Source organism: Paenibacillus sp. Soil724D2, assembly GCF_001427935.1.
In the GTDB taxonomy this organism is placed as follows: Bacteria; Bacillota; Bacilli; order Paenibacillales; family NBRC-103111; genus Paenibacillus_E.
This window is the reverse complement of sequence record NZ_LMRY01000059.1, coordinates 1-57,671: the sequence shown is the minus strand read 5'-3', so window position 1 is coordinate 57,671 and position 57,671 is coordinate 1. Positions and strand designations below refer to the sequence as shown.

Annotated in this window: 47 protein-coding genes and 1 pseudogene; 25 read left to right on the top strand and 23 right to left on the bottom strand. The window is 46.1% G+C overall.

All coding sequences use genetic code 11. The annotated features are described in order from the left end of the window. Positions 1 to 47 precede the first annotated feature (47 nt). Together ASG85_RS33805 and ASG85_RS33800 are read left to right on the top strand one after the other, a co-directional pair. On the top strand, positions 48 to 1,346 hold the full coding sequence (locus ASG85_RS33805; protein ID WP_060649159.1) for an alpha-glucosidase/alpha-galactosidase: 1,299 nt from the start codon (positions 48 to 50) through the stop codon (positions 1,344 to 1,346). 219 nt (positions 1,347 to 1,565) lie between these two features. Next, the gene (locus tag ASG85_RS33800; RefSeq protein WP_156397036.1) at positions 1,566 to 3,821 is read left to right on the top strand and encodes a hypothetical protein; all 2,256 of its coding nucleotides are present in this window, start codon (positions 1,566 to 1,568) and stop codon (positions 3,819 to 3,821) included. A gap of 220 nt (positions 3,822 to 4,041) precedes the next feature. Here the strand turns inward: ASG85_RS33800 and ASG85_RS33795 are convergent. From ASG85_RS33795 to ASG85_RS33780, 4 genes and pseudogenes are all read right to left on the bottom strand, one after another. Beyond that, positions 4,042 to 4,296: pseudogene (locus ASG85_RS33795) on the bottom strand (DUF4183 domain-containing protein); the annotation flags it as partial. A 116-nt stretch (positions 4,297 to 4,412) separates the two neighbouring features. Further along, positions 4,413 to 5,621 carry an NAD(P)/FAD-dependent oxidoreductase gene (locus tag ASG85_RS33790; RefSeq protein WP_060649157.1) on the bottom strand — a complete coding sequence of 403 codons (1,209 nt, stop codon included), beginning with the start codon at positions 5,619 to 5,621 and terminating at the stop codon, positions 4,413 to 4,415. Beyond that, on the bottom strand, positions 5,618 to 5,959 hold the full coding sequence (locus ASG85_RS33785; protein ID WP_057302017.1) for a (2Fe-2S)-binding protein: 342 nt from the start codon (positions 5,957 to 5,959) through the stop codon (positions 5,618 to 5,620). Before ASG85_RS33785 ends, ASG85_RS33790 begins: the two co-directional genes overlap by 4 nt. Continuing rightward, complete coding sequence (locus ASG85_RS33780; protein ID WP_060649156.1) at positions 5,956 to 6,228, bottom strand: (2Fe-2S)-binding protein; 273 nt, start codon at positions 6,226 to 6,228, stop codon at positions 5,956 to 5,958. Before ASG85_RS33780 ends, ASG85_RS33785 begins: the two co-directional genes overlap by 4 nt. A 152-nt stretch (positions 6,229 to 6,380) precedes the next feature. Between ASG85_RS33780 and ASG85_RS33775 the strand changes: the two genes are divergently transcribed. Further along, positions 6,381 to 7,487: a M24 family metallopeptidase gene (locus ASG85_RS33775; protein WP_060649155.1), complete on the top strand. Its 1,107-nt coding sequence runs from the start codon at positions 6,381 to 6,383 to the stop codon at positions 7,485 to 7,487. A gap of 85 nt (positions 7,488 to 7,572) precedes the next feature. On the opposite strand, the gene ASG85_RS33770 is transcribed toward ASG85_RS33775, so the two are convergent. The 3 genes from ASG85_RS33770 to ASG85_RS33760 all read right to left on the bottom strand — a co-directional run bounded on the left by ASG85_RS33770 (position 7,573) and on the right by ASG85_RS33760 (position 14,621). Then, entirely contained in the window at positions 7,573 to 8,538 is a 966-nt protein-coding gene (locus ASG85_RS33770; protein ID WP_060649154.1) for a LacI family DNA-binding transcriptional regulator, read from the bottom strand. An 82-nt stretch (positions 8,539 to 8,620) separates the two neighbouring features. Next, complete coding sequence (locus tag ASG85_RS33765; protein ID WP_060649153.1) at positions 8,621 to 11,965, bottom strand: GH36-type glycosyl hydrolase domain-containing protein; 3,345 nt, start codon at positions 11,963 to 11,965, stop codon at positions 8,621 to 8,623. 907 nt (positions 11,966 to 12,872) lie between these two features. After that, on the bottom strand, positions 12,873 to 14,621 hold the full coding sequence (locus ASG85_RS33760) for a sigma-54 interaction domain-containing protein (protein WP_060649152.1): 1,749 nt from the start codon (positions 14,619 to 14,621) through the stop codon (positions 12,873 to 12,875). 165 nt (positions 14,622 to 14,786) lie between these two features. On the opposite strand from ASG85_RS33760, the gene ASG85_RS33755 reads away from it, so the two are divergent. From ASG85_RS33755 to ASG85_RS33740, 4 genes are read left to right on the top strand one after another with little or no spacing between them, the layout of a single operon-like run. Then, positions 14,787 to 15,977: an NAD(P)/FAD-dependent oxidoreductase gene (locus ASG85_RS33755; protein ID WP_060649151.1), complete on the top strand. Its 1,191-nt coding sequence runs from the start codon at positions 14,787 to 14,789 to the stop codon at positions 15,975 to 15,977. Continuing rightward, positions 15,974 to 16,996 carry a proline racemase family protein gene (locus ASG85_RS33750; protein ID WP_060649150.1) on the top strand — a complete coding sequence of 341 codons (1,023 nt, stop codon included), beginning with the start codon at positions 15,974 to 15,976 and terminating at the stop codon, positions 16,994 to 16,996. The genes ASG85_RS33755 and ASG85_RS33750 overlap by 4 nt, the downstream gene beginning before the upstream one ends. A 17-nt stretch (positions 16,997 to 17,013) precedes the next feature. After that, positions 17,014 to 18,018: a proline racemase family protein gene (locus ASG85_RS33745; protein WP_060649149.1), complete on the top strand. Its 1,005-nt coding sequence runs from the start codon at positions 17,014 to 17,016 to the stop codon at positions 18,016 to 18,018. 34 nt (positions 18,019 to 18,052) lie between these two features. Next, on the top strand, positions 18,053 to 18,889 hold the full coding sequence (locus ASG85_RS33740; RefSeq protein ID WP_060649148.1) for a sugar phosphate isomerase/epimerase family protein: 837 nt from the start codon (positions 18,053 to 18,055) through the stop codon (positions 18,887 to 18,889). A 140-nt stretch (positions 18,890 to 19,029) separates the two neighbouring features. On the opposite strand, the gene ASG85_RS33735 is transcribed toward ASG85_RS33740, so the two are convergent. Beyond that, the gene (locus ASG85_RS33735; RefSeq protein WP_060649147.1) at positions 19,030 to 19,854 is read right to left on the bottom strand and encodes a helix-turn-helix domain-containing protein; all 825 of its coding nucleotides are present in this window, start codon (positions 19,852 to 19,854) and stop codon (positions 19,030 to 19,032) included. A gap of 130 nt (positions 19,855 to 19,984) precedes the next feature. Here ASG85_RS33735 and ASG85_RS33730 point away from each other — a divergent pair, with 130 nt between their 5' ends. After that, positions 19,985 to 21,217: an alpha-L-fucosidase gene (locus ASG85_RS33730; protein WP_060649146.1), complete on the top strand. Its 1,233-nt coding sequence runs from the start codon at positions 19,985 to 19,987 to the stop codon at positions 21,215 to 21,217. Positions 21,218 to 21,584: 367 nt separating this feature from the next. Here the strand turns inward: ASG85_RS33730 and ASG85_RS37450 are convergent, their stop codons facing one another. After that, the gene (locus ASG85_RS37450) at positions 21,585 to 21,914 is read right to left on the bottom strand and encodes a hypothetical protein (protein ID WP_321166622.1); all 330 of its coding nucleotides are present in this window, start codon (positions 21,912 to 21,914) and stop codon (positions 21,585 to 21,587) included. 359 nt (positions 21,915 to 22,273) lie between these two features. Next, positions 22,274 to 23,032, bottom strand: coding sequence for an MBL fold metallo-hydrolase (locus tag ASG85_RS33725; RefSeq protein ID WP_057302004.1), 759 nt, complete (start codon positions 23,030 to 23,032; stop codon positions 22,274 to 22,276). A 196-nt stretch (positions 23,033 to 23,228) separates the two neighbouring features. Here ASG85_RS33725 and ASG85_RS33720 point away from each other — a divergent pair, with 196 nt between their 5' ends. Together ASG85_RS33720 and ASG85_RS33715 are read left to right on the top strand one after the other, a co-directional pair. Next, positions 23,229 to 23,825 carry a TetR/AcrR family transcriptional regulator gene (locus ASG85_RS33720; RefSeq protein WP_057302003.1) on the top strand — a complete coding sequence of 199 codons (597 nt, stop codon included), beginning with the start codon at positions 23,229 to 23,231 and terminating at the stop codon, positions 23,823 to 23,825. A 201-nt stretch (positions 23,826 to 24,026) separates the two neighbouring features. Then, positions 24,027 to 25,220: an oxalate decarboxylase family bicupin gene (locus ASG85_RS33715; protein ID WP_057302002.1), complete on the top strand. Its 1,194-nt coding sequence runs from the start codon at positions 24,027 to 24,029 to the stop codon at positions 25,218 to 25,220. On the opposite strand, the gene ASG85_RS33710 is transcribed toward ASG85_RS33715, so the two are convergent. After that, positions 25,204 to 26,103 (bottom strand): SDR family oxidoreductase, encoded by a 900-nt coding sequence (locus ASG85_RS33710; RefSeq protein WP_057302001.1) that lies wholly within the window; start codon positions 26,101 to 26,103, stop codon positions 25,204 to 25,206. The two genes, ASG85_RS33715 and ASG85_RS33710, sit on opposite strands and share 17 nt — an antisense overlap. Positions 26,104 to 26,249: 146 nt before the next feature. Here ASG85_RS33710 and ASG85_RS33705 point away from each other — a divergent pair, with 146 nt between their 5' ends. After that, positions 26,250 to 26,558, top strand: coding sequence for a hypothetical protein (locus ASG85_RS33705; protein WP_060649145.1), 309 nt, complete (start codon positions 26,250 to 26,252; stop codon positions 26,556 to 26,558). 104 nt (positions 26,559 to 26,662) lie between these two features. Here ASG85_RS33705 and ASG85_RS33700 read toward each other — a convergent pair whose 3' ends face one another. From ASG85_RS33700 to ASG85_RS33680, 5 genes are all read right to left on the bottom strand, one after another. Further along, the gene (locus tag ASG85_RS33700; RefSeq protein ID WP_235550277.1) at positions 26,663 to 27,655 is read right to left on the bottom strand and encodes an agmatinase family protein; all 993 of its coding nucleotides are present in this window, start codon (positions 27,653 to 27,655) and stop codon (positions 26,663 to 26,665) included. Positions 27,656 to 27,697: 42 nt separating this feature from the next. Next, a complete protein-coding gene (locus ASG85_RS33695; RefSeq protein WP_057301998.1) occupies positions 27,698 to 28,459 on the bottom strand; it encodes an amino acid ABC transporter ATP-binding protein in 762 nt (253 codons plus the stop codon). Continuing rightward, positions 28,456 to 29,133, bottom strand: coding sequence for an amino acid ABC transporter permease (locus tag ASG85_RS33690; RefSeq protein ID WP_060649143.1), 678 nt, complete (start codon positions 29,131 to 29,133; stop codon positions 28,456 to 28,458). Before ASG85_RS33690 ends, ASG85_RS33695 begins: the two co-directional genes overlap by 4 nt. Positions 29,134 to 29,152: 19 nt before the next feature. Beyond that, positions 29,153 to 29,986 carry a transporter substrate-binding domain-containing protein gene (locus tag ASG85_RS33685; RefSeq protein WP_060649142.1) on the bottom strand — a complete coding sequence of 278 codons (834 nt, stop codon included), beginning with the start codon at positions 29,984 to 29,986 and terminating at the stop codon, positions 29,153 to 29,155. A 308-nt stretch (positions 29,987 to 30,294) separates the two neighbouring features. Then, positions 30,295 to 30,639 carry a hypothetical protein gene (locus ASG85_RS33680; protein ID WP_060649141.1) on the bottom strand — a complete coding sequence of 115 codons (345 nt, stop codon included), beginning with the start codon at positions 30,637 to 30,639 and terminating at the stop codon, positions 30,295 to 30,297. A gap of 264 nt (positions 30,640 to 30,903) precedes the next feature. Between ASG85_RS33680 and ASG85_RS33675 the strand changes: the two genes are divergently transcribed. Continuing rightward, positions 30,904 to 32,535, top strand: a complete 1,632-nt coding sequence (locus ASG85_RS33675) for a transporter substrate-binding domain-containing protein (protein WP_060649140.1) — start codon at positions 30,904 to 30,906, stop codon at positions 32,533 to 32,535. Beyond that, positions 32,528 to 33,898 carry a sigma-54-dependent transcriptional regulator gene (locus ASG85_RS33670; protein WP_060649139.1) on the top strand — a complete coding sequence of 457 codons (1,371 nt, stop codon included), beginning with the start codon at positions 32,528 to 32,530 and terminating at the stop codon, positions 33,896 to 33,898. Before ASG85_RS33675 ends, ASG85_RS33670 begins: the two co-directional genes overlap by 8 nt. A 464-nt stretch (positions 33,899 to 34,362) precedes the next feature. On the opposite strand, the gene ASG85_RS33665 is transcribed toward ASG85_RS33670, so the two are convergent. Continuing rightward, a complete protein-coding gene (locus ASG85_RS33665) occupies positions 34,363 to 34,974 on the bottom strand; it encodes an SGNH/GDSL hydrolase family protein (protein ID WP_162257306.1) in 612 nt (203 codons plus the stop codon). A 19-nt stretch (positions 34,975 to 34,993) separates the two neighbouring features. Continuing rightward, a complete protein-coding gene (locus ASG85_RS33660; RefSeq protein WP_063860464.1) occupies positions 34,994 to 36,400 on the bottom strand; it encodes an FAD-dependent oxidoreductase in 1,407 nt (468 codons plus the stop codon). A 270-nt stretch (positions 36,401 to 36,670) separates the two neighbouring features. On the opposite strand from ASG85_RS33660, the gene ASG85_RS33655 reads away from it, so the two are divergent. The 8 genes from ASG85_RS33655 to ASG85_RS33620 all read left to right on the top strand — a co-directional run bounded on the left by ASG85_RS33655 (position 36,671) and on the right by ASG85_RS33620 (position 48,350). Next, entirely contained in the window at positions 36,671 to 37,735 is a 1,065-nt protein-coding gene (locus ASG85_RS33655) for a LacI family DNA-binding transcriptional regulator (RefSeq protein ID WP_060649137.1), read from the top strand. A 94-nt stretch (positions 37,736 to 37,829) separates the two neighbouring features. Further along, complete coding sequence (locus tag ASG85_RS33650) at positions 37,830 to 39,446, top strand: response regulator (protein ID WP_060649136.1); 1,617 nt, start codon at positions 37,830 to 37,832, stop codon at positions 39,444 to 39,446. 27 nt (positions 39,447 to 39,473) lie between these two features. After that, positions 39,474 to 41,306, top strand: coding sequence for a sensor histidine kinase (locus tag ASG85_RS33645; RefSeq protein ID WP_060649135.1), 1,833 nt, complete (start codon positions 39,474 to 39,476; stop codon positions 41,304 to 41,306). Between the two features lie 127 nt (positions 41,307 to 41,433). Then, the gene (locus ASG85_RS33640; protein ID WP_082588338.1) at positions 41,434 to 42,399 is read left to right on the top strand and encodes an ABC transporter permease; all 966 of its coding nucleotides are present in this window, start codon (positions 41,434 to 41,436) and stop codon (positions 42,397 to 42,399) included. Between the two features lie 12 nt (positions 42,400 to 42,411). Next, entirely contained in the window at positions 42,412 to 43,287 is an 876-nt protein-coding gene (locus ASG85_RS33635; protein WP_060649134.1) for a carbohydrate ABC transporter permease, read from the top strand. Between the two features lie 77 nt (positions 43,288 to 43,364). Beyond that, positions 43,365 to 44,915, top strand: coding sequence for an extracellular solute-binding protein (locus ASG85_RS33630; protein ID WP_063860463.1), 1,551 nt, complete (start codon positions 43,365 to 43,367; stop codon positions 44,913 to 44,915). Between the two features lie 520 nt (positions 44,916 to 45,435). After that, the gene (locus ASG85_RS33625) at positions 45,436 to 47,271 is read left to right on the top strand and encodes a hypothetical protein (RefSeq protein WP_156397032.1); all 1,836 of its coding nucleotides are present in this window, start codon (positions 45,436 to 45,438) and stop codon (positions 47,269 to 47,271) included. 107 nt (positions 47,272 to 47,378) lie between these two features. Next, positions 47,379 to 48,350, top strand: a complete 972-nt coding sequence (locus ASG85_RS33620; protein ID WP_060649132.1) for an aldo/keto reductase — start codon at positions 47,379 to 47,381, stop codon at positions 48,348 to 48,350. 72 nt (positions 48,351 to 48,422) lie between these two features. Here ASG85_RS33620 and ASG85_RS33615 read toward each other — a convergent pair whose 3' ends face one another. From ASG85_RS33615 to ASG85_RS33600, 4 genes are read right to left on the bottom strand one after another with little or no spacing between them, the layout of a single operon-like run. Then, entirely contained in the window at positions 48,423 to 49,433 is a 1,011-nt protein-coding gene (locus ASG85_RS33615) for a FecCD family ABC transporter permease (RefSeq protein WP_060649131.1), read from the bottom strand. Continuing rightward, positions 49,430 to 50,440, bottom strand: a complete 1,011-nt coding sequence (locus ASG85_RS33610) for a FecCD family ABC transporter permease (RefSeq protein WP_060649130.1) — start codon at positions 50,438 to 50,440, stop codon at positions 49,430 to 49,432. Before ASG85_RS33610 ends, ASG85_RS33615 begins: the two co-directional genes overlap by 4 nt. Next, positions 50,437 to 51,360 (bottom strand): iron-hydroxamate ABC transporter substrate-binding protein, encoded by a 924-nt coding sequence (locus ASG85_RS33605; RefSeq protein ID WP_060649129.1) that lies wholly within the window; start codon positions 51,358 to 51,360, stop codon positions 50,437 to 50,439. Before ASG85_RS33605 ends, ASG85_RS33610 begins: the two co-directional genes overlap by 4 nt. After that, positions 51,311 to 52,156, bottom strand: coding sequence for an ABC transporter ATP-binding protein (locus ASG85_RS33600; RefSeq protein WP_060649128.1), 846 nt, complete (start codon positions 52,154 to 52,156; stop codon positions 51,311 to 51,313). Before ASG85_RS33600 ends, ASG85_RS33605 begins: the two co-directional genes overlap by 50 nt. 196 nt (positions 52,157 to 52,352) lie before the next feature. Here ASG85_RS33600 and ASG85_RS33595 point away from each other — a divergent pair, with 196 nt between their 5' ends. Together ASG85_RS33595 and ASG85_RS33590 are read left to right on the top strand one after the other, a co-directional pair. Beyond that, positions 52,353 to 53,402, top strand: coding sequence for an NAD(P)/FAD-dependent oxidoreductase (locus ASG85_RS33595; RefSeq protein ID WP_060649127.1), 1,050 nt, complete (start codon positions 52,353 to 52,355; stop codon positions 53,400 to 53,402). A 260-nt stretch (positions 53,403 to 53,662) separates the two neighbouring features. Beyond that, positions 53,663 to 54,250, top strand: a complete 588-nt coding sequence (locus tag ASG85_RS33590) for a TetR family transcriptional regulator (RefSeq protein ID WP_057301980.1) — start codon at positions 53,663 to 53,665, stop codon at positions 54,248 to 54,250. A gap of 98 nt (positions 54,251 to 54,348) precedes the next feature. Here ASG85_RS33590 and ASG85_RS33585 read toward each other — a convergent pair whose 3' ends face one another. Beyond that, complete coding sequence (locus ASG85_RS33585) at positions 54,349 to 55,689, bottom strand: PLP-dependent aminotransferase family protein (RefSeq protein ID WP_060649126.1); 1,341 nt, start codon at positions 55,687 to 55,689, stop codon at positions 54,349 to 54,351. 149 nt (positions 55,690 to 55,838) lie between these two features. Between ASG85_RS33585 and ASG85_RS33580 the strand changes: the two genes are divergently transcribed. Together ASG85_RS33580 and ASG85_RS33575 are read left to right on the top strand one after the other, a co-directional pair. Then, the gene (locus tag ASG85_RS33580; RefSeq protein WP_060649125.1) at positions 55,839 to 56,789 is read left to right on the top strand and encodes a DMT family transporter; all 951 of its coding nucleotides are present in this window, start codon (positions 55,839 to 55,841) and stop codon (positions 56,787 to 56,789) included. A 256-nt stretch (positions 56,790 to 57,045) separates the two neighbouring features. Then, positions 57,046 to 57,504, top strand: coding sequence for a DUF2935 domain-containing protein (locus ASG85_RS33575; protein WP_082588337.1), 459 nt, complete (start codon positions 57,046 to 57,048; stop codon positions 57,502 to 57,504). The last annotated feature ends 167 nt before the right edge of the window (positions 57,505 to 57,671 follow it).

Below are 57,671 nucleotides of genomic sequence, written 5' to 3'. Positions count from 1 at the left end.
ATAAAGGTCCCTATATAAAAGATCCCTATATATTGGAGGAACCATACATGTCAAAAATTACTTTCTTAGGTGCGGGAAGCACCATTTTCGCAAAAAATGTTTTAGGGGACTGCATGCTCACACCAGCGCTTCAAGGATTTGAACTGGCGCTGTTTGACATCGATGCGGAGCGATTGAAGGATTCCGAAAATATGCTTAATAACTTGAAACAGACAATGGGGAGCACGTGTGTCGTTAAAGCATATTCCGATCGTAAGGAAGCCTTACGCGGAGCCGCTTATGTTGTCAATGCCATTCAGGTGGGTGGATACGATCCGTGTACCATTACCGATTTTGAAATCCCAAAGAAATACGGTTTACGGCAAACGATCGCGGATACGATCGGAATTGGAGGGATTTTCCGCAACTTGCGTACGATTCCGGTCATGCTGGATTTTGCTAAAGACATACAGGAAGTGTGTCCGGATGCGTTGTTCCTGAATTACACGAATCCGATGGCTGTGTTGACCAATGTTATGAACACCTATGGCGGAGTCAAGACGGTTGGCTTGTGTCACAGCGTTCAAGTATGTGTGCCGCATATATTTGAGCATTTAGGCATGGATCACACTGGAGTGCAGTGGAAAATTGCGGGCATCAATCATATGGCATGGCTTCTTGAAGTGAAGAAGGATGGCGTCGATTTATATCCTGAAATCAAACAACGTGCGCGTGAGAAACAAAAAGAGAAGCATGATGATATGGTTCGTTTTGAAATGATGCTTCGTTTCGGATATTACATTACGGAATCATCCGAGCACAATGCTGAATACCATCCATATTTCATTAAGCGGCAATATCCTGAACTTGTAGACAGATTTAATATTCCTCTTGACGAGTATCCTCGCCGCTGTGTAAACCAAATCGAGCGTTGGAAAACAATGCGGGAAGAGCTTGTCAGCAATAAAAACTTGACTCATAAGAGAACGCTTGAATATGCGTCTTATATCTTTGAAGCAATGGAAACGAACATTCCGTTTAAAATTGGCGGAAACGTCATGAACACAGGTTTGATTACGAACCTGCCGAAGGAAGCTTGCGTAGAGGTGCCGTGCCTAGTTGACTCAAGTGGCGTGACTCCGACCTATGTGGGGGATTTGCCTCCTCAATGCGCTGCACTTAATAGAACGAATATCAATACGCAATTGCTTACAATTGAGGCTGCTATGACTGGGAAGAAAGAACATATCTACCATGCTGCATTACTGGATCCGCACACAGCTGCTGAACTGTCTATCGACGATACCGTTGCGCTATGCGACGAACTCATCGAAGCACATGGAAGTTGGCTTCCCTCGTTCAAGTAATAAGAAAGGGGGGATTCCCCCTCTTTTTTAGTTAATGTGAGCATTGCTGGTAAAAATCAGCTGAAGCTGTACAAATAGTAGGACAACTGCATAAATAATCACTATGAACAGGGGGAGGTACGCGTGCCCCCTATTTTTTCGCAATCACGCACCACTAGTCTTTACTGTGGATAAGTAAGCAAAACGTTTGTTTCAGTTGTTGGGCTTAAGGGGAAATATGTGAGATTTGAAGTAACTCCCGTAGATTTGTTTGGTAAGGAGGGGCAAGCAGCCATGGGCAATCCGATAGGACCACTAGCTGAGAATTTGATCAGAAACTCGAATTTTGATGCTGTGAAACAACATTGGCTTTATGACGGTGCATTTACATACAAGACTGGCGATAATGTTATTGCCTACTTGGATCCTGGGGCGGCTACGTACTTGTCCCAAACCGTAACAGTGCCTGCCACAGGGTATTATAAATTACAGGCCTTATTCAACATGGCTGATGAAAACGGTGCTAAGTTCGGCATCAGGTTCCCTGAGGGCAGTGATATCAAAAGCGGCGACGTACCTAAGAACAGCGTACCTGTGACACAGACGCTTAATGGCATATTACTGGAAAAAGGTGCTCTTGTTGAAGTGTATTTCACAGGCATTAACGCTAACGATAAATGGGTTGAAATTGACGACTCTTATTTGTTGTATGACTCCGGGAATACGAATCCTCTGCCTGAACTTGCCAATATCGTCTCCTTCACGGTACCGATTCAGATCGGCGTTTCGAGGGTAGATGGAGCAGCTAAGAAGGTTTCGTTTACAGTGCCTTATGGAACGAATGTGAAAATGATTGCCCAGCAAATCGCCGTTTCAGAAGGTGCTTCCGTTACGCCAGCAACAGGCAGAATGCAGGATTTTACCAATCCAGTTACCTATTCGGTCATAGGGAAGAACGGCAAGACACAGCTGTGGACAGTGGAGTGTGCAGTAGCTGACAAAGAAATCACGATCGATTCCTCCAATGCGAAAATAAAAGATGCTTTCAATTGGGCGAAGCCCAAAGCAAAGTCTTATGTAAGAACGGGTAAACAAGGCCTAATTAATAGGGATGAAACCTTTAGAAACTCACCTGAAATCAAGAATTACATGCCATCCTACTGGGCGGGGTATGCACACCGATACGCCTTCTATTCCAGAGATATGGCTCATCAAATGGCGGGCGCCCATCTACTAGGACTGGATCGAGAAAATTTCTCCATGTTGAAGGCATTTGCCGGAACGGCGAACGAAACGCATAAATGGTACCCTGCATGGGCGCTCAATTTCGATGGCTCGATTTTTAAATTGGACTATCGCAACGCGAATAGTTTTGTCAGAGAAGTTCCCGCTGTGTTCGAGCTTGTTGAGAAAGCCTACAGCATGTATTTATGGACCAGCGACAAGAACTATTTGACCGATGAAACACTTTGGACCTACTACGATAAAGCAATGACGGATTTTATTGCGCTGCACGACGGGCAAATAAAGAACGGAGTCGCTGAAGGAACTGGAAAAGGCATTTTCGATGGCGCAGCTTCTTATGATGAACGTGGCGGCGAGGCTGTTGTGGAAGCGGGGGATGGCATCGCATCCCAGTATCAAGCGCTGCTTGCTTATGCCAACTTGTCCAAAGAAAAAGGCGACATGAAAAAGTACCAGGAGTTTAAAGAAAAGGCAAGAGCGTTTAAAAAATACTTTAACTCGGACTGGGGAGTCAAAGGAATTAAGTCCGGTTATGTGCGAGGCTATGAAGCAGGGGGCAAAGCTTACAGCAGCTTTGGAAAAGAAGCGAGCTGGTTCATGCCGATGAAGCAAATTACCGAAGCCGGCGAGCGGACAGATCAATTCCTTGGTCTGATCGACAGCATGAGTGAGACGCCTGGACAGGCGCCGGTAAATATCGAAGCATTCACGTACTTGCCGGATACCTTTTTCCCTTATGGAAAAAATGAACTCGGTTGGAAGTGGATGAAGTATATCATTGACAGGTTGAACGAACCGCATGAGGTAAGCAGCCAAGGAACAAATGGTGATTATCCGGAAGTCTCATTTACGTTAATTAGCCAAACCGTTGAAGGATTGATGGGAATGGCTCCGAATGCGCCGCAAAATAAGTTGTCTACCTTATCCCGTCTGCCGCAAGACATTCAGTGGTTGGAACTCAACCGTATTGCTTTGGGAGATCACGATGTCTACTTGAGACACGACGGTACGACGAAGAGTACTTTAAGAAACAACTCCGGTACAAAAGGGATCAACTGGGAAGCACAGTTTGCGGGTTCATACCGTTATATTCAAGTGAATGGGTCAGCTATAAAGGCAGAAACCAAAACAGTTAACGGTGTTACTATTAGCTACACAGAAGTCAAAGTACCAGTAGGGCATAGTGTAACTGCAGTACCTTCAAATAAAAAGGGCGGACACCATGAAAATGACGATCAAAATGATCAGTAAACTCGCGGTGAGTGTGTAAACGGCAAATTTTGAGCATAGAAAGCTGCTGATATTTAGTTTATCAGCAGCTTTTTGGTATACATGAATAGCATGGCGAAGTGTCTAAGAAATTAGACATAAAGGCAAGTCAGGTGTCTAAAATGTTGGAATACATGAGATCGTTACGTCCACGTCCCGGACTCGCCTTCTCACCTAGCGAGGAGCAAAACATGTCATTGAGAGTAGCAGGATCCATTACTTCACCATTAGGAATTGTGATCGCAGTAGTAGTAGTAATAGATGAAGTATCAGCTTCTTGAAGCATACTGTTTATATAAAGATTGTAATACGTTGGAACTGGAAATGCTGTAGCAGCTGCACCAGCATCATTAGTAAATGCTGTTGCAAGAATACCATATCCAATACCTACACCTGCTCCAGCTCCTGCTGTGGAAGTAAATCGTCTAGCAGCTATAAAGGGTTTTATTATTGGCATTGTTTTCACCTCGCTTCTCTCAACTAGATTATGCTAGTGATAGAAATAGGGAAGGGCCAAACAATAGAGTGCATTTGATCATTTTAAGGAATCATTTAGTTTTCAAAGAAAACTGTTTACAATGCCCTGATTGGAACATCATACATCGTTTCAATATGCCGTCGTCCTTCCGCGACCTGGGGGTGAAATTGAATCAGTGTTTGTTCACGCACCGTCCAAACATGCTCTACAGCACGCTGCAGCTCTTCATCGGTTCCGCTAACCCCATGAAAAGCCGCGATCGAAATACCTGCAACCGTACCTTGGGCGGCTGCTACCTTGGCGCTCTCAATGCCAGTAATATTCCCCGCTACGAACAAGCCAGTAAGCGGTGTTTGCATCTGGGCGTTGTGGAGCGGGACATGCCCGCCTAATTCGGGTACGAAGCGGAAGGGACATCCGGCTACAGCTGCCAGTTCAGCTAGCGGATAAAGGCTGCCTGCCATGCAGGCGAAATCGATGGGGACGCTTCGCGTGGAATGGGCCGCGATTTCTCCGTCTGGTGTTAGATCAGCCAACTGCACGCTCTCGACTTTTTCTTCCCCTTCAATAGCGAGGGCTGCTTTGCGCAGTTGGATGGGGATCCCCCAAATTTTGAAACCGTTCTTTGGGTAAAGTCGAAGTCCCCATGCTTGCAGCGGGGAATAACGCATCAAGCCGCTGCCAAGTCGAAGAATAGGAGACGGTGCAAGGTGCCCTAGGCGCAGCATCGACTGCATCACTTTTTGGGGATCTCCCGCATCTGTATTTATGATGTTTTTGGCGGGAAGCACCATAGCGGCAATATCGATGCCAGCTAGTTGCAGTTCGCGTGCAATGGCAATGGACAGCACGTTGATTCCCACAATGATCCCGCGCATGCCCACACGGACCCTATGCACATTCGTCATTACCTGAGCTGCTCCAATGGACATAACACCAGGAAGTGTCCACCCTGGAATAGGGGCAGCGGTCTCCGCCGCACCTGTAGCGAGCAGAAGAGCAGGCACTTCCTGCACGCCACTTGACGTATAAACGATCCAACCGTCTGCCGATTGTTTAATATCGTAAACAGAAACGCCGAGTTGGATAACCACGCCAAGAGACACGGCTTTATTCTGAAGTTTGGCTGACTCTTCAATTCCATTCCACCATGTCCCGTTAGGTTCTTGATGCAACTGTCCCAGCAGTCTGCCGCCTGGTTTCATGAATTCGTCGACAACCGTTACTTTTAACCCGCGCTCTGAACAGGAGATAGCGGCTGACAAACCGGCTGGACCGGCTCCGACTATGAGAACGTCTGTCATGGAAGATGAGCTCCTTTCTTCAACGGGGAGGGAAGTGTCCTGCCTGTGCGGATGTCCATTCCGTTCTTTAGTGGTGTGAGGCATGCCCTTTGTCCGTCTATCCCGTCGACCGTAACGCGGCATTCGAAGCAGTGTCCGATGTTGCAATAAAAGCCGCGCGGTGTACCGGTATCTTCGTGGTAACGAAGCGTACGGATACCATGTGCGAGCAGCGCTGCGGCGATCGTCTCACCGTCAAAAGCTTCGTATTCCTGATCATCCAAACGAAAAGAAATGCCTATTCGTTCGCTACTCCATTCACCTAAAATGGGGTGGTTCATAATTCGTCCGTAATTCATGGTTGTTCTCCTCCTAAGTTGCAAAAAGAAACAGGTCGGACAGGAGGCTGATGTTTTAGCGGAATTTCATTTGAATTTAGTGTATCCGATAGTTCCTGTACGATCTTATCGACAAATAAACGGCAGGTGCGTCCACCGCAATAACCCATGCCTGCTCGGGTGCGCAGTTTCAATTCACGTGAAGAACATGGATACTGTTTGGCGGTTTCAAGCAAATGAGCAAGACTTACTTCCTCGCATCGGCAAATAATAACGGATGTCATGTTCATATGGTTCCTTCCTTTTCGGGTTGGTGCGATTCCTTCTTACACGTTTCTAGCAATAATCGCGCCAATCTGTTTGAAAAAATGTATAACTGGAAATATTGGCACGGTTTTTGCTAATCTAAGGACGACTGATACGAAAACGGGAGGGTGTATGTATGAGTTCCATTTATGAATTGAGATTGCACAAACTACGTGATTACTTGGAGAAAAAGCAAATTGATATCGCCTTGATTACGAATCCAACGAATATTTATTTCTTTACCGGGTTCCATTCGAATCCGCATGAGCGATTCATGGCACTTATCGTCGACATGGGCAGCGCTCGTGAAAGCATGATTGTTCCCGGCTTAGATTTGGAAGCAGCGCAGCAGCAATCATTCGTTCGCGATTTGATCCCCTGTTCAGACAGCGAGAATCCTTACGCTCTGTTGAAAGACAAAGTAGGTAGAACACGCATCGGTACGTTGGGATTGGAAAAAAAAGCAATCAGCCTTCACAGGGTGGAGCAGCTGCAGGCGTTGTTTCCCGATTTGCATTGTACGGATATCGAACCATTTATCATACAAGAGCGGCTGATTAAGTCAGAAGAAGATCTTGTCAGCATCCGCCGAGCGGTTGATATTGCCGAAAAGGTGCTTGAAAGTACCGTGCAAAAAGTTAGAGTCGGCATGATGGAGCAAGAGCTTGTGGCGGAATTAGAATATAAGATGAGGATGTTCGGAGGCGATAAGCCGGCATTCGAATCGATCATTTTGACTGGAAAAAGGTCATCCTTGCCTCATGGCAAACCAGGTGCTTATTCGATCCAGGAGAATGATTTTTTGCTCATCGATTTTGGCGTTTATGCGGGCGGCTTTTGCTCAGATATTACCCGTACGTTTTTAATTGGGGAAGGAACCAAAGAGCAGGAAACGATTTATGAAACCGTGTTAACCGCGAATCTGGCAGCTATTCAAGCGGTCGCAGTGGGTACACCATACGGAGTCATCGATCAAACGGGGAGAGGTATCATAGCAGCAAAGGGATATGGCGCTTATTTTAATAATCGGATCGGTCACGGCATAGGTCTGGATGTGCATGAAGATCCATCGATTAACGGTGAAAACGAGATGCTCATTGAGCCGGGACATGTATTCACGATTGAACCGGGCATCTATATGCCTTCGCTTGGCGGCGTTCGAATCGAGGACGATGTGTATGTGCAGCCAAGCGGCAAGGTCGAAGTGTTGACACACTATCCAAAGCAATTGCGCAGATTGTAATTAATTAAATAAAACAACAGCCATTTCCTTAACAAATTAACGTTTAGGAATAGCTGTTGTTTTTTTTGTTGTTCCTCAAATTCCCTCATACCGCATGTACAGAATCGCCTTTGACCAAAGTCACATAGATGCGCTCGTGATCGATCTCTTCATCCGCAATCAGCTTTAACAACTGTTCGGAGGCTAGAGCACCCCATTTTCGCTTCGAGTAATCAATCGTCGCAAGACGAGGCTCCGTATACTGTGTCAATTCAATATTATCGAAACCGATGATATGAATGTGCGTGCCAATCCTATACTCGGATTCCTTGACGGCATTATATAAGCCGATAGCCATCTCATCGTTCAAACAGAAGACGGCGACAGGCTCCGTATATTCCCGAATGATTTGCTCGGCAGCTTTTTCCCCGGCCGACTTGTTAAAGTCGCCTTGAATCTGCGTACAGGCAAGCGGCTGATGACGTTCAACGACCTGACGGACAGCCTGAAGACGCTGTATCGAGTCAAACGAGGCTTCAGGCCCCGTTATGACATAGATCTTACGATGCCCTTTTTCAATCAAATACTCCATAGCTAATGCGGCCCCCGCCTTATTATCGAGCAGTACTTGATTCACATTCGAATGGTTCAGCTCACGGTCGAGCACAACAAGCTTATGTCCGAGCTCCGCATATTGAAGTATCTCTTCGCTTGAGAATGAAGAGTCGAGCACGATGGCGCCGTCAATATTCCGTTCTGGCAGCAGGCGGTGGGATTGCGAGCCGCTGCATACGATTAAGTCATAACCCTTTTTATTCAGCACTTCTTTGATCCCCTGCAGCAGCTCCCCGTAGAACGCTCCGTTAAAATCCGTAAGAAAAGCCCCAATAATCTTAGTTTCCCGCTTCTTCAGTGATCTGGCCGCCGCATTGGGCATGTAATTTAATTCCTTAGCCACGGCCAATATTCGGCTGCTCGTTTCTTTCGTCACTTTGGGGTTCCCGTTTAACGCATAGGATACCGTGGAGATCGAGACCCCCGCTTTTTTAGCGATATCTTTAATACTAACCACAATAACTCGCCCCTCACGATCAATGCATCATTTCCCTTTACTATACCAATATATTGGTTGCGCCGAAAGATCACTGGTTCCATTAGATGTAAATCGCAATAATATTATCTTCACCGCCTAACAAAATCTCCAATTGCTCGCGCCGCACTCTTGTTCCGCCATGGCGATAACGGTTTGGCATGTTTTCGGTCTCTGCTGCATGGCCATTAATCTCGATACGGCATTCCAATGACCCGTTGATATGATATTCGAATCTGACGCCGCGGTTATTCCAGGTAAATTCGAACCGAAGCCCATCCATGTCATGCGGAAGTACGGGATCAATGATCAGGTCTCCTCCGTCTTGGCGAATGCCGAGACAGTTGGAGATGAGCTGGTTCATGTAGATTCCTGGTCCGCTGGAGTAGATTCTCCAGCCGCCTTTGACGGGAACTGTTCCTTCAAACAGCTCTTGGAATCGTTCCCCAGCATCATAACGTGTATTAAATTTTCCGTCTGAGCTGCTGAAGTAGGCATTGCTTTGGCGCAATTCGGCGTTCGGCACCACTTCCCGGATGCCGATCGGATTAATCATGGCAAGACCCTGCCAAGCCTCGTCCACCTTGCCGAGCTTCGCCATCGCCTCCACGAAGCGGATATGAGCGTGCACATACTGCAGCCCGATTTCACGGCCAAAGTTCGCCGCTTGCTCTGCACGTTTAAAGTGCTTGCTTACGCCGCCAGCATATCGTGCCGGGCGGTTCATCAAGCGGACGCCATCGGGGCAGTACAGCTCCTGCTTAATAAGCCGGTAATGCGATTCAGCCTGCTCTTCGGTCAGCAGTTCGGCGATCATACTGCGCGTCATCGGCAGCAGGCGATATTGAATGCCCGTCTTCGTATCGGTCGGATGAAGCATAAGCTCCGCTTCCCCCGGTTTCTCCATGTAGACGAAGCCGGGAATGACATCCTTCTGCAGCATATAGCGATTGAAGTCGGTTTGAATGCCAAATGCCAGCTTATGTAGCTCCGCTGACAGCTCTTGGTGTTCGTCCGTTAAAGCGGCGGATAATTGATTCAGCACCTGATAGGTCAAGGCGACCGTCCAGCTGCTGATCATATATTGCTTGAGCTGCGCATTGGCTGGCTGGAGCGTATCGTCCCAGTCACCGTCGCCATAAGCGGACAAGTGAGTATCGTGAAGAAAGTGATTCTTCATGTATGTCAACTGCTTCTGCACATGCTCAAGCAGGGTCGGGCATTCCTCGGTGAACTCGAAGCCTTCCCGATTCGTATAAGGAATTCGCTCCTGAAGAATGCTGAAATCGTGCGTAGACGAGATGTAATCGGCAATGACCTTAAGTGGCCATACAATGATGTCGCCATGGCTTTCTTCTTGTTGGATGCGGTAATACTGATCGAACATAAACCATTGCGGCCAATTCCCGTCATCCTCATATTGGTGGGCATATACGGTCTTTATAATTTCGCGCACTTGATCGTATTTCTGTGTAGCCATGAAGTATTCCGTAGGCCCTTGGCATACGTCTCGTGTGCCCCAAGCCGCTCCGCCGTATTGTTCCAGCCCGTGCGGCACGGAATAATGGACCAGCATATTATGGGTGTACCACCATGCAAGAGCATTAACCTTATTTAGCGATTCCGTTGCTTCGCCACTGTGCGATAATTGGAAGCCATTCATTACTTTTCTAAAATAGTCGCGGTATCGTTCTATTTCTGCAGCCGTATTCGGCTTCTCGAACGGCAGCTCACCGCCATGAATAAGTCCTTGAACCGTCAAACTCCATTCCGAGCTAGCGCTTAATTCGAGCACAACGAGCGAAGAGGATCCCGGATCAGCATGATTGGCTAGGGCTGTCTCGTCGGTCACGGTCACATCCGCTCCCGTAAGCTTCATACGGTAACACAGGTCTGGCAGGGTTCCTGAGTTATCCGAACCTTCACACGAACGGAACACCAGAACATCGCCTTCACGTTCTATGAGGAAAGGTACTCCGTATTCATTGTTATTCATGGACACCTGATTCGTAATCAGATAACGGTAGGGCTTTCCGCTTACGGATTGTAAGGCCAGATGAACCTCCGGTGTGTCCATTGCCGTGAGGTTCGTGACGACAATTGTGTCTTCAGCCGTCTTATAGGTCCACCGCACGTAGTTAAAGCCAATCTCGTACATCGATGGCATTGTGAGCATCCGGAATTCACCGTGCATCTCAATAAATATCCTTTGGCCTGAAGTCTTCAGCACATTCAACGCATTGCGGGCATTTGTTAGCATCTTGTTGGAGGACGTATTTCCCACCACAAGCTGCGAGTTGAATATACCGTACATATAGGATGTGGTAGTAAGCACTTGTTCGTTCATACGAGCGTTATCCCCCGTCATGAGGATATGTCCATGCGGACGTTCCACAAGCAGCTCTTTCTCCTTTAATACAACATGTTCGTGCCCCTCTGTGAAGAAAGACAACAGAACCCCGTTATCCCATTCCTCCTGATGGCGGCTAGGAAAGTCGCGCCCGATCTCCTCGATTGTCATAGATTCAACCTGAAGAGGGTCGCCGATTCTGGGCTGAAGGCTGACAGAATCCAGATCTTCCTCCCACTTTGCATCTAGTTCCTCCGCATATGCCCATGCTTCCTGAACTTCCTGTTCGTATGTCAAGGTTACAACTGCCTCCGGATGGTGCGGCTTGAACAGACCGTAAAAAACAAATCGCGCCATGCCATCGACGATCACGCGCTGCGATTGCAGAGCTGTATAGGCAAATTCGTATTGATAGATCTCGCTGGCCAGCTTGACCTGAGTCAGTGCCTCTGGCTTGTTCGTTGCCTTATAGGATAAACCGAAGAATTGGAAGCCGTCCGTTGAATATTCTGCGGCATTTGTTAAAGAGCCCTGCTGTAAGTAAGGGAATTGTCCCTGCTGCGGCATATTTTGACGAGAACAGACGACCCAGCCTTTGACAGGGTCCTTAAAGACAGAATGATCCATATATTGAGACAGATAAGCTTCATTTGATCTGACAGCACCTTGATCGGCAATGCCCACATCCTGCCCATAGACAAGATCGATGTCCGCTCCATGACCATGGACCCGTACGTCCCAGAACCAGATCAATTGAGGAGTGAGCGTAAATATGACCTCATATTCGAGTTCCTCGGCATGCCCCTTCCAAGAAATCTGACAGTCACTGCGACTGATTCGGCTTGAAGAACGGATGCCAAGCAGTGGTACGAAGGATAGCGATGATTCCCGGTGGATACGCAGATAAATATTGTTCATCGAACCGTCAATTGGGTTAGCTATCAGTTGATTGATCATTGTCTGATTGTATGTGATCTTTCTAATATCTCCGCTGTTCATAAAAGTGAACGCCATTGCGCCATTTCGGATGCAGATGTCGGTTTTATTAGGTCTTGTCATATTCTTCACTCACTTTCTTATTCGAATAATGTATGTGGCAACTTACAAATCGAAACGTTTCTATAGATATTAAATCATTATAAATAGCAATGGTTTTGGAGTCAATAATCAATTTAATAACTGTGAAATCTCCTATACAACCACCATTATTCACATGAAAACTGTATTTTATCGCGATTTTATCAAATATAAAACTCGATTCGAAACGTTTCTATTAAGCCTGAGCGTAAACAAAAAAACGGCCTGAGCCCATGGTTGAACGGTTATCCGAAAGATGGAGACTTTAAATAAAGTGAGCTCTCTCGGGCCTTTTTACGTTAACAATTAATGAATAAGAAAGGTTGGGGGTTACTTGTGTGAAATAGTTGGACTAGGGGGAAATAAGGTTTGAATGAGTGATGAGTGAGTGAGTGAGTGAGCAAATGAGCAAATGAGTAAATGAATGAATCCACACTCTCGGTCGAATGATGTTGCAGAAAGTGCAACAATTCTGCCTAGATCCCACCTTTATCCCTTCAATGTTGTATCGTGTACAACAATTTAGCCCCATACAGGCCATTTCACGATAAATGGGTTCGAATTGTTGTACAGACTACAACTTTTACTTGCGAAATAGCCTTTTGGCATGCGAATTGTTGTAGAAACTACAACATTGGCAATCACGATAGCCCATCGAAGCTGCTGAACCGAAATAAAATCAAATTTTTGAGCTATGCCAACCAGTTTTGAAGAAGCACAATTAATGGATAGACAGTTTCCATCAACCAGCCAAGCTAACAGTGGTTAAGCTTACTCTGAGCGCATTGACCTCATTTATCGAATTAGCGATCGTCATCAATGGACGATAAAAAAAGATGACTCCCTGCGAATACCGAATTCAGGAGCCATCTCTATCGATTAGAATGATTTATTCGTCAAAACCCAGCTTGTTCATCTTGTTGTACAGTGTTGCTCGTGACAGGCCGAGCCGTTTGGCAGCCGCAAGTTTGTTGCCTTTCTCCAGTTCCAAAGCTTTGATAATGATCTGTTTCTCGTGAACTTCCAACTCCTTCTGCAAGGTTTGGATCACATTCGGAGTTTCCTCTTGTAGGGGAGAATCATCCCTATGTTTACTGACATGGATCGACATCGGCAGATCATCTCTTTTCACCGATCCGTCTGCAGCAAAAACGACCAATCGTTCAATCGCATTCCGCAGCTCTCGTATATTGCCGGGCCAACTGTAGTGAAGCAGATCCAATAACACATCTTGCGGGACATGTTGAATGAATCGGCTATAGCTAATTGAAAATTCGTTTAAGAAACAGTGCGTTAGTTCGATGATATCTTCTTTTCTCTCGCGAAGTGGGGGGATTTCAATTGTAACCACATTCAAGCGGTAGTAAAGGTCTTCTCGGAATAACCCCTGTTTGACTTGGGCGTTCAAATCGCGATTTGTGGCGGCAATGATCCGAATATCGGCTTTCAATTGCTTGGTTCCGCCTACGGGGAAGTAGGTTCTTTCCTGCAGTACACGCAAAAGCTTGACCTGCATATCGAGCGGCATTTCACCAATTTCATCCAAAAATAAGGTGCCGCCCGCTGCCAGTTGTATTTTCCCCTTTTTGCCGTTGTTGTCAGCTCCAGAAAAGGCGCCTTTTTCATAACCGAACAATTCGCTTTCGAATAGAGAAGGAGAAATGGCACCGCAGTTAATCGCGATAAAAGGAGCGTCCGGTTTTTCTCGAACGTCATGGATGGCTTTGGCGAAAAGCTCCTTGCCGACACCGGTTTCACCGAGAATGAGCACCGTTGCCTTGGTCGTACCAATTTTTTTGCACATGTCTATCGTTCGCTTAATGGCGCTGCTCGTTCCTTTGATTGGGCTAAATGGATCGGTCGATGGTTGAAGCTGGGCCATTTGCTGCTGCAGTTGATGGACCTTGGAAGTGGCGTTGAATAGCTCCTGATTCAACCGGACCTCACTGGTGATGTCCGTTTCTGCAACGACGGAACCAATGATTTGCCCATTAAGGCGAATAGGATTCGAGTTAATTAGGACATATAAATCGGGCCGTGGTTGGTGCAGCTTACGAAACACAGAATCACCGGTTTTATGGGTTTGTAAGATTTGCAGCCTATCAGCAGGGAAGAAATCGGCCATTGGTTTGCTAAGAATGTCGTCGGCTTTTATAGAAAAGATTCGCTCGGCGCCCTTGGTCCACACGACGGTCCGTTCTTGATCATCAATCATGGAAATGGAGGCATCCATCGTGTCGATCATCGACTCGAAATAAGCTTTCAAGGTTTGGTGTGCTTGATGCAAGGCAGTAAGCATATCGGCAGCGGTCACATAACCGATCGGCTGGTCGGCAGCATCTTTTACAAGGATGTAATCGGTTTCGCGAAAAAGCGGGATGACAGCGTCCAGCGGCGTCTTTTGGGGGACGGATACGGCGGTTCGCCAAGGCACATTCATCAAGCTAAGCCTGTTAGCCGGGTGCTCTCCAACATAATAAAAAAGCTGAAAGCCGTCTTTATAAAAAAGGACCTTTTTTTGATTCGGCTGCAGGGAGGATGTATATTGCTCAAACCGAGCTTCCGTGTCGGCGTCTTTTTCGATGAAATAATAATTGATCTGTATCAAATCCTCTATGAGAGGGACTTTGTGCTTCATTGTCATGACCTCGCCTTATATGGGTAGCGTTTTGTTTAAAATTATACGCCTCATGTGAATAAGTGTAAAATTTTTTAGACACTTGTGGCTGGGTGATTTGGCATGAAAATTGCTTATTAAAAATGTGTGAGTGATGAATCTACATGTTGGAAAGGAAATATGTCTATGGGTGTAAGTCATGTGGAAGTTGTCATTATTGGAGGTGGAATCGTCGGTTCAGCCATTGCTTATTTTTTGAGTAAACAAGGGTTGGACGTAGCTGTGCTCGAGAAAGGGGAATTGGCGAGCGGTACATCATCTCGTTGCGACGGCAACATTTTGGCTATCGATAAAGATCCAGGCTTTGACAGTCAAATGTCGCTGGTCAGTCAAAAGATCATCGATGAACTGAGCCGGGAATTGGCATGTCCGTTCGAATATAGGGCGCCCGGCAGCATTCTCGTCTGTGAAACGGATGAAGAAATGGAGGCGGCGCAGCAGTGGGTGAATCGGCAGAATGCGTTAGGACTTCCGTTTCGGATGCTGGACCGGCAGGACATTCGCCAAGAGTCGCCTTTCCTTGCTGACGATCTTCCGGGTGGACTCGAGTGCGGCACGGATTCGACCGTCAATCCTTATCTGCTTACGTACTCCTTATTTGATGATGCCCAAAAAAAACATGGTGCCCGTGTCTGTTTGAGAACGGAAGTTACTTCCATCAACAGAGATCCGGTAACAGGAAATTTCAAGATCAGCACGAATCAGGGTGAGTTTACCGCTAAAAAAATTGTGAATGCTGCAGGTGTATGGGCTCCGCAAATCGGCCGCATGGTCGGCTTAGACATTCCGATTGTGCCTAGGAAAGGGCATCTGATCGTTGCCTCTCGTCAAGTCCCTGTCGGCTTGCGGAAGGTGATGGAGTTCGGTTATTTGATCTCCAAATTCGGCGGCCAGCGGAAAGTCGACCCGGTTACGGAAAAATATGGCGTTGCACTCGTGTTCGAACCTACGGAAAGCCAAAATTTTTTGATTGGTAGCAGCCGAGAGTTTGTCGGTTTTGATACCCAAGTGAATATGGAAGTTGTACGTTGCATGGCGAGAAGGACACTTCGTTTTTATCCTAAAATCGGAGATTTTCAAATCATTCGTACCTATACGGGGTTAAGGCCTTGGACGAAAGATCATTTGCCGATCGTGTCAGCAGTCAATGAGGTGCCAGGCTATTATATCGCAGCAGGCCATGAAGGAGACGGTATCAGCTTAGCTGCGGTGACAGGGAAACTGATGTGTCAAATCATTACGGAGCAGCTAGAGACGATCATTTCAACTGAACCGTTAAAGTTTGAGAGATTTCAGGAAAGGGTGGTTCCTACGTGAAGAGTAAAAAAGTATTTACGACCGTAGATACGCATACCGGCGGAAATCCTACGAGAACAGTGATCAGCGGACTTCCCAAACTTGTAGGGTCAACATTGTCGGAAAAAATGCTGCATATGAAAACAGAGTATGATTGGATTCGAAAAATATTGATGTACGAGCCAAGGGGGCACGGCGTCATGTCAGGTGCCCTACTGGTGGAACCTTGCCATCCGGAGGCGGATATCGGCGTGATCTATATCGAAACCGGCGGTTATTTGCCGATGTGCGGTCATGACACCATAGGTGTTTGTACAGCGTTGGCCGAGACCGGAATGATCCCCGTCACGGAACCCACGACGTATTTGAAGCTCGATACACCTGCGGGACTGGTTGAAGCAGAGCTTGCGGTGCAAAACGGGAAGGTCCTGAAAGTAGCTTTTCAAAATGTTCCCGCCTTTTTGTATAAGCATGTAAAGGTAGAAGCTGAAGGATTGGGCAGCGTCTACTGCGACATTGCATATGGCGGCAACTTTTATGCGATTACGGATGCCCGGGTGTTGGGGCTTGAGCTTACGCCATCCAATGCAGATACCATTGTAAAAATGGCCGTAAACTTGCGCAAAGCGATTAACCAATCGGTCAACGTGGTGCATCCGGAGGCTTCGTATATAAGAGGATTAACTCACGTTGAATTTTATACAGACCCGACACATCCGGATGCCCATGTGAAAAATACCGTGATCGTCCCTCCTGGCGGAATTGACCGCTCTCCTTGTGGGACAGGAACATCGGCTAAGCTTGCGGTGATGTTTGCCAAAGGGGAAATACGCATGAACGAGGAGTTCGTACACGAGAGTATTGTCGGTTCGCTGTTTAGAGCTCAAGTTGTCGGCACGACACAGGTAGGTGGCTTCCCGGCTGTGGTGACCAGAATCGAAGGTTCGGCATGGATGACGGGGATGCATACGTTTTTTATGCACGAGGACGATGAGCTTAATGAGGGATTTTTATTAATTCCGCCTGCAGAAGATCACTGAGAAAGAAGGGGAAATCGATGGAACTGAAGCAGTATTACACGACAATTGACACGCATACGGGAGGAGAGCCTCTGCGTATTATTACAGGAGGGATTCCACCGTTAAAAGGCGATACCATCCTTGCGAGAAGGGCTTACTTTCGCGAACACTATGATTACATTCGGAAGGTGCTCATGTTTGAACCGCGCGGGCACCACGGTATGTATGGATGCGTAATCACATCGCCAGTAAGTCCAGATGCCGATTTCGGCGTACTTTTTATACATAACGAAGGATATAGCACAATGTGTGGGCACGGTATCATTGCAGTGGTAACGGCTGCCATCGAAATGGGCTTTCTTCCGGCAGCAGAGGAACGCTCGCAGATTATTATCGATACTCCAGCCGGTAAAGTGATTGCGAAAGCTGAATGTGAAGGCATAGAGGTGAAATCGGTTTCGTTTGTGAACGTTCCATCGTTCGTTTTCGCTCAAGACGTGCGAGTAGAGGTTCTAGGCAAATCTTTCACGATAGACATCGCTTTTGGCGGCGCCTTCTATGCAATTGTCAAATCAGAGGAGCTTGGCATCTCTGTTGACATTGCAGTGTTGTCTAAACTCCAAGAATGGGGGTCTGCGATTAAGGCCTACGTCGAGAGCCATATGATAGTTAGCCATCCCTTTGAGCCGCAGCTGCAGGGCATTTATGGCGTGGTCGTTTCCGATACTCCGCGTAAGGAAGACTCGCATTTGCGCAATGTGACGATATTTGCAGATAGGCAAATTGACCGTTCGCCTTGCGGAACGGGAACTTGCGCGCGTATGGCAGTATTGCATGCCCGTGGCGAGTTAGAGAACGGTCAAAACTTTGTGCATGAAAGTATTGTAGACAGTCAGTTTTCGGGACGCATCATGGAAACTGTGAAAGTGGCTGAATATAAAGCTATCATCCCTCTTATCCAAGGTAGAGCTTTCATTACCGGGACACACCAGTTTATCGTTGATCCGTCTGACCCGCTCGGGGAAGGCTTCCTTCTGGGTTAATGGAAGTAGCGGGACTAAGGAGGAGGAAGCGTACATGTATTCATATAGCGTCACGCAATGGATCTACGGAAATGAAGATTTGGAAACGAGTCTAATTCGATTGAAAAAGTACGGTTATGACGGTGTGGAACTTGCCGGTGAACCCAATAAGATGGACCTGGGTGTCGTTCAATCGCTGTTAAGCAAGTACGATCTGTCATGCACCTCCATATGTGGAATCTATACATTGGATCGAGATCTCTCTAGTCCTAATGCGGAAATACGGAGTCATGCCGTCCGTTATGTGAAGTCATGCGTCGACATGGCTGCGCAATTGGGGGCTTCTGTTGTCATCGTCGTTCCGTCGCCAGTTGGAAAAAGCGCCCCAGATTCGACCTATCAGGAAGAGTGGAAGCTAGCAGTCTCCAGTCTTCAAGATGCAGGAGCCTATGCGGAGTCGAAAAATATCGTTCTGGCGATCGAGGCGTTAAATCGATTTGAAACCTATTTGATCAATACATTAAGCGCGGCTAAACAGCTGGCCCAAGAAGTGGATCAAAGCAGCGTACGAATCATGGCTGATTTGTTTCATATGAATATAGAGGAAAAAAGCCACAGATCTGCGCTTCAGAACATAGCCCCCTATCTGGCCCATGTCCATATTGCTGATAACACAAGAGAAGCGGCCGGCTTAGGCCAAACCAATTTCGAGGATGTTTTTAGAACTTTGCAGGAGCTCGGATACCAAGGATGCATTACCATGGAATTTATGCCGCCGGTATCTAATCCATACATGACGGCTCAACAAAGCGAATCGGGTGCACTTCATGATCGATACACGCAACAATCCATCTATCATATCAAGGGTATCGTAAGAGCATTGATGAAATAAGGGTTGGAACATTGCCGATAGCGGGAGAAATAAACGCCATCAGCTGGTCTTTTAACAAGTCATTTCGTTGACGCTAACTAGACACGCTTAGAGAAGAACCAGCACACCCTTGAGCCCCTTGAGTTTGCTGGTTTTTTGCCTTATAAACGCTGACTCATCCTATGCTGCTGCCTGAATTCATTCGGCGAAAAGCCCGTAAACCTTTTGAACATTCGGGATAAATAAGGCGTTTGCATGCCCAATTGTTCGGCTATTTCGGCGATGGTCATATCCGAATGAAGGAGCAGCTTGTTAGCCTTTTGCATTCTCTTTTTGTTGATGTAGACGATAGGTGAGACGCCGAGCATCGATTTGAAATAGTGTAAAAAATACTTCGGGTGAAAGTGGACGAGTTGGGATAGCATTTCTACTGTCATTTGCTCAGTCAGGTGCTTTTCGATATATTGCAGTACGATATACAGTTTATGGACGGATGGAATCGATGCCGTTTGCAGCGGATCTACCGTGGATCGTTCAATGAACCGTGACATCATATGAAATAATAACGATTTGACAATAAAAGGCGCAGCTAGTCCATCGCTTTCATGCTGGGTAATCAGCTCTTGAAACTGTTTTTTTATCGTTTCATCATTTCTCATGGCGATGGAGTGAGGTGTGATCAACAAATCGAACAAATTATTTTCCCCAACGGTTGCGGTAAAGTGACACCAATAGGTTAAAAAAGGATGGGTCTCACTGGTTGAACAAGATATACGCGTGCCGGCTGGCACAAGAAACAGCTCCCCTGGAACAGGGTAGTATTCGATATTATTGATTTTCAGCCAACCTTCTCCTTCGAGAAAAAAATAGAGCACGTTTTCCCCTTGAATGATGTTGGTACCGCCCCAGTCAGGCCTCACTTTCGTAAGAGCACCTGTCGTCATGTGGATCTGTGTATTCGATAAATAGGTACGAGCCAAATCCATTCAGTTACTCACCTTTTTCATGAAGATAGCTTACTATTGTGCAAAAACCTCCTATTATTATATATTCATTTCCCCGTTTCCGCATCTTACAATGAATATCAATCACATTGTTTGAAAGGGGATTAATATAATGAATCACACTATACTAGCCAAGCCATCGGATCAGCAGCTTCAGTGGCAGGATATGGAATTTGGGATGTTTTGTCATTTCGGTATCAATACGTTTTGCGATCAGGAGTGGGGGGAAGGTACGGATTCGCCGGAGCTGTTTAACCCAACGCAGTTTGATGCTCTGCAGTGGGTTCGTACAGCCAAACTAGCGGGAGCCGCGTACTTTGTTTTAACGGCCAAGCACCATGATGGCTTCTGTTTATGGCCGACGGAAACGACCGATTATTCCGTAAAATCGAGCCCTTGGAAAAATGGACAAGGCGATGTCGTTCGTGAGGTTGCGGATGCGTGTAAGCAGGAGGGCATCCGTTTTGGTCTGTATTTGTCGCCGTGGGATCGGCATGAACCGAGTTATCCGGACAAGGAGGCTTATGACGATTTTTACGCTGCCCAGCTGACGGAATTGCTTACGCAATACGGACCGCTTGTCGAGCTTTGGTTCGATGGAGCCGGCTCTCATGGCAGGGAATACGACTGGAGACGCATCATGGGATTAGTGAAACAGTATCAGCCGGATGCGATGGTTTTCAACATGGGGGCGCCTACGATCCGATGGGTAGGCAATGAGGATGGCGTTGCGCCGTATCCGTGCTGGAACACGGCTGAATCGGCCAAGCTGAGCATGTATACGCAAGATATGGCGGCATGGCTGCCGGAAACCCCGGCATGGGTGCCGGCCGAGTGCGATGTGCCGATCCGCAAGGATCGCTGGTTCTGGCATCCGAATGACGAACACACGCTTCGCTCGCTGGATAATTTACTCGATATTTACTATCGCTCTGTCGGCCATGGCTGCACGCTTTTGCTTAATTTGGCCCCCGATGATCGGGGACTCTTGCCAGAGGCGGACGTTAATCGACTGCTTGGGTTCACTGACGAAATCAAGCAAAGATTCTCTACTCCCATCGCCGTGACGGATGGAGAGGGAGATTCTGTACTGTTACCGCTTGAGGAGGAAACCGAAGTCAATCACGTAATTTTAATGGAAGATATTGCACAAGGTGAACGCATTCGCTCTTACGTGATTGAAGCAGAACAGCAAGGGCAGTGGGTGGAGCTGGTCAAAGGAAGTGCGATCGGTCACAAAAAAATCGACCGGTTTGAAACGGTCCGTACCAAGCAGCTGCGGCTACGAGTTACGGCTAGTGTAGACAAAGCCCTGATACGGAGTTTTGCAGGTTATCATTGCTGAAAAAACCTGAGTCGCAAAAGAAGGCTATCTCTCTGTAGAACATTCTACAGAGAGATAGCCTTCTCAGTATGTTAAGGAACATTTGGAGTTATCTGCTCTAACCGGCCTACCATCGCGGAACGTAGATACCTTATTTTGCTCGAAACTGCTTATTTCACGTTTTCGCGGAACAAGGATCCGCTATTTCCCGTTTTCAAGGGGAAAAGTTGTAAATATACCTAAATAGCGTTCCTACGTTCCGCATACCAGCCCTATATCGGCATAATCGCCGAAATAGCGAATCCTCGTTCCCCTCCAGCCTAGATTAGCAGCATATATGTCCGAATTCGCTCCTGACCACTTATGACAACCAGCATCTGCTTGTCTACTAGATTACGAAGGAGAGCGTTCTCGCATGTCTCGTGGTGACTTTAAGGTGATCGGCCAACTCAGCTGGGGTAAGGGGGCGAAGCAGCCTTCGAGCAAACAGCAAAGATTCGCTTTCCAGCCACGACAAGTCCTTCGGCACGCCCGTTGATACGAATTTTCCGATTAAGGAAAGCACTAGCTGCTGGCATTGTTTCGGTGTATCGGTTATCGATGAATAGGCGATCGGTATAACTACCCATCCATCTAATGCAAGGTGACTGTGCCTCAAGCATAGGTCCTTGAATCGCCATGCTTCGATATCGCGAGCATGAGAGCCGAAGCTTTGCACTTCAATGACACCTTTAGCATCACAGGGCATGTAGGCAAGATCTAAATATCGATATCCATTGGAGAAGTCGCGCACCTCCCTTTCGCTTCTTCTTCCACCTGCTGCTGCATAAACTGCTCAAATGCTTGTTCAAACTTCAAACAATATCATCCTCGATCATACCGGCTCTAAATAAAAACGCCGCCCCAATCCACGAATGCAAAGTAACAAATCTACTTGGCGCTTCATGAGATTAAGAGCGGCGTGTGCTTCACGACCATTTTACAACCAGTATATAGCAAAAAATTGTCCTCCGCGTGGGGAGTTTATCTTGTGCGCAAATCTTATCATGGATCTTAAATCTATGAAAAGGGGCATTTTCAAAAATAAATGAACTCGCCATCTTGGGGGATAAACACCGAATCTAACGCACTATGTTTCTCAAGATACGAATAAAGATCTTTTCTTGTTAACGTGCAGTGACTAATTGCATCCATATGCACGGCTACAATTTTAGTCGAGGGAGATACCTGTAAGACTTTAATGATATCTTGAGGGGTCATAGTGATAATAGAACCCAACAGCAGCTGAGCCCTTGGCGTATTTAAGATACAAACTCGAGGTTGATAATGCTTAAAAACTTGGTTGATTTGATCGGTAAAAATGCAATCTCCTACTATGTATAAGGAGCCCTCTTCTGAAGTATTCAGAATATATCCGGATACTGGACCAAGCAGTTTAGATACGATTCCCTTTGCGTGCTGGCCACTAATTCTCCTGAAATCAATTCCGCACCATTGATGGGTATCACCTATTGGATAAACGTTATAGAAACCACAGGATTTAATATATTTTTGATCAGCAGGTTGGCAAAAGACGGGGACCTTCTTGTTTAGAACGGTCTGTGCTGTTTTATCGAAGTGATCAAAGTGTAAATGAGTTAATAGTATAGCATCGATATTTTCAAAAGTATCCAACGTTACGGGGAGAGGTACGGATGGGTTTCTACGTAAAGTCCTTGTAAAAGGAACTGGAGGGAGCTGTCCCACATCACTTAACATAGGGTCGACAAGAATTCTTTTGCCATTCATTGTAACAATCGACGTTGCATTACGGATATGTTGAATAGAAAAAGACATGGCTATCATCTCCTAATTATTTAAGTATCGCAATAAATAATACCGACCGGTCTGTTTTAAATTAACACAGCGCTAGGTATTCTGCAAGAAATTTTTTCCACCTTGTTGAGAGATTCTTGTGTAATTTTGATTGTTTTTCAAAAAGTAGTATGCTATTTTAAGACCAAACGGTACTTTTTTGATAGGAGGTTGTACCATGCGTAAGGGGCAATTAACGAAAGAACATATCATTCGTGAGTCCGCTAGTTTGTTTAATACAAAGGGATATACGGGGGCTTCCCTATCTGAAATTATAGATCGTTGCGGTATACGCAAAGGCGGAATTTATAATCATTTTGAAAACAAAGATGAAATTGCTCTTGCGGTCTTTGATTATTCATTCTCACAAATTCTAGGGTTTCTCTCCAAGGCACTAGAGAATGCACCAAACTCTAAAGAGAGACTGTTAGCCATATGCAAGGTTTACATCGATATCATTGAAACTAATTCCTTAGAAGGGGGATGTCCAATATTAAATACTGCGATTGAAAGCGACGATGGACACCCTCATCTCAAAGAACGGGCTCAACATGCGATGAAAATTTTTATCGAGAAGCTAACCTTGATCATTAACAATGGCATTGAGCATCAAGAATTTAGAAAAGATATAGTTACTGACGAGGTTTGCAGCTATATTATTGCTGTGGTAGAAGGCGGCGTTATGCTGAGTAAATTATTTGATGATAGCAAGTACATTCGACATTGCGCGAGTAATGTTGGGCAATATATCGATGATAGGATGCTAATCAAGTAAAGTGTATAAACAGCTGCTAACACTGCGGTTGAAAAATTATCTAAACAAAAACAGGGGCCTGCTGCAGCATGTCCCTATTTTGTTCATCTATTAGAGCAGATTTCTTGTTATAGGTACGAAAGTCATTTACACAGATTGTGTTTCATATATCTTTTAGAATGAGTATGCAAAGAATGCCATCCAATGAGAGGAGTTAATGAAATGGAAATTCCGAGACGGAATCAAGGTATGTACGGAAATGTGCCTCAGCCCATCCGAAGTGACGGCGCGGGAGGGATGGATACCGGTCCCCGGGATGTTATGAGGGATATTGAAAACCCTGACATGCTGGTTCCGCCTGTAACGGATTCTGGCTTGCTCCCTAACATGAAATTTTCATTCTCAGATACTTCTATGACATTAAGTCACGGAGGGTGGTCACGGGAAATCACCGTCAGGGAACTCCCCATTGCGACCACGCTTGCAGGTGTAAATATGAGCTTGACGCCCGGTGGTGTCCGGGAATTACATTGGCATCAACAAGCAGAATGGGCCTATATGATAGTAGGTCGAGCACGAATTACGTCAATCGATTCTGAGGGGCGAAATTTTATTGCCGACGTTGGCCCGGGCGACCTGTGGTACTTTCCTCCGGGACTGCCACATTCCATTCAGGGGTTGGAACACTGTGAATTCCTGCTCGTCTTCGATGACGGTAATTTTTCCGACCTTAACACCTTATCGATCTCCGATTGGTTTGCACATACACCCAAAGATGTACTGTCGGCCAATTTTGGAGTCCCTATGAGTGCCTTTAACAACATTCCTTCCGGGCAGGTCTATATTTATCAAGACAAGGTTCCTGGTCCGCTTGAAAGTGAGAGGGTGCAGTCCCCTTATGGAACCACCCTTCATAGCTTCAAGCATCAGCTGCTAGCGCAAGCACCAATCAAAACACCTGGCGGCAGCGTACGAATCGTGGACTCTTCTAATTTTCCTATTTCTAAAAATATCGCGGCGGCGCTTGTTGAGATTGAACCTGGTGCAATGAGAGAACTACATTGGCATCCGAATAACGACGAGTGGCAGTATTACCTCACCGGACAGGGGCGAATGACAGTATTTGCTGGTAATGGTACAGCCCGAACATTTGATTATAGAGCTGGTGATGTCGGTTATGTACCATTTGCTACTGGGCACTATATTCAGAATACCGGTAATCAAACGTTATGGTTTTTGGAGATGTTCAAGAGCGACCGATTTGTTGATGTGTCTCTAAATCAATGGATGGCGCTTACCCCTCGCCACCTGGTTAGAGGCAATTTGCATGTTGGGCCTGAATTATTGGATGCGCTGCGCAAGGAAGAGTGGCCGGTCGTCAAATATCCGGGGTTTTCTTTCAAGTCTCAGTCATAACGCCTCCGTTTACATGCAGCACCTGTCCGGTAACAAAAGAGGAATCATCCGATGCCAAGTAAATATACGTCGGAGCAAGCTCGAACGGCTGACCCGCACGACGCATTGGTGTCTCTAAGCCGAATGTTTTTACGTATTCTGCGGAGTAGCTTGAAACAATTAGCGGAGTCCAGATCGGACCCGGAGCTACCGCATTCACCCGGATACCTTGTTTCACTAGCTGAAGCGAAAGCGAGCGGGTAAATGATACAACTGCGCCTTTGGTCGATGAGTAATCTACAAGCAGAGGCGCCCCAGCGTATGCGGTCACAGATGCCGTGCTGATGATCGAGCTACCTGGCTGCAAATAGGGAAGCGCGGCTTTGGTCATAAAGAACATCGGGAAAATATTCGTACGGAACGTATCCTCGAGCTGCTGGGTACTGATATTCAGGATGCTCTCTTGGGGAAACTGAACGCCCTGATTCAACACCAGAACATCGATCCTCCCAAAGAGTTCCAACGTTTTTTGCACGATTTCATTGGAGAACGCCTCGTCTCTTAAGTCCCCAGCAATCGGAAGGCAGCGTCGGCCATAGCTCGATACCATTTCCAACGTTGCATTGGCGTCTTCATGCTCGTAAAGGTAAGGAATAACCACATCCGCGCCCTCTTTGGCAAAACCGATAGCCACAGCTCTCCCGATTCCGCTGTCGCCCCCTGTAATAATAGCAACCTTGCCATGTAATTTCCCACTCCCAACATACTGTGGATTGTCTGATATAGGCGTTGGAACCATTAAGTATTCCAAGCCCGGTTGTCTGTCCTGATGCTGCGGCGGAAAGGTAACGGGTTTATTTTCGCACTTTGTTTCATAGCCGTAATATGGATATTTCGGGTACATAGCCATCCTCCAATCGTTTTTACAACAGCATGATATTCACCCAGGTCGTGTATGGTTCTGATTGCTGTAATTCTAGTAGGGGTTTTTGAAAATGATGTCGAAATATAGATAAGGTAACTAATACCAGTATAAAAGGGGTAAAACGGATGAATCGCAAAAAAACGCTTTGGACACTGATCGTGTCACAAATCGTGTACGTCTTGTTTGTAATTGTATGGCTGTTTGTAGCCGGAATGTCGGTCATGATGTTCGACCATCCTGATGCGGTAAATGATGTGACGACTTGGCTGATTTTTTCTTATATTGTCATTTACCCGTTAGGACTTCTTGGCGCGCTAATTGCGGGATGGATTCTTTTTTCCCGCCGAAGGTATAAGGCTTCGCTAATCTGGAACTGTATCCCGCTGCTCTGGATCGTGCCATTGCTGGGCTTTTTAGCTTTTGCGAATTTATGAACCCCTAAGTTCTAAAAACAAAAAGACACCGTACAGGTGTCTTTTTGCATGCCAGCTCCTTCCGGTAGAAGGTGAGCAAGGCGATGGTGAAGCATTTAGTTGCGTCAGACATGGCCCGGTGTAAGCTTGAGCCGCTTGGCCAATCCGGTTAAAAAGTATAAAAGTACGTGCATGCTAATCCGCGTCGTCCGGTCTCGTGTATCTCGGTTCGGGTCCACGCAAACCATGTCCATAGCGATGACGCGGTCCCACGCCCCGAGCACCTCCGCACAATAAAACAAGTCGAGCGGGGAAAGGCCGCCTGGTCCGATCGCTGGCACCCCAGGCACATCCGACTGATCGAGTACATCGATGTCGAACGTGGCGTATACCACATCGACGTTCTGCTTAAGCTTGGAGATCGCTTCTTCTAGAATCGTCTGAATGCTGCGTTCTCTGACCTGCTTTGCCGTATATAGGGTAACACCCTGTTGTTCGGCGTAGGTGCGGTACTGCTTGGAGTTGGCGAAGCTGCGGAGCCCGATGGTCACGACGTCCTCGCCCCGCAAGACTCCGGTTTCCATAAGGCTGCGAACGGGAGTCCCGTTCGATCTCCCGCCGGAAGCTGTGTCCCGCACATCGAGATGGGCGTCGAATTGGATCAACCCGATCCGTTCCCCGCGGGCGCGTTGTAGACCGGTCAGCGCTGGATACGTGATCGAATGGTCGCCGCCGACCAAACACGGAACGGCGGTGGGGAGCCTTTTCGCCACTTCTTCGAAGGCCCGTTCAATATGCTGGTGGCATAGCGGAATATCGGTCGTATGCATGATAATGTCGCCGAGGTCGCGGACGAGTAGCGGCAGCAGATCCAAATCGTCTTCGAAGTTATAAGTCGTGAACGCGCTGAATAACTGGCGGAATACGGTCGGATGCATATGAGCGCCGGAGAAGCTGATCGAGCTCTTCGAAAGCGGCGCACCGATAATTGCCGCGTGAAACAATTCGGCGCCGTCCCATTCGGTGATCCAATCGCTGAGCCGGGTCACGTTGGGATCTCCTTGACCGGGCGTATAAACGAGACTTGGCCGCTGTAAATAAGGGATTTGGTTCATCATGTATGCCTCCAATCTGGAATCGAAGCCGTCGCTGGCCTCGGATTATTTGTTTTGCAGCACTTGGCTCAAAAATGTTTGCGTACGCGGATGAGACGGATTCGTAAAAATGGTCGAAGGCGCTCCTTCTTCGAGAATAACGCCGCCATCCATCACGACAACCCGATCGGCCACGTCGCGGGCGAATCCCATCTCGTGCGTCACGATGATCATCGTCATGCCTTCCTGCGCCAGATTGCGCATGACCTGAAGCACTTCTCCCACCGTTTCCGGATCGAGAGCAGATGTAGGTTCGTCGAACAGCATCACCTTCGGCTTCATGGCAAGTGCGCGGGCAATCGCAACGCGTTGCTTTTGGCCGCCGGAGAGACTCGATGGACGGGCATTCGCCTTTTCCTCCAAACCAACTTTGCGGAGCAGTTCGAGTGCCAGAAGTTCCGCTACCTCTTTGTGCATGCCGCGTAATGAAATTGGAGCCAGCGTGATGTTCTGCAGCACCGTCATGTGCGGGTAAAGGTTGAACGATTGAAAAACCATTCCAACTTTCTGCCTCATCGCATTCAATTCGCTTTGCGGCATCTCCCGGGAATGTCCGCCGGCCGTTATGCGGCCGATCGCCTTTCCTTCGATGAACACATTCCCTTCTTCGAACGTCTCCAAATAGTTGACGCAGCGCAGCAGAGTGCTTTTTCCCGAACCGGACGGTCCGAGGATGACCACGACTTCCCCGCGATTCACCTGAAGCTCCACACCCCGCAGCACATGGTTGCTGCCGAACATTTTGTGTAAGCCGTTAATTCGTATCATCGCATGTCATCTCCTGTGCTCAGACGTTTCTCCAGCTTCATCCCGATGAGTCCGATAATGTTGTTGACCACGTAATAAAGAATGGCGACAGCAATCAGAAATTCCAGCGTCTTGTACGTATCGGCGATTAGGATGTTCGCCTGCCGGAACAGCTCCACCACCGTGATCGTGGACAGCAGCGACGAGTTTTTGGTCAGCGAAATCAGCTCGTTGGTCATCGGTGCCAGCATCCGGATAATGGCTTGCGGAATGATGATCTTCCGCATTGTTTGCGCGTAGGAGAAGCCGATGGATCGTCCGGCCTCCATCTGTCCCCGGTCGATTGATTGGATCGTGCTGCGGATGATTTGCGACGAGTAAGCGCCGCCGTACATCGCCAAGGCGATAATGCCGGACACCCACGGGACCGTATCGATACCGAACAGAATCGGCAAGCCGTAGTATAAGAGGAAAAGCTGGACGAGCAGCGGCGTTCCCCGGAACCAGGAAAGATAGGCGAGGGACAAGTATCTTATCGGTCTGTTTTTGGCCATCTGCCCAAACGAAACGATCGTTCCGACCACGATGCTAAGCGTAAACCCTGCTAGCGTGTAAGCGACCGTATACCATAACGATTTCAGAAGGAGACGAATGTATTGCCATTCCGCCAGGATGCTAAAATCAAGATGCTGCATGGTCAACCCTCATTTCCTGTTATTCGAACCATTTTTTGACGATTTCGTTGTATTTGCCATTCGCTTTTACTTTCACGAGTGCTTCGTTAACGGCTTTCTGGAATTCCGGATTATCTTTGCGGATACCGTACCCGTAATATTCTTGCGTCAGTTCTTTAGGCAGGACCTTCACTGTGCCTTTTTCTTTAGCGTACGTCTTGGCAGCAGGTCCACCTGTTACCACTGCTTCCACTTTGCCGGTCTCGAGCTCCAGAAACATTTCGGTGTTCTTCTCGACCTTCACCAGCGGTATGTCCTTGTGGTTCTCTTCTAAGAATTTGACGGATTTGGTGCCGATTTGCACAGCTACTTTCTTACCTTTCAAATCTTCGATGCCTTTAATCTTGTCATTGTCCTTTTTGAGCATGATCGTCAGACCGCCCGGGTAGTATGTTTCGGAGAAGTCAATTGTCTGTTTGCGTTCGTCGGTAATGTACATGGCGGAAACGATCAAGTCGAATTTCTTGGCTTGCAAGCCTGGAATCAGCCCCTTGAATTCCGTATCGACGAAATCCACTTTATCCGCACCAAGTTCTTTGGCAACCGCTTGAATGAGCTCGATGTCGAAACCATCATATTTGTCGCCTGATTTGTATTCGAACGGCTTGAAAGTCGCATCCGTTCCGACTGTAAGGGTTTTGTTCTTTGCGATCTTTTGCAGTACTTCGTCCGTGCTGGCGTTCGCGGGTGCATTTGCCGTTTTGGCCTGTTCGCTTGGTGCCGGATTCGCTTTCCCTCCACCGCAAGCGGTTGCAAGAATCGTTAGTACGCAAAGAATCGCGAGAATCATTACTTTTTTCGTTTGGTGAGTCATTGTTTTTTCCCCCATTATAATTTAATAGATACTGCATATCTCTTTAATAAGCAAATATCATGCCAACCATTTGATAGAGAGAAAAATACGAGTGTTTGCAAGAGTTTTTAAATTTAAGTGGGAAAAACGAGAGGACGTGTTAGGAGAGACAAAAGCGGCAGTTTTTGCCGCTGCGGTGGATTTCGCCGCCATTTGAACCACCACAATGCTTAATTGTTTAATGAACTATAATGAAGATCACCTATGTAAGAAAAGTCAACCAGAATAAACTGGCTGACTCTATTGCCGAACGAGCCCAGACAAAAGTCTTACCCTTGTACTGTACGTGAATTAGAGAATAAGGGGAATCCAAAAGAAGGAAAAAGAGCTAATGTTCCTGCAGCTATTCCCGTTCCCGAACTACTGAGAATGCCAATAAGCTGAATGCTATTGATATTGAAGGAGTAGGTGCTTCCTGGGAGGACTTCGAAACTAAAGTTATCCCCGAAGTAAGTTAGCACTTGTACGGTCAAGGTAATGTCGGCGCTGTCATTCTCCACGAGCACCAATGCGGTTAAACCTGGTATTTGCGATGAGTAATAACCTTTACTTACGCCAGGTCCTTGGCTAATAGGATATGATATAAATGAATTTCCATCTGGATTAAAAGCCATTTTTTTCACCTCCCTTAAACGGCGTTAATATAAGATATGTCTAGTGAATGATACTAGTAACGTTATTTCTCATGGTAGATTTCACTATTTTCATATTGTTAGCGAAGTTGGGTTTGTTACAAATGTAACAACTTATTTTAATAAAACGATGAGGGGGTATTTAACGTAGATTATTGGGGTTGCTTTGAAGTGGGGTTAATCGTGAAATTTCGCGAATTGAGATATAATACTGACTATCTATGATAGAGGGGGGATGAAAGGATAATGCGCAAAGATGGTCTTGGTACTGGCATTCCACTTCTCTGTATAGCGTTTGCTATGTTTGCGGCGACCTTTTGCTTCCCGTTTTTCGTGGGCGCCGCCGATGATACGCCATCCGAGATGCGGCAAGTGATTCGCGTTGCCGGCGATAATTGGTTTCCACCGTTCGAATTCGAGGTCAACGGTACATTTCAAGGTTTTAACGTCGATATGATGAACGCGCTTTCCATCGAAACCGGGATTACATTCGAGTTCTATCCGATGCCATGGAGCGAAGCATTAAAAGCGCTGGAAGCGGGTCGGGTGGATGCCATCCAAGGGATGAAATACAGCAAGGAGCGTGCGTCGCTATACGCTTACTCCGAACCGTATTTTACAAGTACGCAGGCGATCTTCGTGTTGAAGGACAATTATTCCGTGTTCTCGCTTAATGACTTGCAGCACCGGAAAATAGCCGTACAGGAAGGCGATATTAGCGGGGAAGCGTTGCAACGGCTTCCTAATGCCGTCGTACTTGCTGGGGAAAATCAGAAAGAAGCAATCCAGATGCTGCTGGATCACAAAGTGGACGCTTTTATCGGCAATCAAATTACCGGTCAATATTTGCTGCAATCGGATGGTCAGCAGGACAAGGTGAAGCTCGTCGGAGATCCGATTTCGCCTACCAACTATGGCATGGTCGTTCTGAAGCGAAACGAACAGCTGCTTGAGCCGATCAACGTAGGGCTGCGGAAAATCAAAACAAATGGTACGTATCCGAAAATCGAACGCAAATGGTTCGGTGAATACATTTATCCGTCGCCTCGTAATATCCGCGGCATGCTTACTTATGTTATCATCGGCTTGGTTGCCATAACTTGTGTACTGCTCATATTTTTATGGTGGAATTTTACTTTGAAGAAAGAATTGAAGAAGCGTGTCGACACTTATAAAAAAACACTGGACGAGCTTGCGCGTAAAGATAGGATGCAATCGTTAGGCCAATTAGTCGCAGGGATTGCCCACGAAATCCGCAACCCGATTACGTCCATTTTATCCTATGCCCAGCTCCTGCCAACCAAATACGAAAACAAGGAATACCGTGAGTTTTTTGCGCAGCACGTAACTGGGGAAGTGATGCGTTTGAACCGGATCGTCGGCGAACTGCTGGACTTCGCGCGTGACAAGCCGCCTGAGAAAACGACTTTTCCTATCGGTGAAACCGTTCAAGCCGTCGTACTGCTGTTCCATCAGCTGTTGGAGAAACAACGGATCGTCGTCCAGCTTGAAGTGCCGGAGTCTTGCGCTGTTTGGGCCGATGCCCAGCAAATCAAGCAGGTGCTGATCAATTTGTTCAAAAATGCGATCGATGCGATGGAGAATGGCGGAAAGCTGCAGATAACGGCTTACAGCGATGGTTCTCATGTCATGATGACGATTGAAGATACCGGCGAAGGCATCGATCCTCGGGATATGGCCAACATTTACGAACCTTTTTTTACGCGAAAAGCCGGAGGGGTCGGACTTGGGCTGTCGATATGCTACCGACTGATGGCCGAGAACAACGGGGGGATCGAAGTGGAGAGCAAGAAGGGAACCGGAACCAAGGTGACGCTGAAACTACCGGGCGAGCAGGGGGAGAGCGGACATGCATAAACCAAATTTACTTATTATTGATGATGAAATCTCGATCTGCAAATCGTTGTCGTTTATTTTGGAAGACGATTATCAAGTGTATACGTCCGTTGATCCTGACGAGGCGGTCGCTTTGTTCGCGCATCTTTCTTTTGCGATCGTGCTCTTGGATCTGCGAATCGGTATGAGGGACGGCATCGAGGTGCTGCGGACGGTCAAGCAACTGTCGCCTAAGACGGTCGTCATCATGATGACCGCGTACGGCAGCATTGCTTCCGCTGTCGAGGCGATGAAGCTCGGCGCGTTTTATTACGTGCAGAAGCCGATCGATATGGAGGAGCTCAAGGTGTTGTGCGGCAGAGCGCAGGAGCAATATCACCTTCAATCGAGGGTGGAATGGCTTGATGGAGAAATCCGCAAAGTCTACGACGTGCACGGTTTGATCGGCGAAAGCGATCGGATGAAGCATGTGTTTGCTCTTATCGATAAAGTGAAGAACATCGATTCTGGCATACTGATCCTGGGGGAAAGCGGGACGGGAAAAGAACTGGTCGCCCGTGCCGTCCATTTTGCTGGGGAGCGGCGAGAGCAGGTGTTTTCCACGATAAATTGCGCCGCCATTCCTGCCAACTTGATGGAGTCTGAGCTGTTCGGCTATGAAAAAGGCGCATTTACAGGCGCGAATGTACGCAAAGCTGGCATATTCGAGACAGCAGATGGGGGCACCTTGTTTCTCGACGAAATCGGTGAGCTCGATATCGGGTTGCAAAGCAAGCTGCTGCGGGTGCTGCAGGAGAAGACGGTGACGCCAATCGGAGGGCATAAGGAGAAGCGGATCGATGTTCGGATCATTGCCGCGACGAACCGGGATTTGAAGAAAGAAGTGCAGCAGGGCAAGTTCAGAGAAGATTTGTATTATCGGTTGAACGTCATTCCGATCCAGGTTCCGCCGCTCCGCGAGCGCAAGGAAGATATTCCGCTGCTAATCCGTCATTTCATGGATAAAATCGGCGGAAAAATGTCCAAGCAAATAAAAGGTATCTCGCAGGAAGCGCTCAATCTGCTGAACGACTATCCTTTTCCCGGCAACGTGCGGGAGCTTCAAAACATAATCGAGCGTTCTATCGCACTCGCGGACGGCGAACATTTGACGATCCGAGATATGCCGATGGATCTTCAGCCTCAGCGCGGGCAAATGGCAGACGGTCGGCTCGTTCCCGTTTATGTGGGCGATACCGCCCTAGAGGCGGAGAGAAAGCTCATATTGGCAACGCTTCGTGAGCTTGGCGGAAACCGCCGCAAAACAGCCGATATGCTGGATATCGGCGAACGTACGCTGCGGGACAAGATGTCTAAATATAAAGAGGAAGGATTATTTCCATAGCTTGTGGGATTGCCGCTTGAGGAATACACGTGGGAAAAGTTGGAGTAGGGTGGGAGGGTAAGGTTTTAATGTGTGAGTAAAGGAATGAATCCACATTCTCGGTCGAATGATGTTGTAGAAAATGCAACAATTTCTTCCTAGATCCCGCCTCTCTCCCCTCGATGTTGCATAATGTACAACAATTTAGCCCCATACATGCCATTTCGCGAAAAATGGGTTCGAATTGTTGTACAAACAACAACTCTTACTTGCAAAATAGCCTTTAAGCGTGTGAAATGTTGTACAAACTACAACATTGGTATACACGGAAGCCCATCGAAGCTGCTGAGCGACATTAAACTAAAATCGAATTTTGGAGCTATGTCAAATAGCGATCACTATCAATGGACATAAAAAAGATGACTCCCGGCGAATGCCGAATACAGGAGCCATCTTTTAACAATATGAACCTGAGAACGGCTTTTTCACAAACTTAATAAAAAGGGGATCGCCATATCCGCAATGCGCCGATGCCCTAACTCATTCGGATGCAAGCCATCTGAAGTAAAAAGGGGCAGCGTCAGCTTATTAAGCCCGCTTTGTTCATAGAGATTTAGAACAGGGAGAGCGTACAGACGACCAATATGCTTAATGGCTTCGGCATAATCGGATAAACGGTGCCCGGCAGCGTTGATGTAGAAGATGTCATATCCATCTTTATCCCGCTGCAGCGGTGTCCACAAGCTTAGGCGGCAGCGTGGATTCTTCGTCAAAATATCTTCGATAAGGGTCGTATAAGCTCCGTAAAATGTATAAATATCGTTCGAACCGATGTCGCCAATAGGTTTATCCAAGCGAAAATCATTCACTCCCGCGAAGATGGTGACGCAATCCAAGGAAGCATCAATCGTTTTACCTACATGCGTCGTGGCCCCGTAGTCGCGGTCGCCTCCCGCAGTCATCGAACAACCGCTTTTCCCATAATTGATGACGCTCGAAAAGCCTAGAGCAGACTGAATGAGAGGCTGATATCCGCCTGCTTCTGTAATACTGTCACCGAGTGTTCCCCAGGTTTTTCCTACCCACTTATTTTGCATTTCAGTAACACTCCCTACATTAACATTCTTCATCAAACGTAACGGCACCTACGGCAACGGTTTGATCCGCATCAGCTTTACCCGGCCGTTCTCCAAGCCATGCACCCTGCGCGATCAGCTTGTTCTGCAGTTCTAGAATCGGAACCTCGCGGAAACCAATGCCAGCGAAGCTTGCCATAGCTGCCGCGGTACCTGCGGCCTCTCCCATGGCAAAGCAGTTAGGCATGACGCGAAGCGAGCCTTGCACAGGGCGATCGGACGAGACGGAGCGTCCGGCTACGATTAGATTCGATTTGCCTTGCGGAAGCATGCAGCGATAAGGTACGCCATGAGATTTGCCTTTAGGCAGATGCTTGATCGTCATGGTGCTATTGGCGTTTGCCAAATGGATATCGATAAAGTAAGAATTGCGTGCGATATCGTCTTCGAATGTCCGCATCGACAAGAAGTCTTCGACAACAAGGGTGTAGTCGCCCTGTATTCGGCGTGTTTCGCGTATGCCGATCTGGTCGCCGGAATGAACGAGGAAGATATGCTCAAAACCTGGCACATATTTGCGTAAAAACCGGATCTGCGTGTCGATTAGCTTCCGGCCCTCGATCGCGGCACGTGTCAAATCCTCCGCTTTCGTGCCGTCAATGTCGAAGATATGACCAAAATTAAAGCCGACGATTGAATCGGAAATCCAGGCCATGCCTGATATCCGCTTGCGTCCCTCCGGGAGGTCGCCGTTTCGCTGCGCTTCAATAACGAGGTTTTCCAGCTGCTTATGCTCGCCCGTATCTTGGAGAAACTGCTCATAACGTGCTTTATCCGCACCGGTAACGACATAGCACATAGTACCAGGTTGAAGCTCTCCGTGCTCTCCACCAACTTGAAAGTGAACGCCTGCAAGCGCAGCAAGATCCGCATCTCCGGAAGCATCGATGTATAGTTTGGCTTGGACGACAGACCGTCCGGATTTATTGCTGATGACTAGCCCGGATATCCGATCGCCATCCAGCAGTACCTGATCCGCTACCGTATGAAACAGCACCTTCGCTCCGCTGGACTGTACTTCTGCGTCATATACGCGCTTAAGCGTTTCTACATCGATTGGAACCCAGTCCAACTGTTCCTTGTAACGTCGCATAAAGTCATCACCGGCAGCATGCTTCATCTTCTCGAGTAGATCAAGCCCGATGCCGCGGATGACCGGCTTCTCACCATCGGTATAAGGGCAGAAGGCAGGAACTAGAGCCGCTGTCCCCATCCCGCCCAAGTAGCCTCTTTGCTCAATTAATAACGTATTAGCACCATTGCGGGCTGAAGCAATAGCTGCTGCAATGCCGGATGCGCCGCCTCCAACGATAACCACGTCCGGGGTATAGCTAACAGGTAGGTTTTGCGATGGGATCGTAACGGTTTGCATATTCAACTTCGTCATGTGGATGTTCCTCCTAAGAGTTTTGCTTCAGCAAAACTGGATTTGTATTCATTTGCATTTGTACTTATCAGCAGTTGTAATCATTTGCATTTGTACTCATCTGCATTTGTAATCATTTGCAAAAGCTCAGTGTTGAGTGTCATTGCTTTCATTATAGGTTTCTGTCATGGAGGAACTAGTTTAATTTTAGTTTAATCAAAAAAAAGGACGTGATATGATAACTAAACGAATAACATATCCGGACTACTATATATCGAGGTGCAGCCCTATATGCCTACCCGCAAGCAGGTTACTTTAAAAACGATTGCCAAGGAGCTTGGGTTAACTGTACAGACCGTGTCCAAAGCGCTAAAAGGAAAATCCGGCATGTCAGAAGCAACCAGACAGCTTATTGTCCACACGGCCGAGAAGCTGGGGTATTATACAATGGATCAGATTCGCAGCCTGAGGCTCGATCGCATCGCTCCTTATCCGAATGAACGGAAGCGCTTCCTTTTGGTGCAAACCGCAGAATCAGTAGCCTACAATCGGCTATTGCTTCAAGGACTTCAAGATCGTTTCTTTTCCTTCGGCCACCGAATCGAGCTGCTCATGCTGCCGCAAAAGATCAAGAAGGAACATATGAACGATTGGATCGAAGAAAGCGGAATGGCCTATGCGGACGGCATTTTCATAGCTCCAAGCATTGTGCCTAAGGCATGGGAGCCCGCTCTGTTTGGGCTGCAGCTGCCACGAATATTACTAAGCTTTCCTCCTCCAGGAGTGAAAATAGACAGCGTGATCTGGGATGTTTACGAAGCTACGTTTCAGGCGGTAACCTATCTGCGAAGCCTCGGGCATGAGCGAATGATGTACGTGGGAGATATCCATTTGCAGCGTGGCTTTATTTTACGCTGGCAAGCCTTTTGTCACGCGATGAATATGCTCGGTGTCGAGATTGACCCTTCTATGCATTCCATCGGTGAACGGACCAACCAAGCGCAGTGGCGTGAAGAGCTGCAGCAACAACTGGAACACTTTACGCCAAGCGCCATCATTTGTGGAATTGATCATGAAGTTCCGGTTGTACATGAGTTATGTAACGAGCTTCAGTGGCGAGTGCCTGAGGACGTGTCCTTGGTTGGATTTCTGAATGAACAATCGGAATCTCTGCCATCGTTCACCCGACCGCTCCTTTCGATCCGAGAGACCGGTTATCGTGCTGCCGACCGGATGCTGTGGCGTATTGCCAATCCGACGCTGCCTTTTGAACACATTCGTATTCAAGGTGATTTTTTTGTTGGGAGTACAACATCAGCGCCTGCAAATGGCCGTGTTTTTTCTGAATTCAAGTGAATATAGAACCAGAAATCATAAGATTCTCATATGTCCTTGGCTTTTTTGCAAGATATAATAAGATGATCTGCAGCTAAAGGGAGGCCGGCACGAGATGTATAAATTAGTCATTGTGGACGACGAGCCGACAGTTCGTTTTGGACTAAGTACCTATTTTGACTGGAATGCTTATGGGATTGAAGTGGTGGGTGATGCGGATGACGGTGACGTTGCGTTAGAGGTTATCGAGCGAGTGAAGCCGGATTTAGTGTTAACGGATGTGCGCATGCCCAATATGGATGGTATTCAGATGTCGAATAGACTCAGTGAACGATTTCCTCATATCAAAATTGTTTTTGTGAGCGGCCATGATGATGCCGAATATTTGAAATCTGCGCTTCAAGTCAAAGCGGTTGATTATATTTTTAAGCCCGTGAATATGGGAGAGCTGAGCGTGGTAGTTGAACGCTTGGTTCGGACCTTGCAAACGGAAAAGCAGGAACGAAAAATGATTGAGGACATGCAGGTCAAGCTCATTCAAAGCATGCCCTTGCTGCGGGAGAAATTCCTCATGTCATTAATTAGGGAAGGGATCAAATTTCCCGCACGGATACAGGATCGCATAGCGTTCCTCGGGCTTGATCTCCCGCTTGAGGCGACATACTGGGTGATTGCGATTCGCATCGATAATGCGTCTGAGGTTGCGCAGAACCGTTCCGAGAGGGATCAGCAGTTGTTGTCATACTCTGTACTTAATATCGTGCAAGAGCTTATTGAGAAAGAGATTGGTGGATATGTATTTGAAAATCAAACAGGCGAGTTCGTAGGCATTCTTCGTCTGGTGGAGCAGGAAGATCAGGAAAGTCTGCTGTTTACATTAGCCGATGAAGTGCGCGAAAGTCTCTACAACTATTTGAAAATTAGTGTGACCATTGGCGTGGGCGAACGAATATCAAGGCTTGCCAGCTTACCGCAGTCGTATTCGCAAGCAAGAGAAGCTGCTGATCAAAGATGGTATCTCGGTAAGAATCAGGTTATCTCCATGGATAATTTGGAACAAGGTAAGGATAGCATGTACCGCTTCGATCCAGCGCAGAATGAGAGATTGATCTCTTCTCTGAAAGCTGCGGAAGCTGGCAAGGTGCAGGAGGAGCTTCGCATGATTTATAGCGCTCTTTCCCGCAATCGGGCAGAAGGCATGCCGTATGGGCGCAACTTAAGCTTGCAGCTGCTGCTGCTTGCAAGCCGCATTTTGCTAGAGCTAAATGTTCATAGGCAAGGGCTGGAGGAGAAAGAGAACGAGCTTCTGGCTGAGGTTTTTCAGCAAGAAACGTTAGGTGATTTAAGACGGCTTGTGGAGTCCCATCTCATTGAGGTGTGTGTGCGAATCGGTGAGAAACGCAATGGCAAAGCCAAAAATGTCATTGAACGTATTCGCTCCCTAATCGATAAACGATTCGCGGAAAACCTGCAGGTGGGGGACATTGCGAAGGAAGTATTCTTATCTACAACCTATCTTTGCCTGCTATTCAAGCAGGAGACGGGCGAAACCATCAACGAATATATGACGAAAGTTCGGGTGGACAAAGCCAAGGAGCTCTTGAAAGATCCAGCCAACAAATTTTATGAGGTCTGCTATGCCGTTGGTTACTCGGATCCTAGCTATTTCAGCAAAATATTTAAGAAACACACGGGACATACGCCGAGCTCATTTCGCGATCATTTCATGTAAAGACGGTAGAGGGGAATGAAGCATCTCATGAGTAGAGGTTGGAACTACGTATCGATGATCTTCAAGGGCGTTGTTGCAGCAAGGGTATGGCTGGTCGCTTACATCGTGTTGATCCTGATTCCTGCTTCTGTATTACTTTATGCTTACTCGCAGAGGTACTCCCGCATTTTGGAAGAAGAAGTAACGCGAACGATGCTTCAGACGCTGAAGCAGGCAGAGATCAATTTAAATCACCAATTCGATTCAGCACGAGATATTTCGAATACGATTCTCATGAATCCTAAGCTGCATCAGTATTTAAGCACCTCAACATCAGATAGTGATCAACTCGATGCCTTGAAGGAACTTCGCATTTTGGTTGATAATGCCAAAACGAATCCGATTGTGTTCCGCGTTCGATTGTATGTTGACGAAACCAAGCTTTTTTCCCATGAGAGAGTGAATTTCTTTCCGTGGGAAAGCATCAAAAACCGTCCTTGGTACACAGATGTTTTGAATGCCAATGGCAATCTCGTCTGGACGGGAGCTTACTTGGAAAACTTTCTTGATGATGTACAGAGCTCCCGCTATATTTTCTCGGGTATCAGAGTGCTGCGGGATCCGGATAATTACGATCATTTGTCAGGTGTTCTATCTGTTGAAGTCGCTGCTAAAACCATAGATAATATCCTATCCAATATCGAGTTGAACAAAGAGCAAAATGTATTCATGGTCGCACCGGGTGGCACCGTCGTCTTGCACAACGACAAATCCTTGCTTGGGACGAAGCTGAAATCCAGCGCCGTGCTTAGCGCTATAGAACAAAAGAATGAGGGCGTATCTGCCATCACGGAGGACAACACCCAGCAATATGTCGTCTATACGACGATCGGCTCGACGGGCTGGAAGTTGGTTGCGGAAGTGCCGAAGAATGGCATTAGCTCCCGTGCGGCCTCGTTGAATCAATTCTCCAGTGTGGCTACTTTGTCAGGTATAACGATACTGTTCCTCATTCTTGTTTTTATTCTGATTGCTTTTATCGTGCGCGGAATGAATCGTAAAGTGCAGACGGTGATAAGAGCCATAAAACGAGAAGGCATGGAGGGGCTGGATGAACGGAGCGGAACGTCGGAAGGCGATTTTAACCTGCTAGAAAAAAGCGTCGACCATCTGATCCATAGGGTCCGAGATTTAATGGAAGAGACCTATACATCGAAGGTGCAGGAGCGTGAAGCGCAGCTTCGGGCTTTGCAAGCGCAGATTAATCCTCACTTCTTGTACAATACCCTAGATACGATCAACTGGATTGCAATTGGACATAATGCTCACGATATTAGCCAGATGATCGATGGTTTGGCCAAATATTTCAGGTTAAGCTTAAACAAGGGCAGAGATTTGGTCAGTGTGACCGATGAGCTTAATTTAGCCAAGGTTTACTTGGAAATTCAACAAACACGGTTTCCGAAAAGCTTTGAGACTCATTTTGATATTGAAGAAGGCTTGGATGATATCGAAATGCCGAAGCTTACACTGCAGCCCATTGTGGAAAATGCCCTTTTGCACGGGATAAGAAAATCAAAGGGCAAGACAGGATCTATTGTGATCAAAGCTAGACAAGAAGAGGGGGTTCTGATCATATCCGTCACGGATGACGGCATCGGCATGGAGCCAGAGCTTGTGCAAAGTCTGCTGACAGAGCCACGTCCCACCATGAGATCAGATGGTTCAGGAAGCTCGTATGGGTTGTACAATGTGAATGAAAGAATCAAGCTGTTCGCAGGAGATGACTATGGACTGGAGCTTCACTCCACGCTCGGAGAGGGGACCATTGTTACGGTTCGAATGACATATAAACGTTCATCAGATAAGCCGCCTCTATAAGAAAGAGGTCGGCTTTTTGTTTGCTTAAATACCATACGATTGCACCAGAAACAGAAATATTACCATCTACAAGTCGTTTCAGGGCACCTATATAATGAACCTATAAGAACACGGAGGTGAGCCTTACATGAGTGTTACACTAACAGAGCTTGAACAACAAAAAGCTCACACCAAGCCCAAAACAAAAGGTAGTGGCCGTTGGAAGCTGATTCTAACCAATTATGATTTATATCTATTATTAGTGCCTGGATTACTCGTTCTGTTTGTATTCAAATATGCGCCTATGTATGGGATTATTATCGCTTTTCAAGACTTCAACATTTTTGATGGATTTGCCGGAAGTAAATGGGTGGGGCTGGATCAATTCGAGAAGCTCATACATTCCGAAGAGTTTTATCAGGTTTTCATGAATACTTTGTTGATCAGCATTTACAAGATTGTGCTACTTTTTCCGGTACCGATTATCATCGCTCTTTTCTTGAATGAGGTTCGAAAGGCTTTTTTCAAGAAGACGATTCAAACCATTATTTTTCTACCGCATTTCTTATCGTGGGTGATCATTTCTGGGTTGTTTATTAATATCCTGTCCCCATCAGGCGGTTTAGTGAACAATATGATTCAGTGGTTCGGTGGGACGCCGATTTCCTTCTTTCTGGACAACCAATTCTTCCGAAGTGTAGTGGTATTTACGGCAGGTTGGAAGGAATCAGGCTGGAATGCGATTATCTTTATCGCAGCCATTGCAGGTATCGAGCAGGAGCAATATGAAGCTGCTTCCATTGACGGAGCAGGACGCATGAAACAAATGTTCCACATTACTTTGCCAGGTATTATGCCAACGATCATTCTCATCTTAATTTTACGCATGGGGTACTTGCTTGAAGCGGGTACGGAGCAAATATTGACCATGTACAATTCTGTTGTATATCAGTCCGGTGATGTCATCGGTACGTTCGTGTATCGTCAAGGTCTCGGTCAGCAGGATTATAGCTTTAGTACAGCGGTCGGATTGTTCAATTCTCTTGTTGGGTTCATCCTGATCGTAGCTGGTAATGAGCTCAGCAAGAAGCTGATCAAGCGAAGCATATGGTAGGGGGTGGAAAACATGCATAAGAAAACGTTTCGTGATTGGTCATTAGACTTCTGTGTTTATCTTGTATTGCTGCTTTGCGGCTTAGCTACACTGCTGCCTTTGGCCAATATCTTATCGAAAGCCATTAGTGATGAGTCAGCAGTAGTTTCTGGTAAAGTAGGCATTTTTCCAGTAGGCTTCCAGCTAGATACGATGAAATATGTGGTGTCCTCCAGTCAATTTCTTCACTCGATAGGGATTTCGCTGCTCATTACAGTTGTAGGTACAGTGCTAGCGATTCTGGTAACAGCAATAACCGCTTATCCATTGTCCAAAAGGCATCTACCAGGCATTTCGATGATTATGCTGCTGTTTATTTTCACGATGATGTTTAATGGCGGTATTATTCCAAATTACCTGCTAATGAAACAGCTGCATTTAATTAATAGCTTGTGGTCGCTAATGCTTCCAGCCCTCATTAGTGTGTTCAATATGCTGGTTATCAAAAGTTATTATGAATCCTTGCCTGAGGCTCTTGAAGAATCCGCCAAAATGGATGGCGCTCGTAACTTTACGATTCTTTTTCGCATCATACTTCCTTTAAGCATACCGGTGATTGCAACGATTGCTCTTTTCTATGCCGTCTACTTTTGGAACGATTATTTTCACCCCATGCTCTACATTAATGACGCAGGCCTTAAGCCTTTGCAGTTGTACTTGCGCGACATTGTTTTGAATGCCGACAGTTCCAATGCGTTGAACAAAAGTACGGACGACTTGATGAATACATCACCGGAGGGGGTTCGTTCCGCAACCGTGATTGCCTCCATTATTCCGATGCTGCTCGTCTACCCCTATTTGCAAAAGCATTTTGTCAAAGGCGTACTCATTGGCTCTGTGAAAGGGTAATTGTGCATTAACGCTCTGGATTTAAGCATCTAGGGTTTAATGATATAGTAAACACATACATTTAGGGAGGTCTACCCATGCTCAAAAAGCACAACAAAGCTATGCTTTTAACTGTTGCAGCATGCTTGTCCATTTCGTCTCTTGTCGCCTGCGCTTCCAAAAACACGACCACAGGCGGCAGTGCATCCCCAGCCAGCACTGCAGCAGCAACAACGACAGCTGCTGGACCGAAGGCAGAGTTAAGATCACTGCAAATTTGGCAGCAAGAGGACTACAATACGTATCCGGTAGCTAAGTTCCTAGAAGAGAAAACGGGTTACAAAGTGAAATATGATATGCTTCCCCAAGATAAGCCCCAAGATAAGCTGAACATTCTCATTGCCTCTGGAGAATCTTATGACGTGATCACTACAATTGGTGGGACAGATTTCAAAGCCTTGTATGCAGACTATGCGAAAAAAGGCGCTTTAGTAGATTTAGGCCCGCTGATCGATAAATTTGGACCCAACATTAAATCGTCTGTAGACCCTGAAGCTCTGGAAGCCGCTAAAGTAGATGGGAAATTGTACGCAATTCCTACCAAAAGTATTCCGACCACCTCTAGCAGTTTATACATTCGGCAGGATTGGCTTGACAAAGTAGGAATGAAAGCGCCCACGACGTTGGATGAGCTTGTTGCCGTTCTCAAAGCTTTCAAAGAGAAGGATCCAGGTGGAAACGGAGATAAGAATATTCCATTAACGGTTAGAGGAGATGCGCCTTTCATTGATAACATTGTCGGAGCCTTCGGTATGCCGAACTTCTGGAATAATGTGAACGGTAAGCTGACGCCACGGATTCTAGATCCTGCTTACAAAGATTACGTAAATTTTGCCCAAGATCTCTTTAAACAAGGCTTGATTGATAAAGAGTTTGCCGCTAATAAAGATGCTACCGCTAAAGAAAAATTCACAAGTGGAAGAGCAGGAATCATTATGATGAACTGGTCTGATGTGCCTGTTATTATAGATGCATTAGTGAAAAACGTACCTACAGCTAAGGCGAACTATCTTCCAGCATTAAAAGGTAAGGATGGCAAAGTTGGATTATCTGCAAATCAAGGGTTTGACCGGATCTCCTTCATTCCTAAAGCATCCAAGCATCCTGAGGATGCCATCAAATGGATGAACGCTAAACTTGAAAAAGATACGTTTAAAGGGATGGCCATTGGTGAAGAGAATAAGCACTTTACGTTTAAGGATGGCACGTATACACCGATTCAACCTATCTTTACAGACGAGCGCAATAGAGCGAATAATTTCTTAATGGGCACTGATGACATAAATTATCCGATTTACTGGCAAGCACGTGTACGTAAAGATTTACGCTTGTTTGAAGCTTGGAAGTTTATGAATGTGACGGAAGCGAATGTAAGAGTACTTGATCCATTGGGCTTCGCTCCTTACTTACCTGATTTCTCGAAAAACTTCCAGCAGTTGAACGTGTTGGTGGGAGATTATACGACGAAGCTAATTTTTGGAGCAGAAGCCATTAGTGGTTTAGAAGCGTTCCAACAGAAATTCAAAACCTCCGGTGGAGACGCGAGCGTCAAAGAAGTCAACGATTGGTATGCGACTGCAAAGAAATAAGATGAACATACGTGGGGAGCTTGCTTGCAACACTTGCTGCATGTTCTCCACTAGTTATGTACCGGCATAAGGAAAATATCAAGTACCGTTTGCCAATGATAAAATTGGACTTGCCTGAGTATTATCCGTTCGGGGACGTGATTGATTGATCTGGCCAATTACAACCTAATTTTATAAAAAACCAGCAAACTTTTGCTTTTGAGTTTGCTGGTTTTTTGCATGTCATACGGCACGCTGCCAGCAGAAGGGAATCCAGAATCATAAAAAAACACATAACGATTTAAATTTTCACCATGGAGTCTACGATTCCGCCAATGTATGATCAGAATGAATCGTAATCGGAAATCGTATACGCCCCAGCGATTCATAGGGCGATTTTCATTACTATTAGCTTAGATTAAGTTTGTACAAAGTACAACTTTGAGTTGAGAAACAACAAAAATATGAATCAAGGGGGATGATGACATTGCATCTTGATAGGATAGAACCACATTCAGGGGGCAATAATGGAGATCCTAACGTGATGGAAGTCGTTAGAACATGGTTAGAACACCCAACTCTCATTAGGGAGATCGGTCAACCGGCTCAGCTGCAGCCAGCTGACCTTTTCCCGACCTTACGCGTTCATGTATACGCAGCAATGACGATTAGCGCAATTGTAGAGCTAGAGAAAGGCGATACCATTCGCCTGACGTCACTATCCCTCCAACTCGGGGATGAGGCAGAAATCGCGATCCCGGGTACGGTTGAACGGTTTGGGATGCACATCTTGCGGCTAACCTTCTCGCGTCCCGGTTATTCGGATCTGCACGATGCTTTCTACTTTTATGTAAAGGACCCGTCGGCCATTCAGAACGACCAATCGGACATTGCTTATATAGGGACGAGCGGTAAGCTTGTTTACATACCGGACTACAAAGGAAATCGGATCGCAGATTTTTCTCATGCAGGTTACATGGGCGGCGGCATACAGCTTCCAGATGTACAAACGCAAATGACCATCGAGCCTGGAGAAGGGGATGCGACAGCACGCATTCAGGAAGCCATTGATGCGGTGTCCCAGCTTCCGCTTACGCCAGAAGGATTACGCGGTGCTGTCTTGCTGAGACGTGGAACGTACCATTTGGACGGAACGCTGAAAATAGCAGCTAGCGGGGTTGTCCTTCGCGGAGAAGGACAAGGAGAAGACGGCACACTCTTGTATGCGACAGGTGCAACCAAGAAAAATATTTTAGAAATTGGTGGGGCAAGAGGAGTCGAGCTGTTGGAAGACACATGTACGACGATTACCGATCTATATGTTCCTTCAGGATCGAATTCTTTCCATGTGGCGGATGCGCGTCATTTCCAAGTCGGGGATTCGGTCATTGTGCGCCGCTATGGGAACGACGCTTGGATTCATGAAATCGGAATGGATGCCATAGTCCAACGGCCGATTACCGGCGGAACCAAGATGTGGAGCCCATTCGAACTTGATTTTGACCGTATCATCGTTCATATGGAAGGCAACAAGATAACCGTAGATACACCGCTTACTAATTCAATAGAGCTTCGTTGGGGCGGGGCACGGGTTTTCAAATATAAGGATCCAGACCGAATCGAGCATGTTGGCGTAGAAAATATGCGTATTGACGTCGAATTCGATCCTTCTGTGACGGATACACAAATTGATGATCGGAAGGGTGCTCTTGATCCGTATTGTGCTGACGAAAATCACACAACCAACTTTGCCGTCCTGAATCATGTGAAGAATGCTTGGGTACGTGACGTTACAGGTTACCATCTTGATCATAGCCTTGTCCTTGCCGACTACGGGAGCAAGTGGGTGACCATTCAAGATTGTACGGTTTTGGATATGGTTAGTATCATAACCGGCGGTCGCCGCTACAGCTTTCATGTTTGCGGACAGATGATTTTAGTCCAGCGGGCTTATACGGAAACAGCGAGGCATGCATTCGTTGTCGATAAGTGGGTGACAGGACCGAATGTATTTCTCGACTGCAAATCCTCCACCGACTATAACACAAGTGAACCGCATCATCGCTGGTCGGTAGGCGGTCTGTACGATAATGTGAAGGCGCCAATCGCTATCCAAGACCGCATTTGGCTAGGCAGCGGACACGGTTGGGCAGGTGCGAATTATGTCACCTGGAACACGGAGGGAGAATTGACGCTGCAGCAGCCGCCTACCGCGCAAAACTACGCGATTGGTCACGTTGGTGAGATGAAAAAAGGACGCGCACCGAATGACTATGATCCTCGTCCGAGGAAAGATGGGTATCTGAATGCACTGGGCAAGCAAGTTTTACCGCTCAGCTTGTACAGGCAGCAGTTGGAGGATCGACTCAACACTTAAATTTCACGTCCAGGTTGCTATTTAGTAGTAAGCAAAGTAGTGTTAAGTTGTACTAAATTCTGCGAAAAACGATATCCCTCATTCAATTTGAAAAAAAGGTGAGTGTCATGGAGAAAACAAGGTTACTCCGTAAACTGGGAAGCACGAATTTAGAGCTTTCACCACTTGGACTTGGCTGCTGGCAATTTAGCAATGGGCAAGGGGTAGTAGGCAAGTTTTGGCCTGTGTTGGGTGCCGATGATGTGCTGAAGATTGTTAAGATTAGCCTTGAAGGCGGCATCAATTGGTTTGATACAGCGGAAGTGTATGGTAAAGGACAGTCGGAGCAAATGCTTTCGAAAGCTCTCCGAGATTCAGGGTCTTTGGCGGATGACGCTCGAATTGCTACGAAATGGTGGCCGATTTTTCGCACAGCCGGAAGCATTGTAAGTACAATCGATGAGCGCATTCGATACTTAGATAATCGCACGATCCATCTGCACCAAGTACATCAGCCTTACTCATTCTCCTCTGTAGCAAGTGAAATGAAAGCCATGGCTCAATTGGTCAAAGCCGGTAAAATTCAAAACGTGGGCGTGAGTAATTATTCGGCAAAGCAAATGCGGGAGGCTCACCGAGTACTGAAGGAGCATGGACTTCCTTTAGCATCCAATCAAGTGAAGTACAGCTTGCTAGATCGGCGTATTGAACAGAATGGGATTATGGAGACAGCTAAAGAGTTAGGGATTGCAATTATTGCTTACTCTCCATTAGAGCAAGGAATTCTGAGCGGCAAATTCCATAAGAATCCTGATCTCGTGAAAGGGATAACGGGTCCTAGGAAATGGACGTCTTCTTTTAAACAATCAGGACTTCAGAAATCAAAGCCTCTCATCGATCACTTGGAAGAGCTAGCTGTTCAGTACGATGCTTCTCCAACACAAATCGCATTGAATTGGATGATTAACGCTCACGGAGAAACCGTATTTGCCATTCCCGGTGCTTCTAAAATTCATCATGCTCAAGAAAATGTAAAAGCCATGCAATTTAAGCTTACTGCTAAAGAAATCCAAACAATCAGCGAAATATCGAGCAACTAATCCGATAATAAATATACAGAAAGAAACTGAACCCATAATACCATGGAGCTCAGTTTTTTGTTTTATACAAGGTTATTTTTTCAATAATAAATACATAAAATACGGCGCCCCAATCAATGCGACCATAATGCCGGCGGGAATTCCATCAGGCTCAATCACATTACGTCCAATGGTGTCTGCCATTACTAATAACCATCCGCCAATCAGAATGGCGATTGGAATAAATAATTGATTTCTGGGTCCTACCAAAGCTTTGGCCATGTGCGGAGCCATGAGTCCAATAAAGGCAATTCCACCAGTAACCGAAACGGCCGAAGCAGCCAGGGCAACCGCAGTTAAAAGTAAGACCATACGTTCCTTTTCAACAGATACACCTACGCCGATGGCCACAGGTTCGCCTAGTCCCAGGAGATTCAAACGATTTGCTTTGTATAAGGTAAATGGAATGAGTATGGCTAACCAAGGAACAATTGCCCAAATGAAGGGCCAGTCTGAACCCCAGATACTTCCGGCTAACCATTTTGCAATAAAATCGACTTTGGCTCGTTCAGCAGATGAAATAATGACTATCATGACCCCAGATAGCGCCATTGAAAACCCGACTCCAATTAGCACCAATCTGACGGGTTGAAGGCCAACGGTTCGGTTATACGAAAGTAAATAGATAAAGCATGCCGTAATTAAAGCACCTATAAAAGCAACAAGTGGAAGCAGATAAATAAACGATCCCGCCTTGATAGGAAAAAACAAAAAGAATACGGCAATAGCAACACCAGCCCCAGAGTTAATGCCTATAATTCCAGGATCAGCTAAATCATTTCGCGTAATTCCTTGTAAAATAGCACCCGACAGGGCAAGTGCCATGCCTGCTAGCAGTGTAATCACCATGCGTGGCAGTCGGATCGAAAATAAAACAAACTCTTCTTTGAAGGTACCTTGACCGAGAAGGGTGGGAATCAGCCTATCATAAGATACGGAGGAGTATCCCAGTCCCATCCCGAGCACGATCGTCATCGTAATAAGGATAAGGGAACCATATAACAGCAGCCGTTGTTTTTTTATTAAAGCGGGAGGATGAATCATAAGAATGCTTTTCCTCCTTTACGAACGATGAACAAGAAGAACGGTAAACCCATCATAGCCACAATGGCCGCCACTGGTGTTTCATAAGGAGAATTAATCGTTCGTCCAAGGGTATCCGCAAAAAGCATAAAAGCAGCTCCTATAATTGCCGACATTGGCACAATGAAACGATAATCGGTTCCAACAATGGCGCGAACAATATGAGGAATCATCAAACCAATGAACGCCATATTCCCAACAAGCGCAACAGAGGCACCTGCGAGTAAGATGATGATGATAAAAAGCACGGTTTTGATTTGTGTTGTCTTCTGACCTAATCCGACAGCGACTTCTTCACTTAAGCTTAAAATGGTAAGCTGCCTGGAGAGGAACAGGGAAATCAGTATACCGATCGTAATAAATGGCGCAATGACTTGGAGTTGGCCCCATGAAGTGCCGATCAACCCTCCTGCTGTCCACATGGATACATCTTTTGAAATTTTAAAATAAATACCGATACCTTCCGAGATCGCGTATAGGAACGCAGATACAGCAGCTCCGGCTAATACGATTCGAAGAGGAGAGAAGCCGCCCTTTTTCACTGCGCCAATACCGAATACGATGCTTGCACCAACAGCAGCTCCAATAAAACAAGCAATCGTAATCCCGAAATAATTGGCTGAAGGGATAAAAGCAATCGTAAACGCAAGAGCCGCGTTTGCTCCAGCGGTCAAGCCAAGTAAACCAGGATCAGCAAGCGGGTTTCTGCTCATCCCTTGCATGATGGCTCCGGAAACGGCTAGCGCGGCTCCAACAAAAACCCCCGCAATTTCCCGCGGTAATCGAATTTCGCGGATGATCGATATTTTATTACCTGCGGCATGTGAAGTGAGGGCCAGCCAGACAATTTTGACGGTAACATCTGCGGCCCCAAATACCATAGAAATAATAAACATACCCACAAAGACTACAAGTCCGGCAATCAGTTTATAAACGAATGGGATGAACCGTTGATGTTCCGTAATCATTTACTACCTAAGTTTTTAACAAAGAAATCGAGTTGGTATTCTAATGTCTGTGGATCATTGAAGTAGAACTCTTTTGCATTGACTTCAAATACTTGTTTGTTTTTAACAGCTGGAATGTTTTTGTAGGTATCGGTTTGTTGGAACGAATTATCTGTGTCTGGGTTCTTACTAAAGATAACATAGTCACTTGCATACTCCGGAAGAACTTCCAAAGACAAGGCATAATAACCGGCTTTTAAAGCCATTTCTTTGACTTTTTTAGGCATTTCTAGCTTCATTTCTTGGTAAAGAATTTCGGTGCCACGACCCCAGTTATTTCCGAAGACGTAAAGCTGTTTGTCGAAATTTTCAACAACAGAAATCGTTTTGTCCGCTCCAATCTTCGCTTTAATGTCTTCTCCGGCTTTCTGCGCCCGTTTTTTAAAGTCAGTAATCCAAGCTAGCGCTTCTTTTTCTTTATTTAAAAGTTTGCCAATTTCTAAGTGCTGGGCTAAATAATCTACCTTTCCGTATGTATACGTTACTGTAGGAGCAATTTGCTTTAATTTATCCACGTTTTTAATGCTGGATAGCCCAATGATTAAATCCGGTTTTAATTCAATCAGTTTTTCTAGACTTTCATCGGATACTTCTTGCGCAGCTTTTAGTGTTGTTTCGAAGCGCGGGTTCATTTTAGACCATGAATCGACACCAACAAGATTGACTTTTAGAGCCATTACATTTCCTGCAAAAGATGAAAGGACAACGACGCGCTGAGGATTGGCCGGAACTTCGACAGGTCCATTTTCAGATTGGTAGGTGATGGTTGTTGGTTTGTTTTCAGCTTTCGCTGCGTTTTTCTCTGTTTGGGTTGTTTGGCTGCTGCAAGCACTAAGAGCTAATGAGATGAAGAGCAGGAACGGAATGAGTCGTTTGTTCATTTTGGTTATCTCCCTTTAATAAATTGTAGGTGACGCACATGGGTTTATTTGTTCGAGGGTCTCGCCCGATTTCAGCATCAATGTGAAAAACTTTCTTGAGCACTTCATGATTCATCACTTCTTCGCAAGTGCCAGCTTTCACGATTTCACCATCTTTAAGAGCGATGATATAATCGGCAAAACGAGCCGCTTGATTTAAATCATGTAGGACCATGACAATCGTGCGTTCCTGTTCCCTATTTAGCTTTTGCAAAAGCTCTAGAACCTCTAATTGATGTGCCAAATCTAAATAGGTGGTAGGTTCGTCAAGGAAGATAATCTCCGTTTCTTGTGCAAGCGCCATGGCAATCCAAACGCGTTGGCGTTGTCCTCCGGATAGTGCATCTACAGGACGGAACTTAAAGTCGAGGGTACCTGTAACTTCAAGCGCCCAGTCGATCACTTCATAGTCCCTTTTCGATAAGCGCCCAAAGCCCGTTTGATAAGGAAAGCGACCATAGGAGACTAACTCACCGACGGTTAAACCACTTGCACTTTCGGGCGCTTGTGGAAGAATCGCCATTTTTCTAGCGAGTATCTTTGTATGTTCTTTGGCAATATGTTCGCCATCTAGAACGATTGAACCCGATTGATGGGAAATAATCCGCGTGGCTGCTTTCAATAGGGTAGACTTTCCACAGCCATTCGCTCCGATAATGGTGGTTATTTGCTTGTCTGGAATCTCTACACTGAGATTTTTAACAATTAAACGTTCACCATAACCAATGTTTAGCTGATCTGTATACAGGCGAACCATGAGATAACCTCCATTTATTTCAAAATACGTACCACCCAATCGATGATAATGATTATCAATTTCACTACAATACACACAATAATGCGAACAATTTTATTTGTCAATACCTTTTTTGGTTGTCAAATGAGAAGAATAGACGTATATTTAATTGAGAATGATAATCATTTACGCTTCATAACCAAGGAGTGATCGTGAAATGCAAGAACAGGAATTGTATGATGTGACTGTCATTGGAGGAGGGCCAGCAGGGCTTTACTCCGCTTTTTATAGTGGACTTAGAGAAATGAAGACCAAGCTTATTGAGTATCAAACCCAACTAGGTGGAAAAATACATATCTATCCGGAGAAAATGATTTGGGATGTTGGAGGACACACGCCAATTCCAGGAGTGAAGCTTATTGAAAATCTTGTAGAGCAAGGACTAACGTTTCATCCAGAAGTTGTGTTGAATGAAAAGGTAGAGTCGATCACACGTAATGAAGAGGGGATTTTTATCTTACAAGCTGCTTCTGGTCAAAAGCATTACTCGAAAACAGTTATCGTTGCTGTTGGAGGGGGAATATTGAATCCGCAAAGGCTGGAGATCGAAGGCGCAGAGAGATATGAAGTGTCGAATTTGAACTATACCGTGAAGTCTTTGCAGCATTTTAGAAACAAAACGGTGATCATTTCTGGTGGAGGCAATTCTGCCATTGATTGGGCAAATGAATTGGAGCCTATCGCCAAGAACGTTTATTTAACCTATCGAAAAGAGGCTTTAACAGGCCACGAAGCACAAGTAAAGCAGCTCATGGAGAGCTCCGTTGTTTGTTTCTTCCATACGTCCATAACCAAACTGGTTGCTAGCAGTAATCATGAAGTCATTGAACGTGTCGAACTAACCAACCATGAAACAGGTGAGGTATCGTATTTGCCCATTGATGAAGTGATTATTAATCATGGTTATGAACGTGATACAACACTACTTAATAATAGTGAAGTAAAGCTTGCGATCGCAGATAACTATTACATTGCTGGTAATGCGGCTAGCGAATCTTCGATAGATGGAATTTATGCAGCCGGAGATATTTTACACCACGATGGGAAGCTGCATTTAATAGCCGGTGCTTTCCAAGACGCTGCAAACGCAGTAAATAAAGCAAAGCAATACATCCAACCGGATGCTAATAAGGCTGCCATGGTGTCTTCGCATAATGAAGTTTTTAAAAAGCGCAATCGAGATTTAGTCAAACGAATGATGACCTAGAAACTAAAAACCCCTCCTGTATGAAAAAACCATACAAAGAGGGGTTTATCAACACTTGTTATTGTTTCTTGTTCAGCATGTTAATAATGACGGTTACAGTTTCAGCTCTTGTCGTAGAGCCGCTTTACTTAGCTCTGCCCAACGCTTCGCAATTGGTTTCTTCTACTAAAAATAAAACATAAAACAAAATAACAATATTGTCATTTTGTTTTTGATACTTATTGTGCTATTATGGAGCTTAATAGAGAGGGGGAGCCAACATGTCCAATGATCTTCCACTAACGAAGGAAGCCATACTAGACGCGGCGGAACAGGTGCTTCGGCGTTATGGACCTGACAAAACTTCCGTTGTCGATGTGGCTAAGGCACTTCAGGTAAGCCATGGTACACTTTATCGGCATTTTGCAAGTAAAGCCTCATTAAGAGAGGCGGTAACAGAGAGATGGCTGCACAAAATTATTTTAGATCCCTTAGAAACTATTGCCTCCCAGTCGGGTGGTAGTGCTGCCGAACGTTTGCGCTCGTGGTTTGAAACCCTGATCCATACGAAGAGGACCTATGCAATCAATGATTCCGAAATGTTTACCATGTACGCGGCTGTTACATTAGAAGCAGTTGAAATGATCACTACGCATGTCAATCAATTAATCGATCAGATTGCCCGAATTATCGATGAAGGAATGAAGTCCGAGGAGTTTAAATCCGTTGATTCTAACGTAACTGCAAAAGCTATTTTTATTGCTACTTCGCGTTTTCATCATCCTGCACATGCGAAAGAGTGGTCATCAGACACGATTCACCAGGAATTTGCATCGGTTTGGGATCTGCTTCTTTTCGGAATCTCCTAGCATATATGCGTATTAAAGCCCTTCTGATGATATTAATCAGAAGGGCTTTTGCAATAAATAGGTATTTGATTGCCTTCTGGGAGCGAAGGAGCTCCGTTTCATCCAAGCATCCGCTTGATCTCATCCACAATAAGCCGTACGCCGGCTTCGATCCGCTCCTCTGATACTTGCGTTACGCTAAGGCTTAACAAATGCTCAGGATTAAATGCAGGTAAGTAATAAGGTTCGAGGTCCTGCAGAATAACACGCTTCTTTCGTAATCTATCCAACAGGGTTGGGATGTGCAGATGAGCTGGGACGATGATATGAGTGTACACACCCGAGATTGCCTGAGATGGAGATAGGTATGCATTGTCACTGTTTGCAAGCAAGGATTTATTCAGATGCCTCAATCTACGCGAATAAGAATCTCTGATTTTACGCTTGCGCCTTTCGAACATACCACTTTGAATATAAATTTCTAATGCTGCTTGCGAGAGTGTGGAACTATCGATGTCCGACAATTTCTTGTAGTTGCTGAACGTGGGCGTGAGGTCTGTAGGAAGGACGGCTGCGCCCACGCGCAATCCTGGAAACAAAATTTTAGAGTAGCTTTTTAAATAAACAACATGGGTTGAAGCATAAGCGAAGATGGGGTCGGATTTCGTATCGTTTTCCAAGTCAGCCAGATAATCATCTTCGACGATGTACACGTTATAGCGTTTGGCTAGTTTAGCAATTGCTTTCTTCGTTTGTTCTGAATAAGAACTACCGAGAGGATTATGGAAGCGGGGCATTGTATAGAAGAACTTAATATCTTCCGTACGGAATAAGCGCTCTAATTCATCTAGATCAATGCCGCTAACCGTTCTTGTGATGCCAAAAGTAGGGATTTGATAAAGTTCCAAAAGTCTTATAAACAAATAATAACTCGGTTGTTCAAGCAACACCCCTCGTTTTCCATTCGGAAAAGGCATCAAAGCCAAGACGGATAAGGCTTGCTGCACACCGGATGTTATATGTATGTTGTTAGGATTCGCGAACACCTGATAGTTGGCCAAATGCTTGGTCAACACCTTCAATAACGAAGGCAATCCTTGCGGAGTTCCGTACACGAACAGATCGTTCTTATAAGTATCAATCGCTTTATTTATACAATGCTTAAAATCGAGATAAGGAAAAAGCTCAGGGTCTGGAGCCCCCGAAGAGAAATCATAGACCGCTTGTTCTGTAGAATGGATGCCATCTGTTCTCTTCTGTACCGCATAATACCCGCTTTGTGGGATAGAGTAAATGAGATGGCGGCTCTCAAGCTCGGTATAGGCACGTATGACTGTACTTTTATTGCAAGAATAGGTGATGGACAGCTCCCTTATTGACGGCAGTTTTTGTCCGGATCGTATTCGTCCATCCTCAATTCGCCGTTCGATGTCATTGAAAATAAGCGAATATTTATGCATATATAGTTCCCCCGCCCTTTAACTGTACCGGTACAGTTGGTTCGTAAATAGATTGTAGTACGACCGTATTCGTCCTATGCTTATTACCAACAGCCGGCCGGCACCATTACCAATAAAGTACCATAAATTCGTTAGGAAGTGTGGGGAATATGAAAAACCGAAAAGGAATCAAACTTGCCTATCTATTTGCCGTACTCAACGCGGTGATCATTGGATTTTCTTTCTTGTTTGCCAAAATAGCTCTTGATCATGCTAACCCGCTCGATACGCTAACCTTTCGTTTTACCGTTTCGTTCGCAGTCTTCTCCATCCCGGTTGCATTTGGCTTGGTTAAGTTGAATTACCGTGGCAAACCGATTATCAAAGCGCTTCTGCTGGCCACGACATATCCACTAGGCTTCTTTACGCTTCAAGCGTATGGGCTGCTTCATACCTCTTCGGCAGAGGGAGGCATCCTCTACGCATTCACGCCGATCGTAACGATGGTGTTTGCTTCCTTGTTTCTGAAGGAAAGAACAAACGTCTTCCAGAAACTATCGATTTTCCTCTCTGTATTCGGCGTTCTGTTTATTTTCATCATGAAAGGGAGCACGCTAGATTTGTCAAACATGACAGGGATCATCCTGTTGGTTCTTACTTGTGTGGCTTTTGCTGGATACAGTGTTCTGGCTCGTTCGCTTTCGAAGCAGTTTAGCCCAGCGGAGATCAGTTATTTTATGCTCGGTATAGGATTTGCTACCTTTCTTGTTGTTTCGCTTTCGAGTCATGCTAGCGCGGGGACACTTGAGATCTTTCTTTCACCGCTGTCTAACCCTTCATTTATTGTGGCGATACTCTTCCTAGGCTTGTTCTCCTCACTGGTGACGGCTTTGACAGGTAACTATGTCTTGTCCAAGATAGAAGCCTCCAAAATGAGCGTGTTCACTAATTTATCAACCATTGTCTCCATAGCTGCGGGGGCCCTCTTTCTTGGGGAAAAAGTGACGATGTATCACTTGATCGGCTCTGTGATGATTCTAACAGGGGTGATCGGGACGCAATATTTGGGTCGATATAAAGTGGCTTTGCCAAAGGTTAAAGCAGATCGTGTAAGAGGGTAAGGAGTGAATGGAATATGTGAGGACGTAGTTATGTTATTAATGCCCGCGCTGAAGTAGAATCATTCGAGTTCTAGGAATCCTTTCCTAACTATGAAGAGATTCTAGAGAAGCTTCTATATATGCTAGGTAGTTGCTGCCACTATGACGCCACAAGGCGTCTTTTTTCGTTTTCTCTAAAAAAGTAGCTGGGATCGGTTTTTTATCATTAGCTCGTTACATACAATTAGGTAAAGTATGAACGGGAAAGGGGCACGAGATGATGGAACAAACGTTGTTTGAGCATCGATTTTGGCTGCAAATTTTAGGGGATCATGCGAGGTTTATTTATAATGCCCTAGCTCCTGTGGAGCTCAAAGATATTGCTATCGCCCATTCTTACATAAACCAATACGATCAACTTCTTGGTCAAGCGCGAATGAATGAAGTTAACAATTTGGCTCAAATAAACAAACAAGCTTACGATTTAACGGCAAATTTACGCGAATATAAACTGAATCTTTTAGATCGTCTTTTATTCGGCCAAATAAAGATTGGGCTAACCCCTACTTTTATCAATCATATGTTGAATGAGCTTGAGGAGTACTTCAAAATACTTATCGTGCTCCTGGATGGTAAGCCGGTCCATTTGAATTGGAAAAATAAAACATTGCTATGTGTTTGGATTCCATGTTATATTATCACTCCGGCCGCAAGACAGGCTGGTGAAAGTAACTAGAAAAAAACTAGTTGCAAAATAAAAATCAGTATGGTATATTACTTCTCGCTGCTTCGGTAACACGGCAGTGAACGAAAGAAATTGATCTTTGAAAACTGAACAACGAGTGAGTAAGCACGAACGAGAAATCGTTCAAAAAAGAGATTGCAAAATCTCGCTAGCAACGC

What these genes read in the sequence shown, in the direction of transcription:
- ASG85_RS33805 (WP_060649159.1), top strand. Translation starts at nt 48, where the DNA reads ATGTCAAAAATTACTTTCTTAGGTGCGGGAAGCACCATTTTCGCAAAA.
- ASG85_RS33790 (WP_060649157.1), bottom strand. Translation starts at nt 5,621, where the DNA reads ATGACAGACGTTCTCATAGTCGGAGCCGGTCCAGCCGGTTTGTCAGCC.
- ASG85_RS33785 (WP_057302017.1), bottom strand. Translation starts at nt 5,959, where the DNA reads ATGAATTACGGACGAATTATGAACCACCCCATTTTAGGTGAATGGAGT.
- ASG85_RS33780 (WP_060649156.1), bottom strand. Translation starts at nt 6,228, where the DNA reads ATGAACATGACATCCGTTATTATTTGCCGATGCGAGGAAGTAAGTCTT.
- ASG85_RS33775 (WP_060649155.1), top strand. Translation starts at nt 6,381, where the DNA reads ATGAGTTCCATTTATGAATTGAGATTGCACAAACTACGTGATTACTTG.
- ASG85_RS33765 (WP_060649153.1), bottom strand. Translation starts at nt 11,965, where the DNA reads ATGACAAGACCTAATAAAACCGACATCTGCATCCGAAATGGCGCAATG.
- ASG85_RS33760 (WP_060649152.1), bottom strand. Translation starts at nt 14,621, where the DNA reads ATGAAGCACAAAGTCCCTCTCATAGAGGATTTGATACAGATCAATTAT.
- ASG85_RS33755 (WP_060649151.1), top strand. Translation starts at nt 14,787, where the DNA reads ATGGGTGTAAGTCATGTGGAAGTTGTCATTATTGGAGGTGGAATCGTC.
- ASG85_RS33745 (WP_060649149.1), top strand. Translation starts at nt 17,014, where the DNA reads ATGGAACTGAAGCAGTATTACACGACAATTGACACGCATACGGGAGGA.
- ASG85_RS33740 (WP_060649148.1), top strand. Translation starts at nt 18,053, where the DNA reads ATGTATTCATATAGCGTCACGCAATGGATCTACGGAAATGAAGATTTG.
- ASG85_RS33735 (WP_060649147.1), bottom strand. Translation starts at nt 19,854, where the DNA reads ATGGATTTGGCTCGTACCTATTTATCGAATACACAGATCCACATGACG.
- ASG85_RS33730 (WP_060649146.1), top strand. Translation starts at nt 19,985, where the DNA reads ATGAATCACACTATACTAGCCAAGCCATCGGATCAGCAGCTTCAGTGG.
- ASG85_RS33725 (WP_057302004.1), bottom strand. Translation starts at nt 23,032, where the DNA reads ATGTCTTTTTCTATTCAACATATCCGTAATGCAACGTCGATTGTTACA.
- ASG85_RS33720 (WP_057302003.1), top strand. Translation starts at nt 23,229, where the DNA reads ATGCGTAAGGGGCAATTAACGAAAGAACATATCATTCGTGAGTCCGCT.
- ASG85_RS33715 (WP_057302002.1), top strand. Translation starts at nt 24,027, where the DNA reads ATGGAAATTCCGAGACGGAATCAAGGTATGTACGGAAATGTGCCTCAG.
- ASG85_RS33710 (WP_057302001.1), bottom strand. Translation starts at nt 26,103, where the DNA reads ATGTACCCGAAATATCCATATTACGGCTATGAAACAAAGTGCGAAAAT.
- ASG85_RS33705 (WP_060649145.1), top strand. Translation starts at nt 26,250, where the DNA reads ATGAATCGCAAAAAAACGCTTTGGACACTGATCGTGTCACAAATCGTG.
- ASG85_RS33700 (WP_235550277.1), bottom strand. Translation starts at nt 27,655, where the DNA reads ATGATGAACCAAATCCCTTATTTACAGCGGCCAAGTCTCGTTTATACG.
- ASG85_RS33695 (WP_057301998.1), bottom strand. Translation starts at nt 28,459, where the DNA reads ATGATACGAATTAACGGCTTACACAAAATGTTCGGCAGCAACCATGTG.
- ASG85_RS33690 (WP_060649143.1), bottom strand. Translation starts at nt 29,133, where the DNA reads ATGCAGCATCTTGATTTTAGCATCCTGGCGGAATGGCAATACATTCGT.
- ASG85_RS33685 (WP_060649142.1), bottom strand. Translation starts at nt 29,986, where the DNA reads ATGACTCACCAAACGAAAAAAGTAATGATTCTCGCGATTCTTTGCGTA.
- ASG85_RS33680 (WP_060649141.1), bottom strand. Translation starts at nt 30,639, where the DNA reads ATGGCTTTTAATCCAGATGGAAATTCATTTATATCATATCCTATTAGC.
- ASG85_RS33675 (WP_060649140.1), top strand. Translation starts at nt 30,904, where the DNA reads ATGCGCAAAGATGGTCTTGGTACTGGCATTCCACTTCTCTGTATAGCG.
- ASG85_RS33670 (WP_060649139.1), top strand. Translation starts at nt 32,528, where the DNA reads ATGCATAAACCAAATTTACTTATTATTGATGATGAAATCTCGATCTGC.
- ASG85_RS33665 (WP_162257306.1), bottom strand. Translation starts at nt 34,974, where the DNA reads ATGCAAAATAAGTGGGTAGGAAAAACCTGGGGAACACTCGGTGACAGT.
- ASG85_RS33660 (WP_063860464.1), bottom strand. Translation starts at nt 36,400, where the DNA reads ATGACGAAGTTGAATATGCAAACCGTTACGATCCCATCGCAAAACCTA.
- ASG85_RS33655 (WP_060649137.1), top strand. Translation starts at nt 36,671, where the DNA reads ATGCCTACCCGCAAGCAGGTTACTTTAAAAACGATTGCCAAGGAGCTT.
- ASG85_RS33650 (WP_060649136.1), top strand. Translation starts at nt 37,830, where the DNA reads ATGTATAAATTAGTCATTGTGGACGACGAGCCGACAGTTCGTTTTGGA.
- ASG85_RS33645 (WP_060649135.1), top strand. Translation starts at nt 39,474, where the DNA reads ATGAGTAGAGGTTGGAACTACGTATCGATGATCTTCAAGGGCGTTGTT.
- ASG85_RS33640 (WP_082588338.1), top strand. Translation starts at nt 41,434, where the DNA reads ATGAGTGTTACACTAACAGAGCTTGAACAACAAAAAGCTCACACCAAG.
- ASG85_RS33635 (WP_060649134.1), top strand. Translation starts at nt 42,412, where the DNA reads ATGCATAAGAAAACGTTTCGTGATTGGTCATTAGACTTCTGTGTTTAT.
- ASG85_RS33630 (WP_063860463.1), top strand. Translation starts at nt 43,365, where the DNA reads ATGCTCAAAAAGCACAACAAAGCTATGCTTTTAACTGTTGCAGCATGC.
- ASG85_RS33620 (WP_060649132.1), top strand. Translation starts at nt 47,379, where the DNA reads ATGGAGAAAACAAGGTTACTCCGTAAACTGGGAAGCACGAATTTAGAG.
- ASG85_RS33615 (WP_060649131.1), bottom strand. Translation starts at nt 49,433, where the DNA reads ATGATTCATCCTCCCGCTTTAATAAAAAAACAACGGCTGCTGTTATAT.
- ASG85_RS33610 (WP_060649130.1), bottom strand. Translation starts at nt 50,440, where the DNA reads ATGATTACGGAACATCAACGGTTCATCCCATTCGTTTATAAACTGATT.
- ASG85_RS33605 (WP_060649129.1), bottom strand. Translation starts at nt 51,360, where the DNA reads ATGAACAAACGACTCATTCCGTTCCTGCTCTTCATCTCATTAGCTCTT.
- ASG85_RS33600 (WP_060649128.1), bottom strand. Translation starts at nt 52,156, where the DNA reads ATGGTTCGCCTGTATACAGATCAGCTAAACATTGGTTATGGTGAACGT.
- ASG85_RS33595 (WP_060649127.1), top strand. Translation starts at nt 52,353, where the DNA reads ATGCAAGAACAGGAATTGTATGATGTGACTGTCATTGGAGGAGGGCCA.
- ASG85_RS33590 (WP_057301980.1), top strand. Translation starts at nt 53,663, where the DNA reads ATGTCCAATGATCTTCCACTAACGAAGGAAGCCATACTAGACGCGGCG.
- ASG85_RS33585 (WP_060649126.1), bottom strand. Translation starts at nt 55,689, where the DNA reads ATGCATAAATATTCGCTTATTTTCAATGACATCGAACGGCGAATTGAG.
- ASG85_RS33580 (WP_060649125.1), top strand. Translation starts at nt 55,839, where the DNA reads ATGAAAAACCGAAAAGGAATCAAACTTGCCTATCTATTTGCCGTACTC.
- ASG85_RS33575 (WP_082588337.1), top strand. Translation starts at nt 57,046, where the DNA reads ATGATGGAACAAACGTTGTTTGAGCATCGATTTTGGCTGCAAATTTTA.